General features: G+C 38.6%; 56 protein-coding genes (1 of these 56 running past the window's edge). 46 read left to right on the top strand and 10 right to left on the bottom strand.

The annotated features are described in order from the left end of the window. From pflB to ppdK, 4 genes are all read left to right on the top strand, one after another. Positions 1-1,176: the 3' portion of a formate C-acetyltransferase gene (gene pflB / locus H7U19_RS13195; protein ID WP_186563109.1), read on the top strand. 1,050 nt of this gene lie to the left of the window's left edge; the window shows 1,176 of its 2,226 coding nt (coding positions 1,051-2,226); its start codon lies beyond the left edge, outside the window; it ends in the stop codon at positions 1,174-1,176. A gap of 76 nt (positions 1,177-1,252) precedes the next feature. Next, on the top strand, positions 1,253-2,035 hold the full coding sequence (pflA, locus tag H7U19_RS13190; RefSeq protein WP_343069109.1) for a pyruvate formate-lyase-activating protein: 783 nt from the start codon (positions 1,253-1,255) through the stop codon (positions 2,033-2,035). A gap of 60 nt (positions 2,036-2,095) precedes the next feature. Further along, the gene (locus H7U19_RS13185) at positions 2,096-3,364 is read left to right on the top strand and encodes an L-lactate MFS transporter (protein WP_186563107.1); all 1,269 of its coding nucleotides are present in this window, start codon (positions 2,096-2,098) and stop codon (positions 3,362-3,364) included. A gap of 428 nt (positions 3,365-3,792) precedes the next feature. After that, positions 3,793-6,522, top strand: coding sequence for a pyruvate, phosphate dikinase (gene ppdK / locus H7U19_RS13180; RefSeq protein ID WP_186563105.1), 2,730 nt, complete (start codon positions 3,793-3,795; stop codon positions 6,520-6,522). Positions 6,523-6,651: 129 nt separating this feature from the next. On the opposite strand, the gene H7U19_RS13175 is transcribed toward ppdK, so the two are convergent. The 3 genes from H7U19_RS13175 to purL form a co-directional block, all read right to left on the bottom strand. Beyond that, a complete protein-coding gene (locus H7U19_RS13175; RefSeq protein ID WP_186563103.1) occupies positions 6,652-7,749 on the bottom strand; it encodes a hypothetical protein in 1,098 nt (365 codons plus the stop codon). Beyond that, on the bottom strand, positions 7,742-8,260 hold the full coding sequence (locus tag H7U19_RS13170) for a hypothetical protein (protein ID WP_186563101.1): 519 nt from the start codon (positions 8,258-8,260) through the stop codon (positions 7,742-7,744). Before H7U19_RS13170 ends, H7U19_RS13175 begins: the two co-directional genes overlap by 8 nt. A gap of 165 nt (positions 8,261-8,425) precedes the next feature. Beyond that, complete coding sequence (gene purL, locus H7U19_RS13165) at positions 8,426-12,136, bottom strand: phosphoribosylformylglycinamidine synthase (protein WP_186563099.1); 3,711 nt, start codon at positions 12,134-12,136, stop codon at positions 8,426-8,428. A 190-nt stretch (positions 12,137-12,326) separates the two neighbouring features. On the opposite strand from purL, the gene H7U19_RS13160 reads away from it, so the two are divergent. Beyond that, positions 12,327-13,115 carry a rhomboid family intramembrane serine protease gene (locus H7U19_RS13160; RefSeq protein WP_186563097.1) on the top strand — a complete coding sequence of 263 codons (789 nt, stop codon included), beginning with the start codon at positions 12,327-12,329 and terminating at the stop codon, positions 13,113-13,115. On the opposite strand, the gene rlmB is transcribed toward H7U19_RS13160, so the two are convergent. From rlmB to H7U19_RS13130, 6 genes are all read right to left on the bottom strand, one after another. Beyond that, positions 13,116-13,865, bottom strand: coding sequence for a 23S rRNA (guanosine(2251)-2'-O)-methyltransferase RlmB (gene rlmB, locus H7U19_RS13155; RefSeq protein WP_186563095.1), 750 nt, complete (start codon positions 13,863-13,865; stop codon positions 13,116-13,118). 117 nt (positions 13,866-13,982) lie between these two features. Then, the gene (locus tag H7U19_RS13150; RefSeq protein ID WP_186563093.1) at positions 13,983-17,960 is read right to left on the bottom strand and encodes an FG-GAP-like repeat-containing protein; all 3,978 of its coding nucleotides are present in this window, start codon (positions 17,958-17,960) and stop codon (positions 13,983-13,985) included. 105 nt (positions 17,961-18,065) lie between these two features. Beyond that, the gene (locus H7U19_RS13145; protein ID WP_186563091.1) at positions 18,066-18,944 is read right to left on the bottom strand and encodes a hypothetical protein; all 879 of its coding nucleotides are present in this window, start codon (positions 18,942-18,944) and stop codon (positions 18,066-18,068) included. Positions 18,945-18,957: 13 nt separating this feature from the next. Further along, positions 18,958-20,655, bottom strand: a complete 1,698-nt coding sequence (locus H7U19_RS13140) for a SusD/RagB family nutrient-binding outer membrane lipoprotein (protein WP_186563089.1) — start codon at positions 20,653-20,655, stop codon at positions 18,958-18,960. 13 nt (positions 20,656-20,668) lie between these two features. After that, the gene (locus H7U19_RS13135) at positions 20,669-23,836 is read right to left on the bottom strand and encodes a SusC/RagA family TonB-linked outer membrane protein (protein WP_186563087.1); all 3,168 of its coding nucleotides are present in this window, start codon (positions 23,834-23,836) and stop codon (positions 20,669-20,671) included. A gap of 305 nt (positions 23,837-24,141) precedes the next feature. Beyond that, positions 24,142-25,836, bottom strand: coding sequence for a POTRA domain-containing protein (locus tag H7U19_RS13130; RefSeq protein WP_343069107.1), 1,695 nt, complete (start codon positions 25,834-25,836; stop codon positions 24,142-24,144). A 233-nt stretch (positions 25,837-26,069) separates the two neighbouring features. Between H7U19_RS13130 and rpsL the strand changes: the two genes are divergently transcribed. The 39 genes from rpsL to ctlX all read left to right on the top strand — a co-directional run bounded on the left by rpsL (position 26,070) and on the right by ctlX (position 51,730). Next, positions 26,070-26,444, top strand: a complete 375-nt coding sequence (rpsL, locus tag H7U19_RS13125) for a 30S ribosomal protein S12 (protein ID WP_042245171.1) — start codon at positions 26,070-26,072, stop codon at positions 26,442-26,444. 20 nt (positions 26,445-26,464) lie between these two features. Then, positions 26,465-26,941: a 30S ribosomal protein S7 gene (rpsG, locus tag H7U19_RS13120; RefSeq protein WP_186563085.1), complete on the top strand. Its 477-nt coding sequence runs from the start codon at positions 26,465-26,467 to the stop codon at positions 26,939-26,941. 3 nt (positions 26,942-26,944) lie between these two features. Next, complete coding sequence (gene fusA, locus H7U19_RS13115) at positions 26,945-29,071, top strand: elongation factor G (protein WP_186563083.1); 2,127 nt, start codon at positions 26,945-26,947, stop codon at positions 29,069-29,071. Positions 29,072-29,082: 11 nt separating this feature from the next. Then, positions 29,083-29,388, top strand: coding sequence for a 30S ribosomal protein S10 (rpsJ, locus tag H7U19_RS13110; protein ID WP_007650482.1), 306 nt, complete (start codon positions 29,083-29,085; stop codon positions 29,386-29,388). Positions 29,389-29,561: 173 nt separating this feature from the next. After that, complete coding sequence (gene rplC, locus H7U19_RS13105; protein ID WP_186563081.1) at positions 29,562-30,179, top strand: 50S ribosomal protein L3; 618 nt, start codon at positions 29,562-29,564, stop codon at positions 30,177-30,179. Next, a complete protein-coding gene (gene rplD / locus H7U19_RS13100) occupies positions 30,179-30,808 on the top strand; it encodes a 50S ribosomal protein L4 (protein WP_186563079.1) in 630 nt (209 codons plus the stop codon). The genes rplC and rplD overlap by 1 nt, the downstream gene beginning before the upstream one ends. Before the next feature lie 7 nt (positions 30,809-30,815). Further along, positions 30,816-31,106 (top strand): 50S ribosomal protein L23, encoded by a 291-nt coding sequence (rplW, locus tag H7U19_RS13095; RefSeq protein ID WP_186563077.1) that lies wholly within the window; start codon positions 30,816-30,818, stop codon positions 31,104-31,106. 5 nt (positions 31,107-31,111) lie between these two features. Beyond that, positions 31,112-31,939: a 50S ribosomal protein L2 gene (gene rplB / locus H7U19_RS13090; protein ID WP_186563075.1), complete on the top strand. Its 828-nt coding sequence runs from the start codon at positions 31,112-31,114 to the stop codon at positions 31,937-31,939. A gap of 3 nt (positions 31,940-31,942) precedes the next feature. Next, on the top strand, positions 31,943-32,221 hold the full coding sequence (rpsS, locus tag H7U19_RS13085) for a 30S ribosomal protein S19 (RefSeq protein WP_013869040.1): 279 nt from the start codon (positions 31,943-31,945) through the stop codon (positions 32,219-32,221). Positions 32,222-32,227: 6 nt separating this feature from the next. After that, complete coding sequence (rplV, locus tag H7U19_RS13080; protein ID WP_186563073.1) at positions 32,228-32,635, top strand: 50S ribosomal protein L22; 408 nt, start codon at positions 32,228-32,230, stop codon at positions 32,633-32,635. Between the two features lie 9 nt (positions 32,636-32,644). Further along, complete coding sequence (gene rpsC, locus H7U19_RS13075) at positions 32,645-33,358, top strand: 30S ribosomal protein S3 (RefSeq protein ID WP_186563072.1); 714 nt, start codon at positions 32,645-32,647, stop codon at positions 33,356-33,358. Between the two features lie 20 nt (positions 33,359-33,378). Then, positions 33,379-33,798, top strand: coding sequence for a 50S ribosomal protein L16 (gene rplP / locus H7U19_RS13070; RefSeq protein ID WP_186563070.1), 420 nt, complete (start codon positions 33,379-33,381; stop codon positions 33,796-33,798). A 12-nt stretch (positions 33,799-33,810) separates the two neighbouring features. Beyond that, positions 33,811-34,002, top strand: coding sequence for a 50S ribosomal protein L29 (gene rpmC, locus H7U19_RS13065; RefSeq protein WP_186563424.1), 192 nt, complete (start codon positions 33,811-33,813; stop codon positions 34,000-34,002). Between the two features lie 11 nt (positions 34,003-34,013). Further along, positions 34,014-34,271 (top strand): 30S ribosomal protein S17, encoded by a 258-nt coding sequence (gene rpsQ, locus H7U19_RS13060; RefSeq protein WP_139001948.1) that lies wholly within the window; start codon positions 34,014-34,016, stop codon positions 34,269-34,271. 2 nt (positions 34,272-34,273) lie between these two features. Then, a complete protein-coding gene (gene rplN, locus H7U19_RS13055) occupies positions 34,274-34,642 on the top strand; it encodes a 50S ribosomal protein L14 (RefSeq protein WP_092579387.1) in 369 nt (122 codons plus the stop codon). 78 nt (positions 34,643-34,720) lie between these two features. Next, complete coding sequence (gene rplX / locus H7U19_RS13050; protein ID WP_186563068.1) at positions 34,721-35,032, top strand: 50S ribosomal protein L24; 312 nt, start codon at positions 34,721-34,723, stop codon at positions 35,030-35,032. A gap of 2 nt (positions 35,033-35,034) precedes the next feature. Next, the gene (gene rplE / locus H7U19_RS13045; RefSeq protein ID WP_186563066.1) at positions 35,035-35,586 is read left to right on the top strand and encodes a 50S ribosomal protein L5; all 552 of its coding nucleotides are present in this window, start codon (positions 35,035-35,037) and stop codon (positions 35,584-35,586) included. A 3-nt stretch (positions 35,587-35,589) separates the two neighbouring features. Then, positions 35,590-35,859 carry a 30S ribosomal protein S14 gene (gene rpsN, locus H7U19_RS13040; protein WP_092579393.1) on the top strand — a complete coding sequence of 90 codons (270 nt, stop codon included), beginning with the start codon at positions 35,590-35,592 and terminating at the stop codon, positions 35,857-35,859. Between the two features lie 99 nt (positions 35,860-35,958). Next, the gene (rpsH, locus tag H7U19_RS13035) at positions 35,959-36,357 is read left to right on the top strand and encodes a 30S ribosomal protein S8 (protein WP_130965052.1); all 399 of its coding nucleotides are present in this window, start codon (positions 35,959-35,961) and stop codon (positions 36,355-36,357) included. Positions 36,358-36,375: 18 nt separating this feature from the next. After that, positions 36,376-36,918 (top strand): 50S ribosomal protein L6, encoded by a 543-nt coding sequence (rplF, locus tag H7U19_RS13030; protein ID WP_186563064.1) that lies wholly within the window; start codon positions 36,376-36,378, stop codon positions 36,916-36,918. Positions 36,919-37,004: 86 nt separating this feature from the next. After that, positions 37,005-37,361: a 50S ribosomal protein L18 gene (gene rplR / locus H7U19_RS13025; protein ID WP_186563062.1), complete on the top strand. Its 357-nt coding sequence runs from the start codon at positions 37,005-37,007 to the stop codon at positions 37,359-37,361. A gap of 6 nt (positions 37,362-37,367) precedes the next feature. After that, the gene (gene rpsE, locus H7U19_RS13020) at positions 37,368-37,892 is read left to right on the top strand and encodes a 30S ribosomal protein S5 (protein WP_186563060.1); all 525 of its coding nucleotides are present in this window, start codon (positions 37,368-37,370) and stop codon (positions 37,890-37,892) included. Positions 37,893-37,990: 98 nt separating this feature from the next. Further along, entirely contained in the window at positions 37,991-38,170 is a 180-nt protein-coding gene (rpmD, locus tag H7U19_RS13015) for a 50S ribosomal protein L30 (RefSeq protein ID WP_186563058.1), read from the top strand. A 15-nt stretch (positions 38,171-38,185) separates the two neighbouring features. Beyond that, a complete protein-coding gene (rplO, locus tag H7U19_RS13010; protein WP_186563057.1) occupies positions 38,186-38,638 on the top strand; it encodes a 50S ribosomal protein L15 in 453 nt (150 codons plus the stop codon). 14 nt (positions 38,639-38,652) lie between these two features. Next, positions 38,653-40,020 (top strand): preprotein translocase subunit SecY, encoded by a 1,368-nt coding sequence (gene secY, locus H7U19_RS13005; RefSeq protein ID WP_186563055.1) that lies wholly within the window; start codon positions 38,653-38,655, stop codon positions 40,018-40,020. An 89-nt stretch (positions 40,021-40,109) separates the two neighbouring features. Continuing rightward, positions 40,110-40,325, top strand: coding sequence for a translation initiation factor IF-1 (gene infA, locus H7U19_RS13000; protein ID WP_007094967.1), 216 nt, complete (start codon positions 40,110-40,112; stop codon positions 40,323-40,325). An 8-nt stretch (positions 40,326-40,333) separates the two neighbouring features. Then, on the top strand, positions 40,334-40,450 hold the full coding sequence (gene ykgO / locus H7U19_RS12995; RefSeq protein WP_010519235.1) for a type B 50S ribosomal protein L36: 117 nt from the start codon (positions 40,334-40,336) through the stop codon (positions 40,448-40,450). Between the two features lie 105 nt (positions 40,451-40,555). Further along, a complete protein-coding gene (gene rpsM, locus H7U19_RS12990; RefSeq protein ID WP_186563053.1) occupies positions 40,556-40,930 on the top strand; it encodes a 30S ribosomal protein S13 in 375 nt (124 codons plus the stop codon). Between the two features lie 99 nt (positions 40,931-41,029). After that, on the top strand, positions 41,030-41,413 hold the full coding sequence (gene rpsK, locus H7U19_RS12985) for a 30S ribosomal protein S11 (protein WP_186563051.1): 384 nt from the start codon (positions 41,030-41,032) through the stop codon (positions 41,411-41,413). Positions 41,414-41,589: 176 nt separating this feature from the next. Further along, the gene (gene rpsD, locus H7U19_RS12980) at positions 41,590-42,195 is read left to right on the top strand and encodes a 30S ribosomal protein S4 (RefSeq protein WP_186563049.1); all 606 of its coding nucleotides are present in this window, start codon (positions 41,590-41,592) and stop codon (positions 42,193-42,195) included. Positions 42,196-42,305: 110 nt separating this feature from the next. Next, on the top strand, positions 42,306-43,298 hold the full coding sequence (locus H7U19_RS12975) for a DNA-directed RNA polymerase subunit alpha (RefSeq protein ID WP_186563047.1): 993 nt from the start codon (positions 42,306-42,308) through the stop codon (positions 43,296-43,298). A 113-nt stretch (positions 43,299-43,411) separates the two neighbouring features. Next, positions 43,412-43,885 carry a 50S ribosomal protein L17 gene (gene rplQ, locus H7U19_RS12970; protein WP_186563045.1) on the top strand — a complete coding sequence of 158 codons (474 nt, stop codon included), beginning with the start codon at positions 43,412-43,414 and terminating at the stop codon, positions 43,883-43,885. A gap of 137 nt (positions 43,886-44,022) precedes the next feature. After that, positions 44,023-45,147, top strand: a complete 1,125-nt coding sequence (gene carA / locus H7U19_RS12965; protein ID WP_186563043.1) for a glutamine-hydrolyzing carbamoyl-phosphate synthase small subunit — start codon at positions 44,023-44,025, stop codon at positions 45,145-45,147. Between the two features lie 124 nt (positions 45,148-45,271). Beyond that, entirely contained in the window at positions 45,272-46,561 is a 1,290-nt protein-coding gene (gene eno / locus H7U19_RS12960) for a phosphopyruvate hydratase (RefSeq protein ID WP_186563041.1), read from the top strand. 76 nt (positions 46,562-46,637) lie between these two features. After that, positions 46,638-47,675 carry a hypothetical protein gene (locus H7U19_RS12955; protein WP_186563039.1) on the top strand — a complete coding sequence of 346 codons (1,038 nt, stop codon included), beginning with the start codon at positions 46,638-46,640 and terminating at the stop codon, positions 47,673-47,675. Between the two features lie 3 nt (positions 47,676-47,678). Then, a complete protein-coding gene (locus H7U19_RS12950) occupies positions 47,679-48,191 on the top strand; it encodes a DUF350 domain-containing protein (protein ID WP_186563037.1) in 513 nt (170 codons plus the stop codon). Positions 48,192-48,432: 241 nt separating this feature from the next. Next, positions 48,433-49,716 (top strand): citrate synthase, encoded by a 1,284-nt coding sequence (locus H7U19_RS12945; RefSeq protein WP_186563036.1) that lies wholly within the window; start codon positions 48,433-48,435, stop codon positions 49,714-49,716. Positions 49,717-49,865: 149 nt separating this feature from the next. After that, positions 49,866-50,780 (top strand): dimethylarginine dimethylaminohydrolase family protein, encoded by a 915-nt coding sequence (locus tag H7U19_RS12940; protein WP_186563034.1) that lies wholly within the window; start codon positions 49,866-49,868, stop codon positions 50,778-50,780. A gap of 8 nt (positions 50,781-50,788) precedes the next feature. Beyond that, positions 50,789-51,730, top strand: coding sequence for a citrulline utilization hydrolase CtlX (ctlX, locus tag H7U19_RS12935; protein ID WP_186563032.1), 942 nt, complete (start codon positions 50,789-50,791; stop codon positions 51,728-51,730). Here ctlX and H7U19_RS12930 read toward each other — a convergent pair. After that, complete coding sequence (locus H7U19_RS12930) at positions 51,727-53,802, bottom strand: tetratricopeptide repeat-containing sensor histidine kinase (RefSeq protein ID WP_186563030.1); 2,076 nt, start codon at positions 53,800-53,802, stop codon at positions 51,727-51,729. The genes ctlX and H7U19_RS12930 overlap by 4 nt on opposite strands. A gap of 436 nt (positions 53,803-54,238) precedes the next feature. Here H7U19_RS12930 and argS point away from each other — a divergent pair, with 436 nt between their 5' ends. Together argS and H7U19_RS12920 are read left to right on the top strand one after the other, a co-directional pair. After that, a complete protein-coding gene (gene argS, locus H7U19_RS12925) occupies positions 54,239-56,047 on the top strand; it encodes an arginine--tRNA ligase (protein WP_186563422.1) in 1,809 nt (602 codons plus the stop codon). Positions 56,048-56,325: 278 nt separating this feature from the next. After that, positions 56,326-57,671: hypothetical protein (locus H7U19_RS12920; protein ID WP_222597435.1), on the top strand; the 1,346-nt coding region annotated here is incomplete at its 3' end.

Here is a 57,671-nt window from a genome sequence, read left to right as displayed (position 1 = left end):
GGCCCTTCGCCTGAACCAAACATGACAGTACTTTGGTCTGAAGAGTTGCCACAAAATTTCAAGGATTTCTGTTCAAAAGTAGCTATTGACACATCTTCCCTTCAATTTGAAAATGACAAGTTGATGCGAGATGAGCGTGGCACTGATGACTATGGTATTGCTTGTTGTGTGTCTCACCAATCTTTGGGTAAATCCATTCAATTCTTTGGCGCACGTACCAATTTGGCTAAAACGCTGTTATTGGCTATCAATGGTGGACGTTGCGAAATCACAGGAAAGCAAATGGTGAAGGGTATCGAGCCTTGCACTTGTGAAGTGTTGGATTTTGATAAGGTAATGGCCAATTTCAAAATAGCCATGAAAGAAGTGGCGCGTGTGTATAACGATTCGATGAATATTATCCACTACATGCACGATAAGTACTATTATGAAAAAGCACAAATGGCGTTGATTGATACCAACCCAAGCATTAATATTGCTTACGGTATCGCTGGCCTGTCTATTGTAGCGGATTCATTATCGGCTATTAAATATGCAAAAGTAAGACCGGTTAGAAATGAAGAAGGTTTGACCATAGATTTTAAAATTGAAGGTGAATTCCCTTGCTTTGGTAATGATGATGACCGCGTGGATACTTTAGCGTCAAATGCAGTAAGAGACTTTAATGACGAACTTAAAAAGTTACCGGTTTACAAAGATGCTGAACCAACAATGTCTGTGTTGACCATTACTTCAAACGTATCTTACGGTAAGAAAACCGGAGCTACACCTGATGGTAGAGCCAAAGGTATTCCATTTGCACCGGGGGCAAACCCAATGCACGGTCGTGATTGTAACGGCGCTATTGCTTCTTTGAATTCAGTTGCCAAGATTGATTATAAAGATTCTTTGGATGGTATTTCAAATACCTTCTCAATTGTACCAAAATCTTTGGGTGCAGATAATGAAGAGCGCATTGAAAACCTATCTTCCATAATTGATGGATACTTTGTACACAAAGCACAACACCTTAACGTGAATGTGCTGAATAGGGAAACCTTGCTTGACGCAATGGAGCATCCTGAAGAATACCCTCAGTTGACCATTCGTGTATCAGGTTATGCGGTTAACTTTGTAAGATTGACCAAAGAGCAACAGATGGAGGTCATCACCCGTTCTTTCCATGAGTCCATGTAAACTAATTTAATATTTTGTAGGCATCTGCATCTGAAATTGAAGTATAAAAGCTTCTTTTTCAGATGCTAATTGCCAAATATTAACTATTATAATTCTAAAATATAAAGTCATCCAACATACAGACAACATATTACACGTACATTCAATTGAATCCTTTGGAACCCATGATGGTCCGGGTATCAGAATGGTGATTTTTTTGCAGGGATGTAAACTCCGATGTAAATATTGCCATAACCCAGACACCATTGACACACACGGCGGTAAGGATTACCATATTGAAGATTTGGTGCAAATGGCGCTCAAGGAAAAGGCCTACTTTGGAAAAAAAGGCGGGGTTACGGTGTCCGGAGGAGAGCCATTATTGCAGGCAAAAGAATTGATTCCTTTTTTTAAACGATTGAAAGAAGAGGGCATCCATACTAATTTGGACACCAATGGGCGTTTGCTCAATCATTTTTCCGAAGAACTTTTGGATAACTACACCGATTTGGTGATGCTGGACATTAAACATATGACGGAGGAGGGTTATCAATTTATTACAGGACAAAAAAACAAGGACACTACATTCACCTTTGCAAAATATCGCGAAGCCTCAGGAAAACCAATGTGGTTGAGATATGTGCTGATCCCCGAAATTACTAATACACCAGAACTCCTACACAGCATGGGGGAGTATTTTAAAAATTATAAAACCATAGAAAAAATCGAATTGCAACCTTACCATACCTTGGGTGTGCATAAATGGGAAACCATGGGGTGGGAATACGAATTGAAGGATGCAAGGGAAAACACTATGGAAGAAATAGATGCCGCGAAAGCCATCTTAAAAAACTACTTCAAGGAAGTTAGAATTAATTAAAAAAGTTGGGGCAACAGTATGTAAACTAAGCCTGAGCCTACAACAATAAATTTCAAAACGATGAAAACACAACAACTAAAAAACCGATGGCTGATTGCAGCTTCGGCAGTAGGGATACACATTTCAATCGGATCGGTATATGCCTATTCAGTAATGACCAACCCTGTTAAGGATATTTTTGATGTTGACGGGAGTGTGATAAAATGGGCATTCAAAATCGCCATTTTATTGCTCGGACTTTCCGCAGCATTTTTAGGCCGTTGGGTAGAAAAGGTAGGCCCGAGAATTAGTGGTACCGCTGCCGGTATTTTTTACGGTGTTGGTATTTTAGGTTCGGGATTGGCCGTTCAACTAGAAGCGTTATGGTTATTTTATTTATGCTATGGCGTTATCGGCGGTATCGGTTTAGGTTTGGGCTACATTACGCCTGTAAGTACCTTGGTAAAATGGTTTCCGGACAGACGTGGTTTGGCAACAGGAATGGCCATTATGGGATTTGGTTTTGCGGCGCTGATATTCGGCCCTGTGATGCAATCGCTGTTTGATGCCGTTGGCGTTTCCAATGCATTTTATGTTTTAGGTTTAATTTATATGGTGCTGATTTTATCGTCCGCCAGATACATTGAAAGACCTCCAGAGGGATACTTACCTGATGGTTTCAAACCAGGTGAAGGCAAAACCATCAAAAAGGATATGGCAAACATTACTGCCAACGAAGCCTTAAAAACATCACGTTTTTACTACATCTGGATTATGATGTTTATCAACATTGCTTGTGGTATCGCCATTATTTCGGCTGCTAGTCCGATGATGCAGGAAAAACTGAATTATACCCCAATGGAAGCTGCCACGATTGTAGGTCTGATAGGTGTGTTTAATGGTCTTGGTAGAATTATGTGGTCCACTTTATCCGACTATCTAGGACGTGCCAATACCTATATTATATTCTTTGGATTCCAAATTTTAGCATTTTTCTTCTTGCCAAAAATTGGTATAGAAATAATGTTTTTAGTAGTGCTATTTACGGTAATTACAATGTATGGTGGCGGCTTTGCTACCCTGCCAGCATTTTTGGGAGATTTATTCGGAACCAAACAGTTAGGAGCCATCCACGGTATGGTATTGGCGGCTTGGGGATTAGCAGGTGTTGTGGGTCCAACTATTTATGATATGGTCAAGAACGCTACGGGCTCTTTAGATACTACGCTTAAAGTTTTTGCAGGCTTATTTGTAGTGGCTTTATTAGTATCCTTGCTTATGAAGCGCACGGTGGTAAAGGCGTACCAAAAAAAAGATAATTCGGTTGATAAAAAATTAAAGTTTGCCTAAGCTTTAAATTTGGTTAGTTAGAAAAGCACCTTCATGAAAATGATGGTGCTTTTTTTGTGTAGCTACTCATTTTTCTGCAAACCATTTTTGCGATTTTATCATTATACGGATTTTAAAAAACGATATTCACAAAAAACAGATGTTAAATTGTTAATTCTTCAATAATAACAAGGGATATATGACTTTTATCATAGATGTTTCTGTGGTTTAAAACTACTTTTATTGGAGTTTTTAAAGAAGTGATTTGGGCTTTTTGTCCCGATAATTATCGGGATGAACGAAAATTTACTCAATTGAGGCTCTTTTTGAAAAGCATAGTCGCAGCTACGGTTAAAAAAAGAAACGAAAAGTGAGTGAATTTGCAACATTTTCTAAGCGAAAGAAAAAGTTTGAATCACTTCGGTACAGGAAATTTAACAAATAATATCATGGAAATACTTGAAAATGTAAAGGCTCGGGTTTTCAGTTTTGGAGACAAAAAGGCCGACGGCAACAGTTCAATGAAAAACCTTTTGGGAGGTAAAGGGGCCAATTTGGCCGAGATGAGCTCTATTGGAATTCCAGTGCCACCTGGATTTACGATAACTACCGAAGTGTGTACCGAATATAACGCCCTAGGAAGGGAAGCAGTTATAGATTTGATAAAAGAAGAAGTGAAGGCTTCCATAGCAAGTATTGAGGCCGTTATGGGAACGGAATTTGGGAATAAGAAAAATCCATTATTGGTTTCGGTCCGATCGGGCGCAAGGGTTTCTATGCCAGGGATGATGGATACCGTTCTTAATTTGGGCATGAACGATGAGGTTGTTCTAGGCCTTGCCAAAAAAACCAAAAATGAAGCCTTTGCCTGGGACTCCTATCGCCGATTTATCCAAATGTACGGTGGGGTGGTTTTAGGAATGAAACCTGAGTCAAAAGAGGATATCGATCCATTTGAGGAAATCATTGAAAACCTTAAAGAAAAGCGAGGTATTCAATTAGATACTGAATTTTCGGTTCAGGATTTACAGGATCTGGTTTTCGATTTTAAGGATGTTATAAGAAAGCGGAAGGGTCTAATTTTTCCAAGTGATCCTTGGGAACAGCTTTGGGGGGCTGTTATGGCGGTGTTCAATAGCTGGAACGGCGATAGAGCGGTATATTACAGAAGTATGAATGGCTATCCGGCAGATTGGGGTACGGCCGTAAATGTTCAGGCCATGGTGTATGGTAATATGGGGAACAACTCTGGAACTGGGGTATGTTTTACCCGTGATGCCGGTACAGGTGAAAATGTATTCAACGGAGAGTATTTAATCAATGCCCAAGGTGAAGATGTGGTTGCTGGCGTGAGAACACCACAGCAAATTACCAAATTAGGGTCTCAACGCTGGGCGGAATTGGCAAAAATTGAAGAAACCGATAGGGCTGAAAATTATCCGTCACTAGAAGAATTAATGCCATCTATTTTTGAAGAATTGAATGAATATCAAGATATTCTGGAAAAGCACTATCGCGATATGCAGGATATGGAGTTCACTATTCAGGATGGTAAGCTGTGGATATTGCAGACCAGAAACGGAAAGCGTACCGGAGCTGCTATGGTGAAAATTGCAATGGATTTGCTCAAGGAAGGGATGATTAACGAAAAAGAGGCACTTTTATTGGTTGAGCCAAATAAGTTAGACGAATTGTTACACCCTGTATTTGATCCCCAAGCGTTAAAAAGAGCAACAACAATTGCACAAGGACTTCCGGCCTCTCCTGGTGCCGCCACAGGCAAAATTGTATTTTTTGCTGATGAAGCTGGTAAATACAAGAATAGTATTTTGGTACGTATCGAGACCTCTCCCGAAGATTTGGAAGGTATGAATATTGCCAAAGGTATTTTAACCGCACGGGGTGGTATGACTTCCCATGCCGCCGTTGTGGCACGGGGCATGGGCAAGTGCTGTATCTCTGGAGCGGGTGCTTTAAAGATCAACTATAAAAAAAGAACTTTAACCGTAGGCGAACATGAATACCATGAAGGGGATTGGATTTCCTTAAATGGTTCAACAGGAAATATTTTGGAGGGGAAAGTAGCCACTATTGAGCCTGAGTTAAGTGGCGAATTTGCTGAAATCATGTCATTATCCGATAAGTATGCCAAAATGAAAGTACGGACCAATGCCGATAGTCCTAAAGATGCAAAAGTAGCACGTAATTTTGGCGCACAGGGGATTGGGTTGACAAGAACAGAACATATGTTTTTTGAGCTTGATAGAATTAAGGCCATGCGTGAAATGATACTTGCGGATACCGTAAAAGGGAGAAAGCAAGCCCTTGAAGACTTGTTGCCTATGCAACGCTCAGATTTTGAGGGTATTTTTGAGGCCATGGAAGGCTTGGCGGTAACTATTCGTTTGTTGGATCCACCCTTGCACGAGTTTGTGCCCCACCAATTAGCAACCCAAAAAGATTTGGCGGACGAAATGCATATTTCTCTTCAAGCTGTAAAAAACAAAGTAGCCGAATTGGAAGAATTCAACCCAATGTTGGGGCATAGGGGCTGTAGGTTAGGAAACACCTATCCAGAAATTACCGAAATGCAAACCCGTGCCATTATCGAGGCCGCATTGAATTTGAAAGAACGAGGGATTATTTGTAAGCCTGAAATCATGATTCCTTTGGTGGGTACTGTAAAGGAGTACGAAGCTCAGGAAACTATTGTCCGATCTACTGCAAATCTGATTTTTGAAGAGAGAAATGATACTGTGGAATATTTGGTCGGCACCATGATTGAGATTCCACGAGCTGCGTTAATGGCGGATAAGATTGCTGAAAAAGCAGATTTCTTCTCATTCGGAACCAATGATTTAACGCAAATGACCTTTGGTTATTCCCGTGATGACGCTGGTAAATTCTTACCAATTTACATCGAAAAAGGCATTTTAAAAGTTGATCCTTTTGAAGTGTTGGACCAGGAAGGTGTTGGTCAATTGGTGAAAATAGGGACGGAACGTGGCAGAAGCACTAAGCCTAATTTAAAGGTGGGTATCTGTGGTGAGCACGGTGGTGAACCAAGTTCGGTGGAATTCTGTTATAATGTCGGAATGGATTATGTAAGCTGTTCGCCATATCGTGTGCCGATTGCACGTTTGGTTGCCGCACAGGCTGCTATTAAGGCAACGCTATAATTTTTCGTTTTTTATAATTATTTTAGTCCAAAGGCTCCGGGATGCATATAACATTTCGGGGCTTTTGCGTTACGATTAAATGACTTCGTAAATAAAATTGGATGCTGAAAATCTTTCACGTCCAATAATTTATCTTTGGCCTTCTTTTAAACCATGCATGTTCCATTTTCTTAAGATATACATCTGTAAGCCAATACTGATGACCCAAAAGACTAGGGACATATAATTTTGAGTTTCCAAATCATTCGACCAATAATTCAATAAAGGATGTTCCACCTGATAAAGTGTAGCAATGATCTTAATTAGAGCGATTAAGCTAATAATTCCAACGAACCATTTTGTTAAACCCTTCCCTTTTTTAGCTTCAAATTGCCAAGAATAAAACATTGGCGTAACCATGAAAATACCATAGGTAAGCAGATTTAATGAGAAATCAATATTCAAGATTAATAGCGTGGAAAGGTGAAATATATTCGCAAGGAGTAAAAATATGTACCACGTTCTTTTGCTTTTGAGCAAAAAGAAAATGCCACTGATTTCAAATATCGAAGCTACTGAATCCATTATTTCTAAAACTATAAGTGGGATATCGAAAACGTATGCCTGCAAAAACATTTTGGGTTCATTCGCCAAAAAATATTGACCATTGAACCAGTACAAAAAACCGCTGGTGGACAAATCAAAATCTACCCAACGTATAAATTTAGAAATGCCCGCAGTAAAAAAGCCAAAACATATCATTAAGGCAATGATTAGTATGGCAAGCGATTGTGTTTTTTCCGATAGTTTTTTGTCCTTCAACAATGCCACTTCGTGTCCGCAGTTGGTTAATGCCAAGAGGAGGTAGGCAAATATTAGAAAAGAGGTATTGTGGTCAATTTTTCCAAAGCTATAGGAGTAGCTGTACATTATGGCACTGATAAAAAACATGCCTATTAAAGCCATTCTGGCCCGAATACCCAAGGTGATCATCACAATCAAAATGATGGCGATAATATCTGCGGTTTCATAGACAATAGCAGGCAGATACCCGCCCGTTAAATAAGCAAAACTAAAAATATTGGGATTGAAAAATGATGGAGGGATGCCACCGACCCACGACCATGAGGGTAAAAAAAAGACAAGCAAAAGCACCCCAAACACAATGCGGTAAAAGGATAAACTTTTGCCATCCACCGATGCGTTTTTTTCCAACCTCGAAATAATGCGGTAAATCAGATTAATCATAGAGACGGAATAGGGTATCGTTAATGAATGCTTTGTCTTTTAATCTTCTGGTTTTTTCCGAGATCGTCAGTTTGTTTCTTTTAACAATTAAGAAAGAATCTTGGCATTTCTGACCTATAAGTCCCTCTTTTAGCCATGTTTTGGTCTTTACAATGTCCTTTTCAGTATTGTTAATGGTCTTTCTGTAGGTAATATTAAATCTTACTGTAGTATGCTCGGTATATCTGTTTTGTTCAAGACCAAAACTGTTTTTAATAATCCAAGGCGCATATTTTGCAGGAATGCTTCTAAAAAATTTCTGGCGGTCAAGTTTTTGTTCTTTCCCAAATTTATCAATGCCAAAAAGTTCAAATTCCACTAGGTGAAGATCCCGATCTGTTTTCACCTGGTCAGAATACGAAGGAAGCGTTACAGAAGGGAAAATTTCAAGTTTGAAGTCGATTGTTTTTAACAGGAAAGGGAACCCAAAGAGTATGCATGCGACAATAATAACCTTTACTTGCTTTCCCATAAATGATTGAATTGGCGGGTAACGGCCGATGGCCAGGGGCTAATTTAGAAAAAAGTAAGCTGAAACAGGGACGTATCCCAGTTTACTTCAAGGGCTAATCTGGTGTATTTTTGAAAATACATCAAGTTTTAAATGGCCTTGGTAGAATAAAAGAGTTAAAAAATCCTAAAGTTTTTCAATCCACTTTCGAGCATTTACAAAAGCCTCCAGCCATGGTGAAACCTCGTCTTTTCGCCCTTCAGGGTAGTTGGCCCAGTTCCATTGGAAAGTGGAACGCTCAATATGTGGCATGGTTACCAAATGACGACCAGTTTTATCGCATAGCATAGCGGTATTAAAATCTGATCCATTCGGGTTATGAGGATAGCCTTCATGACCATATTTGGCAGCAATATGATACTTGTCTTCGGAATACGGCAAATGGAATTTCCCCTCACCGTGGGATATCCAAACACCTAAAGTACTTCCCGCCAATGTTGAAAGCATCACAGAGTTGTTCTGTTGAATTTTTACAGAAGTAAAGGAGCTTTCATGCTTATGGGAGTCGTTGTGATGCATTTTGCCATGAATTTCATGGTCAGGATTGATGAGGTCCAGCTCCATCCATAATTGACAGCCATTACAAATTCCCACGGATAGAGTGTCTTCTCTATCAAAAAAGTTTCGGATTGCCTTTTTCGCCTTTTCATTATACTTAATAGCACCAGCCCAGCCTTTGGCAGAACCCAGAACGTCGGAATTGCTAAACCCACCCACGGCACCTAAAAACTGTATGTTTTCTAAGGTTTCACGACCAGAAATTAAGTCGGTCATGTGCACGTCCTTCACATCAAAACCTGCCAAATACATGGCATTTGCCATTTCACGTTCAGAGTTGGAACCTTTTTCTCGAAGTATTGCAGCTTTAGGTCTCTCATTGTCATTACGAGGAGTTTGCGACGTGGTAATCTCAGATTCTTCGCTTACGCTCTGAATGACATCGGCAAGTTTCCCGGTAAACTGTTTTGGAAATTTATATTGAAGCGGTTGATTTTTATAATTGTCAAATCTATCTTGCGCCAATCCATTAGCAGTTTGTTTTTGGTCCAACAAATACGATGTTTTATACCAAACATCTCGCAGTCTTGAAACGGTCATCGTAAATACGTCAGCATCATTAATAATGCTGAGTGTGTCGCTTTCAGTTACTTTTCCAATGTTGACGAAATCAACATTTGCACCAGATAAAACACTTTCAACAGAATCGTCCTTTGCCTGAATCACTATACCTGCATTCTCCCCAAATAGAACTTTAAAAGAATCTTTTTCATTTAAAGCAGATAAGTCTAAAGTAGCGCCAAGATTGTTATCGGCTAAACACATTTCCAAAAGTGTGGTGATCAATCCACCAGAGGCTACATCATGACCTGCTAAGATTTGCTCGTTTCTTATTAAATCTTGAATCGTATTGAAAACCATTTTTACATAACCAGCGTCCTTAACGTTCGGGGCTTTATTTCCTATTTTGTTCAGAATCTGGGCAAACGAGCTCCCACCTAATTTGAAACTATCCTGAGAAAGGTTGATATAATAAATATTGCCTCCGTTTTTCTTCAAAACAGGTTCCACCACTTTGGTAATATCATTACAATTGGCTGCCGCCGAAATAATTACCGTTCCTGGAGAAATCACATCTTCATTGGGGTATTTCTGCTTCATCGAAAGTGAATCCTTTCCTGTTGGCACATTGATACCCAAATCAATTGAAAATTCAGAAACCGCTTCAACAGCCTCATATAATCTCGCGTCTTCTCCTTCATTTTTACAAGGCCACATCCAGTTTGCTGATAAAGAAACCGATTTTAATCCATCTTTTAAAGGTGCCCAGATGATATTGGTTAATGCCTCGGTAATAGAATTTCTACTTCCTGCTACTGGGTCTATCAATCCAGAAATAGGGGAGTGGCCTATTGAGGTTGCAATCCCTTCCTTTCCTTTGTAATCCAATGCCATCACGCCAACGTTGTTCAATGGCAATTGCAAAGGTCCTGCGCATTGTTGTTTGGCCACTTTTCCACCGACGCAACGGTCCACTTTATTCACAAGCCAATCTTTACAGGCAACAGCTTCCAATTGTAAAACTTGGTCAAGGTAATCGTAAAATTCACTTGGGTTATAATCTACATCTGCATAGTTCCTTACCACAGAATTGTCAACCATCACGGTTTTGGGTGAACTCCCAAACATATCTTCCATGGCCAAATCCATGGGGGTATTCCCTTTTGTTTTGGACTGGAAGGTAAATCTATCGTCTCCCGTCACATCACCAACGGTGTATATTGGTGAGCGCTCACGGTCGGCAATTTTGTGCAATAGGTCGAAATGCTTTTCACCAATCACTAACCCCATACGCTCTTGGGATTCATTACCGATAATCTCTTTATCGGAAAGCGTTGGATCACCAACAGGAAGGGCATCCAAATCTATTTTTCCACCAGTGTCTTCCACTAATTCGGATAAACAATTCAAATGGCCGCCTGCGCCATGGTCGTGAATGGAAACGATATGGTTTTCTTCACTTTCCACCATACCACGAACCGCATTGGCGGCACGTTTTTGCATTTCAGGATTGGAACGCTGTACTGCATTCAGCTCAATACCAGAAGCAAATTCCCCAGTATCGGCAGAAGATACCGCAGCACCCCCCATACCGATGCGGTAGTTTTCCCCTCCAAGAATTACAATTTTATCACCAGTTTTTGGCGTATCTTTTATGGCTTGAGACGCTTTTCCGTAGCCAATACCGCCTGCTTGCATAATCACTTTATCGAACCCAATTTTACGAGCATCTTCCTCATGTTCAAAGGTTAAGACAGATCCACAAATAAGCGGTTGCCCAAATTTGTTGCCGAAATCAGATGCCCCGTTTGAGGCTTTTATCAAAATATCCATTGGCGTCTGGTACAGCCAATCACGCTCTGCCACGCCGTTTTCCCATGGGCGATTTTTTTCCAATCGGGAATAGGATGTCATATAAACGGCGGTTCCTGCCAAAGGAATAGATCCTTTGCCACCAGCTAGTCTATCCCTTATTTCTCCACCTGATCCCGTTGCAGCACCATTGAAAGGCTCCACTGTAGTCGGAAAATTGTGTGTTTCCGCTTTTAGGGAAATTACGGAATCGAAATCTTCGGTGGAATAATAATCCGGAATGTCGGCGCGTTTCGGAGCAAATTGCTCAACAATCGGGCCTTTAATAAACGCCACATTATCTTTGTATGCCGAAACAATATCATTCGGGTTTTGTTTAGATGTTTCCTTAATCAATTTGAATAAAGAGGTCGGTTTCTCCTCGCCATCAATCACAAATGTTCCATTGAAAATTTTATGACGACAATGCTCACTGTTCACCTGAGAAAACCCGAAAACTTCCGAATCTGTCAGTGGACGTCCAATTTTTTCAGAAACCCCTTCTAAATAAGCCACCTCTTTATCGCTTAACGATAACCCTTCCTGCACATTGTAAGCCGCAATATCCTCAATGTTTAGAATAGGCTCTGGTTCAATTTCAATGGTAAATGATTCTTGATTCAAACCATCAAACTTCTCCGAAATCATCGGATCAAAATCATTAAAATCCTTAGAAACCGCTTTAAACTCTTCAATTCTCAAAATACCATCAATTCCCATGTTTTGGGTAATTTCCACAGCATTGGTACTCCATGGTGTTATCATGGCAGCACGGGGGCCAACAAAAAAAGCATCCAAAGATGCTTGCTCAATTTTAGGCTGGTTGCCAAAAAGCCATGTTAATTTCGAAATCGTTTCAGTGGATAATTCTTTTGAAGTTTGAACCGCAAAAATGGTGTTGTTTACGTTTCCAAAGAAGTGAATCATTACGCTTTAGTTGTGTATGTTTAAGAAAATGCAAATTTAGTCCTTTTTAATGGAATTTAAAGCAAACCTGCAAGGTTAAAATGTTAGTTATTCACCATGTTTTGAACAAATACTTTTACTTTTGGAAAACGTATTTCTGCCAATTTAGCACTAAACAAATATTGGATAGCTATTTGCTATATTTAGAGAAATGGAACAACATCAACATTTTAAATTTTCAACAGGGGTCATCGCGTATCCCATATTATTTGTAATGATTATATGGTTGGTGTTTTGGTTTGAGGTGCGATTTGGTTTTGATTTTTCACAATTTGGGGTGCGCCCCCAAACGTTAACAGGCCTAAGGGGTGTTCTGTTGAGCCCTTTTATACATGGAGATATTGAACATTTATATCATAATACAATTCCATTATTTGTACTATCCATGGCACTATTTTATTTCTACAAGCCTATAGCTTGGAAGGTGTTGTTTTTAGGTATTTTACTATCAGGTTTTTTAACATGGTGTATTGGAAGACCATCTTTTCATATCGGAGCTAGTGGCCTAATTTATGTATTGGTGAGCTTTACATTTTTTAAGGGAGTTTTTGCAAAACATTTTAGGCTGATAGCTTTGTCGCTTCTAGTGGTTTTCCTTTACGGGAGTATGGTGTGGTACACTTTGCCCATAGAGGAGGGGATTTCCTGGGAGGGGCATTTGGCAGGTCTTATATCTGGGTTTTTGTTCGCTTTGTTTTTTAGAAAACAGATAGCTAAGCCAAAGCGATATGTTTGGGAGCAAGAAAACTATAACCCGGACGATGATCCTTTTTTAAGGCATTTTGATGAAGATGGTAATTTTATTGATGCCCACTCTGACTCCCCCGAAGGGGGAGAACTGGAAAATACCGATACGAATCGTACAGTAAACTATATTTTTAAGCCAAGGTCTCAGGGTTTGAAGGATGAAGGTAAGGATTCTCCCTTTGGGTCCCGATAACTATCGGGATAGGGGGGCTGTTCTCTGCCTCACAACTTCATACAAAAAAGCACCACAGGCTACGGATACATTGAGTGACTCGATATCTCCGAACAGTGGCAACTTGGCTTTTTCATCTACAACTTTTAAAGTAGAGGGGTTAATGCCTCTGCCTTCAGATCCCATGATTATGGCACATGGCTCTTTAAATGATAGATCGTAAAGGAGTGCATCTGTCTTTTCAGTTGCGGCAATAACTTTAATGCCTGAGGCTTGCATGTAAAAAACGGCATCCTTAATATGATCAACTTTACAAATAGGAACTTTAAAAACCGCTCCAGCACTGGTTTTAATCGTATCGCCATTTATAGGTGCACCACCTTTCTTTTGAATAATAATGCCATTAACCCCTGTACACTCGGCCGTTCTAATGATTGCACCAAAATTCCTTACATCGCTTAGCTGATCAAGCAAAAGGAATAGTGGCGTTTTACCACTTTCAACAACGTTCATTACCAAATCCTCTAGATTATGGAATGCAATAGGCGATATATTCGCTACGGCACCTTGATGGTTATTTTTAGTGAGCCTATTTAACTTTTCAATGGGTACGTATGAACTGTTAATGGCATGCTTTCTTAGCAATGATTCAAGCTCCGTAGACAATTCACCTCTTAGACCTTTTTGCAAAAAGACTTTATCAATGGTTTCTCCAGAATTTATGGCTTCAATAATAGCCCGTAAGCCGAATATTTGGGTTTGGTTTTGCATGGGGTAAATTTAAGGTTTTCTAAATTGTTTGGCACCTGTCATTTTTCCAACTTTATGCATTAAGCGAAAATCTTAACTTTCGTTTTTTTCAATCCGTCAATGAAGGATAAAAGTTGATCAGTTGCAAACAATTAATTTGGCAGAGCTATTAATTGAAATAATATAAACGCCCGAAGCAATTGAAGGTGGTAAGTCTATACGGGTGGTTCGGCTTAATTCATCATATTGAACGTTCTCAATTTCTATTCGGCCTCCTCTTATATCAAAGAGTGTAAAGTTATCAGTTGGTTGCGTATTTGAGATATTTATAACGCCTTCAGATATTGGATTAGGGTATATTTTTACTTCACCTTCTTGGTTAATTTGTTTTGCACTGAAATAAGGTAATGCATGACTGACCACCTCCTTGCCAATTTTTTCCCCAATAAGCCTTCCGGGAATGTCATCCGCAGGAGGATGAATACCTCCCCATATTCTTGAGAGACTACATTGGTCTGAAGCATCACGGTATGTTGCCCATTGTAACTTCACGTCCACAGAGGGGCCTTCTTCAAAAACTAAGAATTCATTTTTCTTTGCAATAAACTCTCCAACACCGCCTGGAAAGTATTCATCTCCTGTGATTAGAGTCATGATTTCCGCAGCCGCCCTGGAGTATGTGGAATGTCCCGATACAAAACCTGCAAAAGGGGGCGTCACAAAAGAGGGTCTTTGATACGGCCACCAATCTTCGGCCAAAATCCAACCAACCCCGGCGGTATCGGTCTTGGGGTCATTAATGAAGTCATGGCCTCTCCATGTATATAATTTTATTTTACCAATATTCTCTTGCATGCTACCCTCAAGTGGATCTCCGGATTCTACTAACTCTATATAGCCTTCTATAAGGGGAATACCGCCAATATTATAATTAGATTTAGATGGATCAGTACTTTGTCCGTTTTCAGCCATATAACGAATTGCAGAAATAGGTCGAACATAATCGTACCAACCTTTAACACTCCAGGCAGCAATAGCCGAATCGTGCATGCCACCTCCCAAAATAAAATAAGATTTGACGTCCCATTCAAGGTTATCCAAAGTTTCGCCCTCACCCATAATTTTTTTATCCAAATCAGGATGATCACTTACATAATTCAGAATTGTAAACCAATGTCCTGGCGGTGTTTCAGAATCTGGTCCATCGGCCCAAAACTCAGCCAAAACTCTTGCGTAATCACCACGTGGCACCATCTGAGCAGGATAGGGTGCATTGGTTACGGGGTTGACCGATCGTCCATTTCCAATATCTCCTCCTTCTAAAAGGTTGTAAAAATTGGGATATCCTGAAAAATCCTCAGGGAATAAACTACTATCAATATTTCCAATGGAAGCAGGCGATATATCCCACAATACATTGTCTGCTGGATCCAAATGGGCTCCCCATACGGACACAAGAGCATTGCCCCACTTATAAGCATCACTTTCAGCTGATTGGGAAGTTAGGCTGAGGTAGGGTGGAGGGCCTGGATCGTGATATACATTATAATTGTTTCCATTTCTTTGGAGTTCGGTTCTTAAGGTTTCATTCAAAGAAAATGGAACTACATTGCCCCATTCGGGGCTCAAAAATTCTATTGCGGTATTATCAGTGACTAAATTGCCGCTTTGGTCGATAAATACATCGAGCAGTAACGGTTGCCATCTATTGCCATCAACAATTTTTGAATTTCCATCTTCATAAGGCACCAAGGCAGGATTAACGCTGTTGTAGTATTGGTTGCCATAATCATTCGTTTCATTGGCACCATCGCTCAATCCAAAATCAATTATTCTTGAGGCTATGTAATTGCCTAAAGCAATAGGATCACCGTCGCTATAGTCTAATTTTGTGTTGCTTGGATTAAGCTCAAGTAACAACATTAAACCTTCCATAATTTCGGAAGTTTCACCAAATTTTGGTGAATTCCTAAAGCGATGCTTTAAAATGTTGAACACAGCATAACTGATAGTTTTTACCTGAGCGTCTAACTTTTCTTCTTCATTATCAAAACTAGGTATTTTTGTTGCGTCATACTCATCGGAGAAATATGGGGTGGACGTGTCCAAGTTATACAGCGCCCAAGCATCATACATCGCTATGCTGGTATGAAACAGGTTTCTGGCATGAACTGTAGGTCGAGCAAAATCATTCCGAATAGCTTCCAATAAAACCTCATTCCATAATCTTGCAACCGAGTGTTTGTTTGTTGTACTTGGAGCATAGGATATGTCAACAGAAAGATTTACTTCTTGTGTGGAGCAATCACCATTCTGGGCCACAAGCCTGATTGTACCTTTGTCTGCAATGCCCCATTCAATTGAAATTGAATTTGAATTTGGTTCTGATATTAGTCTCCCGTTTTCGACTGTCCATTCATACTGGGAGTAGATTCCAGAAGGTACTGTGTAGTCGTGAATGCTAAGAGGTGAAGGGGTAGTGGTGCCTGTGATACTTGGTCCGGTTAAGTATGTGCATGAATTGTCATTCTGTGTGGCCTCACTATTGTAGTTGCAGGCGTTTACGTCCGTACAACCAAAAATAGGCGTGATATCTGTATTGTCTATAAAGGTAATGCCTTCATTTTCTGTTAGTAAAATGGTATTGTTGGCTGGTATGTTAAAATAAGTTTCTTCTAATCCATTTGGCCATTTCACTGAAATTTCATCAATAGTAGAGGCTTTTTCTATACCAAAATGCACAGGTGTAACAGACTGTGACAAGAACCTTGATCCGTGATATAACCGTTGTTGGTTATTATTGTTACTTTTAAGTTTTACAATACTCCCAAAGGCATTTTTGTTGGAAATTGTTCCTTCTAGGACTATTTTTACCCAATTGTTATCACCGTCCAAAGTATTCTCATAAAACTGTAGATTACTTTCAAAATCTCCTACGATTAAGTCTAAATCCCCATCATTATCAAAATCAAAATCGGCTATGCACTTGCTAATTGTCGTTCTCCCGAAATCCGAGAAATTTGAACTTTGGTTTTCAAATGCTCGGTTATTATTTCCGCTGGGAACATTTTTAAAATAGTAATTAGGCTGCAATGTAGTGGCAACGCCATTAGCAATGTATAAATCTTCATATCCGTCGTTATCAAAATCCGCAAATACAACACCCCAGGCCCATTCCGTCTCCTTTACTCCATATGTCTCGCTTTCGTCCTCAAAAATTCCGTTGCCTTTGTTGACATAGAAGCCATTTTCATTAATATTGGTAACAAATAAATCGAAAAGCCCATCGTTATTAAAGTCTGGAGTAGCCAATCCCATTCCATCGAAGGGATCCAATAAACTATAGTTTTGGGCATCTTCAATATAGTTGTCATTATTTTTGATAAACAAGAAATTGTTCCTGTCAAAATCATTGGCAACATAAATATCCAACTCCCCATCGTTATTCACATCAATTGGAATTGAAGAATAGCTAATAGAAATAAGGTCATTTACGTTCGATTCCAGTAAATTAAAAGTCTCATCCTGATTATTAATATAGATACGATTGGGTTCCCTATTGGTGTAGTCGGTTAAAAAAAGGTCTAGATACCCATCCTTGTTATGGTCAAACCATAAAGAAGAAGTCGTGGTGCACGTTTGGCAAAACTGCGGAATATTGGCGCTAGCAGTAATTTCGGTAAAAGTGCCATCACGGTTATTTTTAAATAAATGGTTGAAACTCACCCCTGACAAGAACAAGTCAGGATAGGAGTCATTATTAAAGTCACCCCAGGAAGCACCTATTTTGTTTCCTAGTGATCGGGTTTCTAATTGGCTACTTTCTTGAAAGACGAATTCATTTAATTTTGCGTCTTCTGTAACGTTAATAAAACTTCCGTTGCCAATATTTTTAAAAAGTTTACTGTAACTATTAGGGTTGTTCTCATCAAATTCTAACCTGGCCACTATGAATATATCCAACAGGCCATCCTGATCGTAGTCAGCAACGGATATAGCATTGGATTTAGATATATTATTTAGTCTTGCTTCTGAGGATATCTCTTTGAATTGTTGTGGAAAGAGATGCAATACACTAAAATGAAGCAGAAATAATAAGATTATTACTCGTTTCATAGCTGTATAAAGGTAAAAAGAATTTAAGGTAAACTAAAAAAATAACCATCAAAAGTGAATTTGATGGTTATTTAAGAACATTAATTGATTTTTATTGGTATAACCTTATTTCTTTGTCAAAATTGTAGTAGCAAAATCACCCCAAGGATTAGACCAAGTTAAAGTAATTGTACCGTTTTCATTAACGGTACCGGTGGCAGGAACATCTTGGCCCCAAGCATCTGCAAAGGTAGCAGAAATTGCGCCACAAACATCAGTAAATGTACCTTCTTGCTCAAAAGTTAATCCATAAACAGTGTACCATAATATGTAAGCTCCAGCAGGGAAATCAGAAATTGTATAAATACCTCCACCTTGATCAGTAATGGTAACGTCATAAGCTAAATCCACAGCTGGTGGTTGTCCATCTGTATTATCCCCATTGGTTATGGCTGAATATTCTCCTGCTAAATCTGAAGGACATGACACAGGATAAGTAATCACAGTGGTAAACAACACCGTAGTTCGAATATTCGCACCTGTACCGCTGGATCCATCGTCGTTTAGAATGTTTAGCACGGTACCGTCAGCCATTGTAAATCGAGCTGAAAGCGTAAGCGCATCACCTACTTTTATATCGTCAGAAGTACTTAATTCGGCAAAGGCAGAAACAAGATCACTGATCGAAATTGTAAAATCCTGTGGTAAAGATACATCACTAAATAACGTTGCGCTGTATGTATTTCCGTCAGCTGTATTATAGATTCCAATAATGTCGGCAGAGGCAGGGGTACCCTGAGCCACTTCCGCGTTAAATGATACGCTAACATTTTCACCATTATTAAGCCTAATAAGATTAAAAAAGGCATCTGTAGTTGCAGACTTGGTCATGTTAGGAACGGCTCCGTCATTTAAAGGTATTACGGATGTTCCTCCATCATTCTCACATGAAACAGATAAAACTGTTACAGCAAGCAAATAAAATAAATACTTAAAATTTTTCATAATTCATCTTTTTTTAGTTATCCCAGAAAATTTTGTAAGATGTAGCATCTTTTTGCTCTGGAGCATTTTGATTAAGGTCCAATTCGTTTTGCGGCCAGAACATTGCTGTCTGGAATTGGTTGTTCAACGTTGTTAACGTATCATCTAAAGGCCAACCATCACCGTTATCTAATTGGTACTCACCAGAGTTAGCAGAAGGGTCGGCTAAAATAGGATATCCTGTTCTTCTGTAATCTGTATATTGATCGATTGGATCGCCGAATGTAGCGGTCCACTTTTGGGTCATAATAATTTCTAATTGCTTTTCAGAGCTTGCCGCGTCAAATTCAGCAATGATAGCAGCTATAAAGTCGGTAACTTCAGTGGAACCTGACAAAACAGGTACAGTTTGAGTGGTTCCTGTTCCAGCTACAACTTCATCAACCTTAGCAAAACTAGCGGTCATGGCTTCTTCTAATTTGTCACCTGCATCACCAGTAATAACGCCTGCATGCATCATTTCGGCCATAACATATAGTAGCTCGTCATAGGTAAACATACGTTTTGGAGCAACACCAGTACCACTAGTAATGGTTCTTGCAAATCCGGCATTGTCATCATATCGACCACCACAAGGGAAAATACCAGGGAATGTAGCATCCGTTTGAACCGCATGATCCCTATCAGGTCCTATACTACCAAAACGAATACTAAAGAATCCTGTAGATCTATCCCAGTAATCTGCATTTGGGTCCCCAGTGTCAGTATCACCCTGATCTCTTGGGAATTGACCATCTTGTAACTGGTTTACCCAATAGTATGGAATTCGAGGGTCAACAGTGCCAGTGTGGATATTAGGGTTCATGCCCATTAGGATTTCGTAGAACCAAGGACTAATATAGTGAGTAACCTGTGCGCCACCATAAGCACTTTGAAACAATTGATTACGCTCATCAGAAGGAGCAATATTGGCCGTATGATCAAACTCAAAATCATCTGCGCTTGACGAAAAGAAATTACCTTCGTTAACCAAGGCATCAACCGCACTCTGCGAGTAAAGCGAGGTAGAACGCACTTGATTTAACAGTTTTAATTTGAAGGAGTTGGCAAACTTAGTCCATTGATCTACATCCCCTCCATAAATCAAATCATCGGCACCTGGAAGTAAACCTGTGCCACTGTTTACATTAGCTTTTCCTTGATCTAAAAGATCCATTGCCGCCTGATAAATAGCCTCATCATCATCAAAAGCTGGACTTACAACCCCAGAAGTTAGGCTAGTTGCTTCGGTAAATGGCACATCACCGTATAAGTCTACGGTTAAAGTAATAAGATAAGCCTTGAGAATTTGACCAATACCTAAATACACCAGGTTTTCCTGATCTGCAGCCTGGGATATTAGGGTTTCAAGGTTATTGAGGCCTAAAAATGTATTTTCCCACTCATTATTTAAATTAATATTATCAGACTTAATACCATATTGATCTTGTTCTTCCCTAGCAGTAAACTGATGGGTGTAAACCGAAATCAAATCTGCCGACCAGAAATTAAAATTTCCTGAGTTGGCTATGGTATTGTATTGAATATCCGTTAATAATAGATTTAAAGGCGCTACGGTTGGGTTATCCTGATCCGTATCGACGTCTAAGTATTTATCGCACCCGAATGTAACGGATAAGATGAGTGCTGATAAAAAGTACTTAAAATACTTCTTAAAACTTGAATTTTTCATGCTTTTTTATTTTTTAAAATGTTACATTAACCTTAAATCCATATCGCTTGGCCGTTGGGGCGGTTGTATTTTCAATACCTTGAACTGCACCATTACCAAACGACGTTACTTCTGGGTCGAAATTCGTGTATTTTGGTACATTCGGTGCAAAATACCAAAGGTTATTGCCTACAATACTGAAGCTTACTTTTCCAAACGGCGTCTTCTTTAAAAGGTTGGCAGGTACGTCATAAGCTAGGCTCACCTCTCTTAGTCTAAACACAGTACCGTCAAAAATATTGGCTTCATCCGTTGAATTTATTCCGAACGTATTACCCCCAGCAGGAGAGAAATACAGCTCGTTCATGTCAATTTGGGTAGTATTTGGTATTTTATTCCCGCTACCGTCAAGTATTGGATTTCCAGCACCATCACCCAAGAAACCTGGAATTACGAAAGTTCGCTCTCTATCCTCTGTATCTCTTGTTACACCACGCCCAAGAAGTGACGTAATACTGATGGAACGGATATCTCCGCCTTCTCTCCAATCAAATTGGGTACGTAAAGATAAGTTTTTATATCTAAAAGTATTGATAAAACCAACCTTAAAATCAGGGTTTGGATCACCAACTACACCATTTTGCAAATCCTGAATAATACCACCACCTGCTTGATTTATAAGATAATTACCTTCATCATCTCTTGCAAAGCGAGTACCATAGAACACACCAAATGGCTCTCCTACCTGTGCATAAGCAATTTGTTGCGGAGCCAACTGCACTCTGTCTAATCCATCAACCAGCTCAGTTACGGTATTTTCATTACTTGTAAAGGTTGTGAATGAAGTCCACTCGAAATTCTCTGTTTGAAATGGTACCAAGGTCAAACCAATTTCCACGCCGGTGTTCTCCATCTCACCAATATTGGTGACAAATTCGTCAAAACCACTTGTTCTTGGTACAGCTACCTCAGCGATCAAATCAGTTGTCACTTTTTTATACCATGTAAAGTCAAGTGCAATACGTCTATTAAAGAATTCCAAGTCTAGACCCAATTCCAATTCATCCGTAAATTCAGGAGTAATTTCTTGATCTCCTAAAACAAAGTCGCCTGCTGAATTCTGTTGGCTAATCACCGGTATACTATTAAATGCTTGGCCTACGGTGTAAACAACATTTAAGAATTCAGGATCTGCATCCCGACCAACACTGGCGTAACCACCTCTTAATTTCGCATATGTAAGCGTATTACTGTTTAAGTTAAGTGCTTCCGTTAAAATTACAGAGCCACTTACAGATGGATAAAAATATGATCTATTGTCTATTGGTAACGTGGAGCTCCAGTCATTTCTTCCCGTTGCGTTTAAGAAAAGAAAATCTTTGTATGAGAATGTTACATCACCAAATACACCAAAATTCCGTTTACGAGTAAAAAGATCGAAATCACTGGCCTGATTAATAGTATTTCTTAGGGTATAAATCCCAGGAACTACAAAGGTGCTACCATTATAGGTGTCTCTTTTAAAAGAATTTTGTAAGCTGTTTGCACCAACAATAGCACTGAAACCAATATCCTCTGTAATGTCATAATCAAAATTCACTAGAAGTGTAGATTCGATATCTTCGTTAGTGGCATTATCAAATTGAAGCGAACCACCATCTGTTAAAGACGCTCTTGAAGCTTGGTGACGAATTTGCTTTCTTTCTAAGTCGTATTTGTTTAAACCAATTCTGAATAACGCAGAAATGTTGTCATTAAACTCATAAGACATGTTGTAATTCGCAACTGTCCTATGCGTAGCTGTAATGATTTGATCATTCTCCCAAGCCCATAACGGGTGATCCCAACCATTATTTGGAGTAACAGAACCACCGGTAACAGGATCGGTGTAAGGTAAATTAAGATCCCAAGTTCTTCCTAGCCACAATGCACGGGCAAAGGAACCGGCAGATCCCGCAAATTGGTTATTCCCTAGGAATGGACCAACCTGATCAGTGTGAGAGTAACTCATATTACCGCCAACAGTAAAATTGTTGGATAATTTAAAAGTACCTCCAACTGAAATGGAAGTTCTGTCATACGTGTTAAAAGGAATATAACCTTCTTGTTGTAAATCAGAAAGTGTTACATTAAAACTGCCTTTATCACCACCATAAGAAGCAGAGATAGAGTTATCTAATACAACCCCTGTTCTAAATAGATCCTTTACGTTATTTGGCTTAGCCTCATAAGGTACTGTAGGACCAAACTGATCTGGAAATGCATTAAGCAAGTTTGGCCAAGTTGGAATAGTTTCTAAGGTGTCAAAAGCAGGTCCCCAAGAACCATTTGCATTTACATAACCGTAATTTACCCCATTTCCATATTTATTTTGATATTCAGGAAGGTTAGCTATTTCTTCGAAATAGGTACCCGAATTTATGCTGATATCCAGTTTTCTGTTCGTATTGCCGGATGCACTACCACCTTTAGTTGTAATAACAATAACACCATTAGATGCTCTGGAACCATAAAGTGCCGCCGCAGCCGTACTTTTAAGGATGTTAATAGACTCAATGCTATTAGGATCTAAGGATGAAATACCAGATTCGTAACCACCACCGCCAGTAGTTTGGCTTGTCGTTGTAATCTGCGTGTTGTCATAGGCAACACCATCAACAATGATAAGTGGTTGGCCACCGCCTAAGTTAGTTGCACCACGAATTTGAATTCTGTTGGAAACACCAGCTACACCAGTAGAGAAATTTACGTCAACACCAGGTACTTTACCAGTTAACGAACGTACTAAATCTGGTTCAGAGTTCTCAATCACCTCTTCAGCTTCAACTGTACTAACTGCATATCCCAAATTCTTCGGATTCCTTTTGATACCGAAGGCCGTTACAACAACTTCCTCTAATGCCGCCGCATCTTCCTTGAGCGTTACGTTAATTGTGTTTGAGGCACCTACGGTAACTTCTTGGGTAGAATACCCAACAAAACTAAAAACAAGGGTAGCCCCTTGGTTTGCAGTAATAGAATATTTACCATCGAAATCTGTAGAAGTACCAGTAGTTGTACCTTTAACTAAGACAGTTGTTCCAGGCAAGGGCAGACCAGATCCATCATTTACCGTACCTGAAATTGTCCTTTCTTGTGCAAAAGATAGATGCACGACAAACGCCAGTAATAGCGTTAGAATTCCACTAAACTTTGTTTTCATTTTATAATTATTTGAATTAGTCGTGTCAAAAATCATAAAATAAAGTTAATTAAACAATAAAATTTGGTTAAAATTTGAGTTTCGGTTCCAAATTGATTGTGTTTTTTATAAAAAAACGAGAATTTGTTACAATTAAATTTATCAAAATTTAGGATTTACTGTAAATTCTTTTATTTGCTTACTATTTAATTATGCGCGCATAATAGTTGTGCCTTTTTTGTATAAGTGGATTGATTTCAAATCCTTAAAGACTAAATCGATTTTTCATAAGGCTAATTTTTTAGTGTGGAATAGAAATTTTAAGGCTAGAATTGAGCAACCAAACTAATATGGATTTTAGAATTGGACAGCTTAAATTTTTGGTTTTCATTTTTACCGTTGGCATAGTTAAATTTCAGCAGACCTGAATTGGTCAATATTCCAAAACCAAACCCAAATCCAAAGAGTTTTTCCTTGATATCCGATATCTTATTCTCGAAATAGGCCACGTCCGTAATGGAATGGATGTAAATGGAATTACTTAAACGGTATCTGTATTCTGTGTTCAAAACGCCAAATAAAGACGCAAACAAGCTATTCTCCTCAAAACCCCGAATAGAGTTGATGCCCCCAAAACGCAAGAGTTCATTTTCAAAATAATTATCCGAAATGAGATTTGCCGCATCCGCATTCAGATAGATACTATTTTTTCTATTCAATTTGAAATTATTATAGGCTTTTAAAACAAAAAGGGATTGCTGTGTTTTAATATTGGAGGAGGTGCGGTTACCAAAGTTGGATTCCAGATAAAAGTTAGATTTTATTGGGAACAACCTATCGTAAAAGGTTGGTTTCAAATATTCGTATGAAGCTGTGAAAAATGTAGAGTTGTAATCTTGAAGCGAAAGCACAACGTTTTCTGACCTTAAATTGCTGGATGCCGTACTTGAAATACCGGCCGAAACTTTGTGCAATGCATTTATTTGGTAATTTATTCTAGCTTTCTGGTCAGTGGTGGTGAAAGAGGAATCCTTTCTGAAGATTCTCAGGTTTAAATCCACACCGATGGAGGAGCCGAATAAATAGGGCAGTTCCAATCGCGCATCAAAAGTGTCCTGATCATTTTCATCACTTTTATAAAGTAGGCTAAACAATTCACCATAATTCAAATTATTGATAAGCCTCAAGTTAAGGAAGCCATCAAATTCCAATCTATTGGTGTCCTCATTTGTGCCAAACCCCAAAAATCCGTCAAAGGTGTTGCTTTTTGCTTTTTCTACATATATATATAAGGATGTAGAGTCTTCCTGAAACAAAACTTCGGGTGGTTTTACTTGATTGGCAAATCTAAGGTTGTTCAATTGCTCGGTTTTCTTTTCGATAGTTGCCAAATCAAAAATCTGGAAGGGTTTCAATTTTAAATAATGTTTTACGAACGACTTTGGGAATTTCTCATAACCCACAATTTTGATGTCGTCAATGGTTCTTTTCTTCTGATTGGATATGATTCTCAAATCTGCCCGAAGGTCGTTGCTGTTCTTTTTCTTAATATTTAATAGTTTCAACTTTGCAAACGGAAGGCCCTTGTTTGTCAATTCGGAATTTAAGAAGTTTAGAGCATATGCCGCATCTTCAATATTTATGGTGAAATAAGTATTTGTAACGTTTTCAGAAATAGAATTCAAAAGTGATGAATCGACGTCTTCGGAATTGTAATATATATATATGGTGTTGAATTTTTGTTTTAGGTGAAATTTTGCATTGAATACGGAATCGTTTTTCTTTTTGAGTTCGAGCAATCGGTTTTCAATAAATCCCATTTTATTGATTTGGCGTTTCAAGCTATCCACCTCAGATTTTATAGAAAGGAAATTTTCGTGTCTTTTGGTATAGCCAAGCGAATCAATAACCGCAGTATCTGCATCAGTTTTACCATGTATATGTAAATATAAATTTTGTGCAACCCCTTCCGAAGAAAACCACATACATATAATAAGGAGTAAAAAGCCAAGTTTATTCACGTGAAAAAAGTATTTGCAGAATTGAGGGATGCTTGTTTTTCTTCTATCTTCCGTCTTCAAACTTCGGTTTTTTAGGTGTAAATCTAACGGAAAAACCACAGTTTTAATATGCCCTGAAACCCTATTTTTAAAAAGTATTCAAAATTAACGAACTACGGTTTGAATAATTCATTTTAATTTCTACCTTTGCACGCCTCTAAATAGAGGTTAATAAAATTTTATAGTAAAATTATATGCCAACAATTTCACAATTAGTAAGAAAAGGAAGAGCCAAAATAACCAAGAAGAGTAAATCGGCTGCTTTGGATTCTTGTCCGCAAAGACGTGGTGTATGTACTCGTGTTTACACAACTACTCCTAAAAAACCTAACTCTGCAATGAGAAAGGTAGCAAGGGTACGTTTAACAAACGGAAACGAGGTTAATGCATATATCGGCGGCGAAGGACACAATCTACAAGAGCACTCGATAGTATTGGTTAGAGGTGGAAGGGTTAAGGATTTACCAGGTGTTAGATACCACGTTGTTCGTGGAGCTTTGGATACAGCAGGTGTTGCTGGAAGAACCCAACGCAGATCTAAGTACGGTGCTAAACGCCCTAAGAAGTAATTAAACTTTAAGAAGAAGACATGAGAAAAAGAGCAGCGAAAAAAAGGCCACTTTTACCAGACCCAAGATTTAACGATCAGTTGGTAACACGTTTTGTGAACAACATGATGTGGGACGGTAAGAAGTCTGTGGCGTTCAAAGTATTTTACGATGCAATTGATATCGTTGATGCTAAAAAGACTGATGAGGAAAAATCGGCTTTGGAAATTTGGAAAGATGCCCTATCAAACGTGATGCCTCACGTAGAGGTGCGTAGCCGTCGTGTAGGTGGAGCAACCTTTCAAATCCCAATGCAGATTCGTCCAGATAGAAAAATTTCAACTGCAATGAAATGGTTAATCGGATATTCGCGCAAGCGTAACGAAAAATCTATGGCGCAACGCTTGGCAGCCGAAATTTTGGCAGCAGCCAAGGAAGAAGGTGCAGCAGTGAAGAAAAGAGTTGATACCCATAAAATGGCAGAAGCCAATAAGGCATTCTCCCACTTTAGATTCTAAGACATGGCAAGAGATTTAAAATATACTAGAAATATAGGTATTGCTGCGCATATTGACGCAGGAAAAACAACTACTACCGAGCGTATTCTTTATTATACTGGTGTTTCCCATAAAATTGGTGAGGTACATGATGGAGCTGCAACCATGGACTGGATGGAGCAAGAGCAGGAAAGAGGTATTACTATTACTTCTGCTGCTACTACTTGTACATGGAACTTTCCTTTAAAGAATGGACAGCCCACCGATGAAACTAAGGGATACCACTTCAATATTATTGATACTCCAGGCCACGTGGATTTTACCGTTGAGGTAAACCGGTCATTACGTGTATTGGATGGATTGGTTTTCTTATTTAGTGCAGTTGATGGTGTTGAGCCTCAATCTGAAACTAACTGGAGATTGGCTGACAACTATAAAGTGCCTCGTATTGGTTTCGTTAACAAGATGGACCGTCAAGGTTCTAACTTTTTAGGGGTTTGCCAGCAAGTAAAAGATATGTTGAAGTCTAATGCCGTGCCAATCGTATTAAATATTGGTGATGAGGCAGACTTTAAAGGTGTGGTAGACCTAGTGAAGAACAGAGCTATCGTTTGGCACGATGAAACTCTAGGGGCTACATTTGACGTGATCGATATTCCTGAAGAATTACAGGAAGAAGCGAAAAAATACAGAGCTTTATTGATTGAAGAGGTGGCCACTTATGATGAAAACCTTTTAGAGAAGTTCATGGAAGATGAAGATTCTATTACAGAAGAGGAAGTGCACGCTGCGCTTAGGGCTGCTGTAATGGATATGGCCATTATCCCAATGATCTGTGGGTCTTCGTTCAAAAATAAAGGGGTTCAGTTTTTATTGGATGCCGTTTGCCGTTACTTGCCTTCCCCAACGGATAGAGATAGTATTGTAGGTACTGATCCAAGAACAGGAGAAGAGGCTGTACGTAAGCCAGATGCAAAAGAGCCATTTTCGGCTTTGGCATTTAAAATTGCTACCGATCCTTTTGTTGGTCGCTTGGCGTTCTTTAGAGCATATTCTGGTCGTTTAGATGCCGGTTCTTATATCTTGAACAACCGTTCTGGTAAAAAAGAGCGTATCTCTCGTATCTACCAGATGCATTCCAACAAACAAAATGCAATTGATTTTATTGAAGCTGGTGACATTGGTGCTGCGGTAGGATTTAAGGATATCAAGACTGGTGACACTATGTCTGATGAAAAGAATCCTATTGTATTAGAATCTATGGATTTCCCAGATCCAGTAATCGGTATTGCAGTTGAGCCTAAAACTAAGGCTGATGTAGATAAATTGGGTATGGCTTTGGCTAAATTATCTGAAGAAGATCCAACATTTACAGCTAGAACTGATGAGGCTTCAGGACAGACTATTATTTCTGGAATGGGCGAGCTTCACTTAGATATTATTGTTGACCGTTTGAAGCGTGAGTTTAAGGTTGAAGTAAACCAAGGTCAACCTCAAGTAGAGTATAAAGAAGCGATTACACAGCGTGCAGAACACAGAGAAGTTTATAAGAAACAATCTGGTGGACGTGGTAAATTTGCCGATATCGTATTTACATTAGAGCCTGCTGAAGAAGGAAAACAAGGTCTTGAATTTGTTTCTGAGATCAAAGGTGGTAACGTACCAAAGGAATTTGTTCCTTCTGTTGAAAAAGGATTCAAAATGGCTATGGTTAACGGGCCATTGGCTGGATATGAAGTGGACTCTATGAAAGTTACCTTAACGGATGGTTCTTACCACGATGTGGATTCTGATCAGTTATCATTCGAATTGGCGGCAAAGCTCGGATTTAAAGCTGCTGCAAAAGCGGCAAAAGCTGTAATCATGGAGCCTATCATGAAGCTTGAGGTAATTACTCCTGAAGAAAACATGGGTGATATTGTTGGTGATTTGAATAGAAGAAGAGGTCAGGTAAGTGACATGGGGGATAGAGCTGGTGCAAAAACTGTAAAAGCTACTGTGCCATTATCTGAAATGTTCGGGTATGTAACTACATTAAGGACATTATCATCAGGTCGTGCGACATCAACAATGGAATTTTCACACTATGCTGAAACTCCTTCAAACATTTCTGAAGAAGTAATAAAAGCGGCTAAAGGCGTTGAAGCTTAAAATTTAAGAAAATGAGTCAAAAAATCAGAATAAAACTTAAGTCTTACGATCACAATTTAGTAGATAAATCTGCTGATAAGATTGTAAAAACAGTAAAAAGCACTGGAGCTGTGGTAACTGGGCCAATTCCATTACCAACGCACAAGAAAATTTTCACTGTTTTACGTTCTCCACACGTAAACAAGAAATCAAGAGAGCAATTTCAATTATCTTCTTATAAGAGATTATTGGATATCTACTCTTCGTCATCAAAAACAATTGATGCATTGATGAAGCTTGAATTACCAAGTGGTGTTGAAGTAGAGATTAAGGTGTAATTCAAAATTCAGAATTCTGAATTCGGAATTATAAAACATGTCCCACCGATGCGGTCGCGGGAAAAACGGATAAATACATTTCAGGGACGAAAGGTATTTTGTCCCTGAAATTTTTTAAATAAGAATGTTGAACATAAGTTCAACGAAATATTAATAATTAATAAATAATAAAAATGTCTGGGTTAATTGGAAAGAAAATCGGTATGACCAGCATCTTTGATGAAAACGGGAAGAACATTCCTTGTACAGTAATCGAAGCTGGACCATGTATCGTTACCCAAGTCAGAACTGAAGAAGTGGATGGTTATGAAGCTATTCAACTTGGTTTCGATGACGCGACAGAAAAAAGCGCTACTAAAGCAGACTTAGGTCATGCTAAAAAAGCGGGTACTTCTGTAAAACGCAAGGTCGTTGAATTCAAAGGTTTTGAGGAGGAGTACAAATTAGGAGATGCAATCACTGTTGAGCACTTTAGTGAAGGTGAGTTTGTTGATATCTCCGGAACATCAAAAGGAAAAGGATTTCAAGGTGTTGTAAAACGTCACGGTTTCGGTGGTGTAGGTCAAGCTACCCACGGTCAGCATAACCGTTTAAGAGCACCAGGTTCTATCGGAGCTGCATCTTATCCTGCACGTGTATTCAAAGGCATGAAAATGGCCGGAAGAATGGGTGGTGAAAAAGTGAAAGTTCAAAATTTAAGAGTTTTAAAAGTAGTTCCTGAAAAGAACTTACTTGTGGTAAAAGGATGTGTTCCTGGTCACAAAAACGCTTATGTAACAATTCAGAAGTAATGAAAGTAGCAGTTTTAGATATCAACGGAAAAGACACAGGTAGAAAGGCAGACCTTTCTAAAGATGTGTTTGCTATTGAGCCTAATAATCATGCAGTGTATTTGGATGTTAAACAATATTTGGCAAACCAAAGACAAGGTACTCACAAATCTAAGGAAAGAGGTGAGATTACTGGATCTACACGTAAGATTAAGAAGCAAAAAGGAACTGGTACTGCTAGAGCAGGTAGCATCAAATCTGGTGTGTTTAAAGGTGGTGGACGTATGTTTGGTCCAAGACCAAGAAACTACGGTTTCAAATTGAACAAAAACGTAAAGCGTTTGGCTCGTAAATCGGCCTTGAGTATCAAGGCTAATGAAAAGGCCATTACGGTTTTGGAGGACTTCAGTTTTGAGGCTCCAAAAACTAAAAGCTTTACTGCAGTTTTGAAGGCATTAGACCTTGAAAACAAAAAATCTTTGTTTGTGTTGGGTGGGCAGAATAATAATGTATATTTGTCATCGCGCAATTTAAAAGGTTCTGAGGTTATAACTAATTCAGAATTAAGCACTTATAAGATTTTGAATGCAAATCAAATAGTGCTTTTAGAAGGTGCTTTAGAAGGAATTGAATCAAACTTGAGTAAATAAGAAACAGATGAGTATCTTAATTAAACCTATTATCACGGAAAAAGCGACAGCGGATAGCGAGCTGAAAGGTTGCTATTGGTTTGAAGTGAACACAAAGGCGAACAAGGTAGAAATCAAAAAAGCAGTCGAGGCGGCTTATGGTGTTTCTGTTGAAAAAGTTCGTACAATAAATGTCCGTCCAGATAGAAGTACCCGTTATACAAAAACAGGTATTCAACATGGTAAAACAAATGCTGTTAAAAAGGCAATTGTACAACTGGCGGAAGGTGAGATGATTGATTTATATGCTAATATGTAATTAGAATGTCAGTAAGAAAATTAAAACCAATCACACCAGGACAGCGATTTAGAGTAGTAAATGGGTATGACGCCATTACTACTGATAAGCCGGAGAAAAGTCTATTGGCTCCGAAAAAAAGGTCTGGTGGTAGAAACAGTCAAGGAAAAATGACCATGCGCTACATTGGTGGTGGTCATAAAAAGAAGTATCGTATTATCGATTTTAAAAGAGACAAAGCCGGAATTCCTGCTGAAGTCAAATCTATCGAGTACGATCCAAACAGAACAGCGTTTATCGCTTTGTTGAACTACCAAGATGGCGAGAAGCGTTACATCATTGCTCAAAATGGTTTACAGGTTGGGCAAAATGTGGTTTCTGGTGCTTCTGGTGTTGCTCCCGAAATTGGAAATGCAATGCCGTTGAGTGAAATTCCATTGGGAACCATTATTTCTTGCGTTGAGTTGCGTCCAGGTCAAGGTGCTGTTATGGCGCGTAGTGCTGGTGCTTTTGCTCAGTTAATGGCGAGGGATGGAAAGTTTGCTACGGTAAAATTACCTTCAGGTGAAACCCGTTTGATTTTGGTGACTTGTATGGCAACTATTGGAGTTGTTTCAAATTCTGATCATCAGTTGATCGTTGGCGGTAAAGCCGGTAGAACAAGATGGTTAGGTAGAAGACCACGTACCAACCCAGTTAGAATGAACCCTGTTGATCACCCAATGGGTGGTGGTGAAGGCCGTGCTTCTGGTGGACACCCACGTTCAAGAAACGGTATTCCTGCTAAAGGATATAGAACCCGTTCTAAAACAAATCCAAGTAACAAATATATCGTAGAACGTAGAAAGAAATAAGACATGGCAAGATCATTAAAAAAAGGACCTTACGTTCATTATAAATTAGAAAGAAAAGTTGCTGCTAATGTTGAGGCTAACAAGAAAACAGTCATCAAAACTTGGTCTCGTGCCAGTATGATTACTCCTGATTTTGTTGGACAGACCATCGCAGTACACAATGGCCGTCAATTTGTTCCAGTTTATGTAACTGAAAACATGGTAGGTCATAAATTAGGAGAATTTTCACCAACGCGTTCATTCCGTGGGCATGCAGGTGCTAAAAACAAAGGTAAAAAGTAGTAAGCTATGGGAAGTCGTAAAAAAGAAATGGCAGACGCTATTAAGGAAGCAAAAAAGCACATCGCTTTTGCTAAACTTAATAACTGTCCTACGTCACCAAGAAAAATGCGTTTAGTAGCCGATTTGGTAAGAGGTGAAAAAGTAGATAAGGCACTTAATATCTTGAAATTCAGCAACAAAGAAGCTTCTAACCGTTTAGAGAAGCTGTTGTTATCTGCTATCGCCAACTGGCAGGCTAAGAATGAGGATGCCGATGTGGAGTCTGCCGAATTATTCGTAAAGGAAATCAGAGTGGATGGCGGTACAATGCTGAAAAGATTGCGCCCTGCGCCTCAAGGTCGTGCACACAGAATTAGAAAACGTTCCAATCACGTAACATTAGTGGTTGGTGCTAACAATAACACACAAAGCTAAGATAGAAGTATGGGACAAAAGACAAATCCAATCGGAAATCGCTTAGGAATTATCAGAGGATGGGAATCCAACTGGTACGGAGGAGACGATTATGGCGATAAGCTTGCCGAAGACGATAAAATCAGAAAGTACGTTCACGTACGTCTAGCAAAAGCTAGTGTGAGTAGAGTAATTATTGAAAGAACTCTTAAGCTTGTAACCGTTACTATCACTACTGCCCGTCCTGGTATCATTATCGGAAAAGGTGGCCAAGAGGTAGACAAGTTGAAAGAAGAGCTTAAAAAAATTACCGGAAAGGAAGTTCAGATCAACATTTTTGAAATCAAAAGACCTGAACTAGATGCATTTTTAGTAGCATCAAGTATTGCACGTCAAATTGAGAATCGTATTTCCTACCGTCGTGCAATCAAAATGGCTATCGCTGCTACAATGCGTATGAATGCTGAAGGAATCAAAATCCAAATCAGTGGTCGTTTAAATGGTGCCGAAATGGCGCGTAGCGAGCACTACAAAGAAGGACGTATTCCTTTGTCAACTTTTAGAGCCGATATTGACTATGCTTTGGTTGAGGCACACACTACTTATGGTAGATTGGGTGTAAAAGTATGGATCATGAAAGGTGAAGTATATGGTAAAAGAGAGCTTTCTCCTCTTGTTGGTTTATCCAAAAAAGGTGGAAAAGGTGGACGTGGTGGCAACAAAGGCCCTCGTCGTAGAAAGTAATTTTTTAAAGCAAGAGAAAAATGTTACAGCCTAAAAGAACAAAATTTCGTAAACAGCAAAAAGGACGTATGAAAGGGAATGCCGGAAGAGGGCACCAACTTTCAAGCGGAACTTTTGGTATAAAATCACTAGACTCGAACTTTTTAACCTCGCGTCAAATTGAAGCCGCACGTATTGCCGCTACTCGTTACATGAAAAGGGAAGGCCAGCTTTGGATTAAAATTTTTCCAGACAAGCCTATCACAAAAAAGCCTCTTGAAGTACGTATGGGTAAAGGTAAAGGTGGTGTAGAATATTGGGCAGCCGTTGTTAAGCCAGGTCGAATCTTATTTGAAGTTGGAGGTGTGCCTTTAGACGTTGCAAAAGAAGCATTGCGCTTGGCAGCTCAAAAACTACCTGTGAAAACTAAGTTTATAATTGCTAGAGATTACGAAGCATAATAATTTAAGATGATGAAACAATCAGAAATTAAAGAATTATCTGTAGCTGAGTTACAAGAAAAACTTGGTGAAACTAAAAAGAGTTATTCAGACCTTAAATTGTCTCATGCAATATCTCCTTTAGAAAATCCAATTCAGTTACGTTCATTAAGAAGAGCCGTAGCTAGAATTGCAACGGAGTTAACTAAAAGAGAACTACAATAATTCTGCTGAATATGGAAACAAGAAATTTAAGAAAAGAGCGTATAGGAGTTGTTACAAGTAACAAGATGCAGAAGTCTATTGTGGTTTCTGAGGTGAAAAAAGTAAAGCACCCTATGTATGGTAAGTTCGTACTTAAAACAAAAAAGTACGTAGCGCACGACGAGCAAAATGACTGCAACGAAGGAGATACCGTTAGGATCATGGAAACAAGACCTTTAAGTAAATCTAAGTGTTGGAGATTAGTTGAAATAATTGAAAGAGCTAAGTAATTATGGTACAACAAGAATCAAGATTAAAAGTAGCTGACAACACTGGCGCAAAGGAAGTTTTAACTATCCGAGTACTAGGTGGTACTAAAAGAAGATACGCTTCTGTGGGAGATAAAATTGTAGTATCAGTTAAAGATGCAACTCCTAATGGGAACATTAAAAAAGGAGCCGTTTCAACTGCAGTAGTTGTTCGTACTAGAAAAGAGGTAAGACGTCCAGACGGATCTTACATCAGATTTGACGACAATGCCTGTGTATTATTGAACCCAACTGGTGAAATGAGAGGAACGCGTGTATTTGGACCGGTTGCAAGAGAGCTTCGTGATAAACAATTCATGAAAATTGTATCATTAGCACCAGAAGTGCTGTAAAGATTTAAGACGATAGTCTTTAGTTTTTAGACGTTAGAATTTCTATCAACTAAAAACTACCGACTAAAAACTAATAAAATGGGAAAGCTTAAAATAAAAACTGGAGATACCGTAAAAGTAATTGCTGGTGACCATAAAGGAGCCGAAGGTAAAGTGCAACAGGTATTTTTGGATAAGAACAAAGCGATTGTTGAGGGTGTAAATTTGGTAAAGAAACATACTAAGCCAAGTGCACAAAATCCTCAAGGAGGAATCGTTGAAAAAGAAGCCGCTATTCATATCTCAAACTTATCGTTGTTGACCTCAAAAGGAGAAACAACAAGAGTTGGATATAGAATGGAAGGCGATAAGAAAGTAAGATTTTCAGTAAAATCTAATGAAGTAATATAGTTATGGCATATTCACCAAGACTTAAAGAAGAGTACAAAAGCAGAGTAATTGCGGCTCTTACAGACGAATTTGGATATAAAAACGTAATGCAGGTGCCTAAACTGGAAAAGATAGTAATATCTAAAGGTGTTGGAGCAGCAGTTGCGGATAAAAAGCTAATTGACCACGCTGTGGATGAGTTGACAATGATAACTGGGCAAAAGGCTATAGCTACAATGTCTAAGAAAGATGTAGCGTCTTTCAAATTACGTAAAGGTATGCCAATTGGCGCTAAAGTAACTTTACGTGGTGAAAGAATGTATGAGTTTTTAGACCGTTTGGTTACTTCTGCGTTGCCACGAGTAAGAGACTTTGGTGGTATAAAGGCTACGGGTTTTGATGGAAGAGGTAACTATAATTTAGGAGTTACTGAACAAATCATCTTCCCGGAGATAAACATTGACAAAGTGAACAAAATCTCTGGTATGGATATTACATTTGTGACTTCTGCCGAAACTGATAAAGAGGCAAAATCATTATTAAGCGAATTAGGATTACCTTTTAAAAAGAATTAAGATATGGCTAAAGAATCAATGAAAGCCCGCGAGGTAAAAAGAGCAAAAACAGTAGCTAAGTATGCTGAAAAGCGTAAAGCTTTAAAAGAAGCTGGAGACTATGAGGCATTACAAAAGTTACCAAAAAATGCTTCACCAATTCGCCAGCACAATAGGTGTAAGCTTACTGGAAGACCTAAAGGATACATGAGAACATTTGGAATTTCTCGTGTTACATTTAGAGAAATGGCAAACCAAGGTTTGATCCCAGGGGTTAAAAAAGCATCTTGGTAGATTCGCGATTAATCGCGTTTGTACAAAAAAGAATTATAAATTGGTAGAAGGTTCAATCTAAAGGACAGTATTGAAAACCATTACCGCAAATTAATAAATATGTATTCAGATCCAATAGCGGATTATCTTACGAGAGTTAGAAATGCAATCAGAGCTAACCACAGGGTGGTAGAGATTCCAGCATCTAACTTAAAGAAAGACATCACTAAAATATTATTCGAACAAGGATATATTTTAAGCTACAAGTTCGACGACTCTACAGTACAAGGGACAATCAAAATCGCCCTTAAGTACAATAAAGAGACAAAAGAGCCTGTAATCAAGAAAATTCAACGTATTAGTACTCCAGGCTTACGTAAGTATGCGGGTGCTAAAGAACTACCTAGAGTACTTAACGGTCTTGGTATTGCCATAGTTTCTACATCTCATGGTGTAATGACTGGGAAGCAAGCGCAAAGAGACAATGTAGGTGGTGAAGTATTATGTTACGTTTACTAATATTAAAGCCTAGAAGAAATGTCAAGAATAGGAAATAATCCAGTAGCCATTCCAGAAGGTGTAACAGTAGATGTTAAAGATGGCGTTGTCACTGTAAAAGGAAAATTAGGAGAGTTAACACAAAACTTCGATTCTATTGAAATTAAAGTAGAAGATGGTAATGTTTTGGTGACTCGTTCTTCAGATACTAAAGATCAAAAAGCAAAACACGGTCTATATAGATCGTTAATGCACAATATGATTGAGGGTGTATCTAAGGGATGGACCAAAGAACTTGAATTGGTAGGTGTAGGTTATAGAGCATCAAACCAAGGACAGAAATTAGATTTAGCTTTAGGTTTTTCTCATAATATCGTTATGAGTATTGCACCAGAAGTAAAAATTGAAACGGTTTCTGAAAAGGGTAAGAATCCAATCATAAAATTAACGTCTCACGACAAACAATTAGTTGGGCAAGTTGCCGCTAAAATCCGTGGTTTCCGTAAACCAGAACCTTACAAAGGAAAAGGAATCAAGTTTGTTGGTGAAGAATTAAGAAGAAAAGCAGGTAAATCAGCATAACAGAATTTACGATTGTAGATTTTAGAATTACGAATTATAAAGTAACTCATAAATCAAAAATCGTTAATCATAAATCGTAAATCGATATGGCATTAACAAAGAATCAAAGAAGATTAAGAATTAAAAACAGAATCCGAAAGATCGTTTCTGGTACAGCAACTAGACCACGATTGACTGTTTTTAGAAGTAATAAGGAAATCTATGCTCAAATAGTTGATGACGTTTCTGGAAAAACCATTAGCGCTGCGTCTTCTCGAGATAAGGATATTGCGAAAGCAAAAGGAAACAAGCAGGAAATAGCCACTTTAGTTGGTAAAGCAGTTGCCGAAAAAGCTTTGAAAGCTGGTGTGGACACTATTTCTTTCGATAGAGGTGGATATTTATACCACGGTAGAGTAAAATCATTAGCCGAAGGTGCTAGAGAAGCAGGACTTAAATTCTAAGACAATATGTATCATAAATATAAAAACGCAGAATTGGTAAAACCAGGTGGATTGGATCTTAAAGATCGTTTAGTTGGTGTACAAAGGGTTACCAAAGTAACAAAAGGTGGTAGAGCTTTCGGTTTTTCGGCAATTGTAGTGGTTGGTGATGAAAACGGCGTAGTTGGCCAAGGTTTAGGAAAATCCAAAGATGTTGCCAGCGCAATCGCAAAGGCCGTTGAAGATGCTAAGAAAAACTTGGTGCGTATTCCTATCCGTAAAGGAACCTTACCTCACGCCCAAAAGGGAAAATACGGCGGAGCAAGAGTGAATATCATTCCTGCCGCACCTGGTACCGGTGTAATTGCTGGTGGTGCTGTAAGAACTGTTCTTGAAGCCGTTGGTGTACACGACGTACTATCAAAATCCCAAGGATCGTCTAACCCTCACAACGTAGTAAAAGCAACTTTCGATGCTTTGTTACAATTAAGGGATGCAAATGCTATAGCAAGGGACAGAGGTATTTCACTTGAACAAGTTTTTAACGCATAAATAAGACCTTAGTAATTAGTATTTAGACGATAGATATTCGATGTAAGTCTAGAATTTGAGTTCTAACAACTAAAGACTAAGAACTAAAAACTATTAAAATGGGAAAAATTAAAGTAACAAAAGTTAAAAGCGCTATCAATCGCACGCAAAGACAAAAAAGAACTTTAGAAGCTTTAGGTCTTAAAAAGATCGGTCAAGTAAAAGAGCATGAGGCTACGCCAAATATTTTGGGGATGATTGCTAAAGTGTCACATTTAGTTTCTGTAGAAGAAGCTTAAAAATAAAACTGAAAAATGAATTTAAGTAACTTACAACCGGCAAAAGGATCGGTAAAAACACAAGGCAAGCGAGTAGGTCGCGGACAAGGTTCAGGAAAAGGTGGTACGTCTACACGTGGTCACAAAGGAGCTAAGTCTCGTTCTGGATATTCCAAGAAATTAGGATTTGAAGGTGGGCAAATGCCGCTACAAAGACGTGTGCCTAAATTTGGTTTTACAAATATCAACCGAGTGGAGTATCAGCCAATCAATTTAGATACTTTACAAGCTTTGGTAGATGATAAAAAAATAAAGGATACTGTTGATTTTGAAGCACTTTTCAACAATGGATTAGCCGGAAAGAATGATTTGGTTAAGATATTGGGCAGAGGTGAATTGAAAGCAAAATTAAAAGTATCGGCTCACAAGTTTTCTGCTTCAGCAAAGGCTGCAATCGAAGCGGCAGGAGGAGAAGCGATAACTTTATAAGATTACATTAACGTATGAAAGTTATAGAATCAATAAAGAATGTTTGGAAAATTGAGGAGCTAAGAAACAGAATCATTCTTACCCTTAGTATATTATTGGTGTATCGTTTTGGTGCCCAAATTGTACTTCCGGGAATAGATTTTTCAAAATTATCTGGTCTTAGAGGAAGTGCAGAAGAAGGTGGATTAATTTGGTTAATTAACGCCTTTACCGGAGGAGGGTTCTCAAACGCCTCTGTTTTTGCTCTTGGAATTATGCCATACATTTCGGCTTCTATTGTTGTACAGTTAATGGGAATAGCGATACCTTATTTGCAGAAACTTCAAAAAGAAGGAGCAAGTGGCCAGAAGAAAATCACTCAAATTACCCGTTGGTTAACTATCGCGATTTGTTTGGTGCAGGCACCGGGCTACTTGGCAAGTTTACCAGCCTTATCAGGAGCGCCTTCAATGGGAGCCTTATTGATGACTGGATTTTCTTCAACTACATTCATGTTCTCTTCGGTAATCATATTGGTAACCGGATGTATTTTCGCGATGTGGTTGGGTGAGAAGATTACCGATAAAGGTATCGGAAACGGTATTTCATTATTGATTATGGTAGGTATTATTGCTACCATGCCTCAGTCATTCCTTCAGGAATATGCGGCTAGGGTAACGGAATCCAATGGTGGTTTGATTATGATTTTAATTGAATTGGTGATTTGGTTCGTAATCATACTTGCATCTGTTATGCTAGTAATGGCTGTAAGAAAGATTGCTGTTCAATATGCACGACGTACTGCATCTGGAGGTTATGAAAGAGCGGCGGCCGGCGGTTCAAGACAATACATTCCCTTGAAGTTGAATGCTTCAGGTGTAATGCCAATCATATTTGCCCAGGCAATTATGTTTGTTCCTGGTTTAATAGGTGGTGCTTCCTTTTTGGAGAATACATCAACAGGACAATGGTTACAGACTAATTTTTCTGACATCTTCGGATTTTGGTACAACTTGATTTTTGCCTTGTTGATTATAATTTTTACTTATTTCTATACGGCAATTACGGTACCTACCAATAAAATGGCAGACGATTTAAAACGTAGTGGTGGTTTTATCCCAGGGATTCGTCCGGGAACTGAAACTGCGGAATATTTGGATAAAATCATGTCTCAAATAACGTTGCCCGGCTCTATCTTTTTGGCGTTAATTGCTGTGTTTCCTGCATTTATCGTGAAATTGATTAACGTACAGCAAGGGTGGGCATTGTTCTTTGGGGGTACATCATTGTTGATTATGGTTGGTGTAGCAATCGATACAATGCAACAGATCAATTCATATTTGTTGAATAGGCATTATGACGGATTGATGAAAACCGGAAAGAACAGAAAGGCAGTAGCTTAATATGGTATAATGAATTAGAAATCAGTTGCATACTGAATGTTTCGGCAAGGTATTTGCTAATTCGGAACTGATTACTAAAAAAATAATATATGGCAAAACAAGCAGCAATAGAACAAGACGGAACGATTATAGAAGCATTATCAAATGCGATGTTCCGTGTTGAATTAGAAAATGGTCACATTGTGACAGCACATATTTCTGGTAAGATGCGCATGCACTATATCAAATTATTACCAGGAGATAAAGTGAAATTAGAAATGAGCCCTTACGATTTAACTAAGGCTCGTATAACTTATAGATATTAATAAATACGATGAAAGTAAGAGCATCAATAAAAAAAAGAAGCGCTGATTGCAAGATTGTGCGCAGAAAAGGTAGACTTTACGTAATAAACAAAAAGAATCCTAGATTTAAACAAAGACAAGGTTAATTAAGACAATGAGTCATTAGTATTTGGACGTTAGACGAATCTGTTCGAAATCGGAAGGTTTAGGATTCTAACAACTAAAGGCTAACAACTAGAAACTAAAAAAATATGGCAAGAATTGCAGGTGTAGACATACCAAAACAAAAAAGAGGCGCTATTTCTTTAACCTATATCTACGGTATTGGTAAAAGTAGAGCGAAAGAAATTTTAGCAACAGCTAAGGTTAGCGAAGACACTAAAGTACAAGATTGGACAGACGATGAAATCGGAGCAATCCGTGATGCTATTTCGGTCTATACTATTGAAGGTGAATTACGTTCTGAAACACAATTGAACATTAAGCGTTTGATGGATATTGGGTGTTACAGAGGTATTCGTCACAGAGCTGGTCTTCCGTTAAGAGGGCAACGTACTAAAAACAACTCTAGAACAAGAAAAGGTAGAAGAAAAACTGTTGCTAACAAGAAAAAAGCAACTAAATAATAAATAGTCTTTAGTCTTTAGACGTTGGAAGGAATCTGTTTGAAATTTAAAAGGTTTAGGATTCTAGCGACTATTAACTAATCACTAAAAACTAAAAAAATGGCAAAGTCAAGTACTAAAAAACGTAAAGTAATAGTTGATGCTGTTGGGGAAGCACACGTAACGGCTTCTTTCAATAACATTATCATTTCATTAACCAATAAGAAGGGTGACGTAATTTCATGGTCATCAGCTGGTAAAATGGGATTTAGAGGATCTAAAAAGAACACACCTTATGCAGCGCAACTAGCAGCAGAAGATGCAGCAGGAGTAGCTTTGGAAGCTGGTTTGAAAAAGGTAAAGGTGTACGTAAAAGGTCCTGGAAATGGTAGAGAATCTGCTATCCGTTCTATTCACAACACAGGTATTGAAGTTACCGAAATTATCGACGTAACACCACTACCGCACAACGGATGTCGTCCACCGAAACGTAGAAGAGTTTAATCACGTTTTATAACGTGTTTTGAATAAGGAAATTAATATCATCTGTTTCTCAGATGGTGTTAATTTTTTGCATAAATTTGCAAACCGAAAAAAAACAAGTATCACCGAGAGAATAACGGTTATCGAAGGATAAGATTAAGACCTGAATTCATAACTACTCTCATAATTAATTAAAAATGGCAAGATATACTGGTCCTAAAACTAAAATCGCCCGTAAGTTTGGCGAAGCAATCTTCGGAGAAGATAAATCATTTGAAAAAAGAAATTATCCTCCAGGACAACACGGAAACAACAGAAGACGTGGTAAAAAATCTGAGTACGCTATTCAATTAGCGGAAAAGCAAAAAGCAAAATACACTTATGGTATTTTAGAACGTCAATTTAGAGGATTGTTTAAAAAAGCAAGAGCAGCACAGGGAATTACCGGTGAGGTGCTTTTACAATTATGTGAATCTAGATTGGACAACGTTGTTTTCAGAATGGGAATTTCCCCTTCTAGAAGTGGTGCCCGTCAATTGGTTTCCCACAGACACATTACTGTAAATGGTGAAATCGTAAACATTCCTTCTTATCAACTAAAGGCAGGTGATGTTGTGGCGGTAAGAGAAAAATCGAAATCTCTTGAGGCTATCGATAGGTCGCTTTCAAACTCTAGTCATGTTTACGAATGGATTACTTGGAACAACGATACTAAATCTGGAACTTACGTTTCTGTTCCTGCTAGAATCCAAATTCCTGAGAACATCAACGAACAATTCATCGTCGAATTATACTCTAAATAATATAAATAATATATTAACAACATTGGTATTTGGCCAAAGGGTTTGTTCGTACTTCTTCAAACTTATAAACCGCGCAACCAAATAACAATTAAAACGAAGAACAAAACAATATGGCAGTATTTAATTTTCAGAAGCCCGATAAAGTAATCATGATCGATTCTACTGATTTCGAAGGTAAATTCGAATTCAGACCTTTAGAACCTGGTTACGGATTAACAGTAGGTAATGCTCTAAGAAGAGTGTTGTTGTCTTCTTTGGAAGGATTTGCAATTACCTCGGTTAGAATTGAGGGCGTAGACCACGAATTTTCAACAATCGCTGGAGTTGTTGAGGACGTTACTGAAATCATTCTTAACTTAAAACAAGTTCGTTTTAAAAGACAGATCGAGGATATCGATAACGAGTCTATCTCAATTTCAATTTCAGGTCAAGAGCAAATCTTGGCTGGTGATTTCCAAAAGTTTATCTCTGGATTCCAAGTTTTGAATTCAGAATTGGTAATCTGTAATTTAGATCCTAAGGTGAGCCTAAACATGGAAATCACTATTGAAAAAGGTAGAGGATATGTTCCTGCGGAAGAAAACAAAAAGCCTTCTGCACCAATGGGAACTATCTTTACGGATTCTATCTACACACCGATAAAAAATGTGAAGTACAGCATTGAGAACTATCGTGTAGAGCAAAAAACGGATTACGAAAAATTAGTTTTTGAAATCATAACAGATGGTTCAATTACGCCTCAGGATGCATTGACCGAAGCGGCTAAAACCTTGATTCACCACTTCATGTTATTCTCAGACGAGCGTATCACTTTAGAAGCGGATGAAATCGCGCAAACGGAGACTTATGATGAAGAATCACTTCACATGCGTCAGTTGCTTAAGACTAAGTTAATCGATATGGACCTTTCTGTTCGTGCGCTGAACTGTTTGAAAGCTGCAGAAGTAGATACTTTAGGCGACTTGGTATCATTCAATAAAAATGATTTAATGAAGTTCCGAAATTTCGGTAAAAAATCCTTAACTGAGCTTGAAGAGCTTGTACACGTTAAAGGTTTGAACTTCGGAATGGATTTAAGCAAATATAAATTAGATAAAGATTAAATTATTCAGACCTGCAAGGTTTCCATAACCTTGTAGGTCTTTTTTATTAACTCCTTTATAATTTGCTCCTCAAAAAGAGTGATGTAGCAAGATAAAGGTTTAACACAAAAGTCATGAGACACGGAAAAAAATTCAACCATTTAGGTAGAAAAACGGCCCACAGAAAGGCCATGTTGGCCAATATGGCATGTTCCTTAATTGAGCACAAACGTATTAATACAACAGTTGCCAAGGCAAAAGCTTTAAAACAATTTGTGGAGCCATTAATTACAAAGTCCAAAGAGGATACAACCCACAACAGACGTATCGTTTTCAGTCGTTTAAGACAAAAAGAAGCCGTTACCGAGTTGTTCAGGGAAGTAGCTACAAAGGTTGGAGACAGGCCGGGAGGTTACACCAGAGTTATCAAGTTGGGTAACCGATTGGGTGATAACGCTGATATGGCAATGATCGAGTTGGTAGATTACAACGAAATCTACAATGCAGGCAAGCCTAAGAAGAAAACTACAAGAAGAAGTAGAAGAGGAGGCAGTAAGCCAGCTGTTGCAGTACCTGTTGAAACTAACGCATCAAACGAAGAAGAATAAATGTTAATAAGCATTTAATATATAAAGGATAAACTATTTTTAGTTTATCCTTTTTTTTTGAATTTTTGTAAAACTTTTTCCGGCATGTCACACTGAGCGCAGTCGAAGTGCAAACGGGAATCTTATATAGCATCACAATGAAATACCAAAAGAGACAAAATGCCATCGTTCTGCTTGCAGATGGTACGATTTTTTATGGAAAAGCAGTAGGAGGAAAGCAAGGAACGGCTTTCGGGGAAGTATGTTTTAATACTGGAATGACAGGATATCAGGAAATTTTTACTGACCCTTCATATTATGGACAACTTATGGTAGCCACCAATGCCCATATTGGCAATTACGGCACCAATGAAGATGAAGTAGAATCCGATTCAATAAAAATTGCCGGTCTTATCGTGAAAAACTTTAGCTACGAATATTCGCGTCCCGCTGCGGATAGTTCACTTGAAGAGTTTTTGGATAAAAATAATCTTTTGGCCATTTCGGATGTAGACACAAGAGCCTTGGTAAGTTATATTAGGGACCATGGCGCCATGAACGCCGTGATTTCAACTGAAGTGGATAACATTGAGGGCTTAAAGAAGCAATTAGCCGAGGTGCCAAGTATGGAAGGTTTGGAATTAGCTTCAAAAGTATCTACAAAAGAGCCGTATTATTTCGGAGATAAAAATGCTACTTACAAAGTAGCAGCATTGGACATAGGCATTAAAAAGAACATCTTGAGGAATATTGCAAGCAGGGATTGTTACATAAAAGTGTTTCCATACAATGCAAAATTTGAGGATTTGGAGGCTTTTGAGCCCGATGGGTATTTCCTATCCAATGGTCCTGGTGACCCAGAACCATTAGTGGATGCCCAAGAAGTGGCCAAAGAAATCATCAAAAGGGATTTGCCTTTATTTGGTATTTGTTTAGGTCATCAAGTTATTGCTATTGCAAATGGTGTTTCAACTTATAAAATGTACAATGGGCATAGAGGGATAAATCATCCTGTAAAGAACTTAATCACAGGAAAAGGGGAAATCACTTCCCAAAACCATGGTTTCGCCGTAAATAGGGAAGAAGCAGAGGCTAACACAGATTTGCAAATTACCCATATTCATTTGAATGATAATACTGTGGCGGGACTGGCAATGAAAGATAAAAACGTATTTTCGGTCCAATATCACCCAGAGGCGAGTCCTGGACCACATGATTCATCTTATTTATTTGACCAATTTGTAGAAAATATAAAAAAAGCTAAACTGACCACCGTTCAGTAATATTTGAGGCATTTTCAAACTAAAACGTTTTAGCTTTCTTTTTAAGAATTTATGACAAAAGCTAGTTAATAACAGAAGATTTAGCCGTAAATTTGGGCTCGAAAGATTAAAAAAACAACCAATTATGAGTGCAATTATTAATATCCACGCAAGACAAATCCTCGATTCAAGAGGGAATCCGACTGTGGAAGTAGATGTAATTACTGAAAACGGAGTATTAGGTAGAGCTGCCGTACCATCGGGAGCATCAACAGGAGAGCATGAAGCCGTAGAATTACGTGACGGAGGAGATACTTACATGGGCAAGGGCGTTTTAAAAGCCGTAGATAACGTAAATTCAGTAATCGCTGAGGAATTGCTTGGCGTTTCTGTGTTTGAGCAAAACTTTATCGACCAAACCATGATTGATTTGGATGGTACGCCAAACAAATCAAAGTTAGGCGCTAATGCTATCTTAGGTGTGTCTTTGGCTGCAGCAAAAGCAGCGGCTAATGAGTTGAATATGCCTTTATATAGATATGTTGGAGGTGTTTCTGCAAACACGTTGCCAGTTCCTATGATGAACATTATCAATGGAGGTTCGCACAGTGATGCACCAATTGCATTCCAGGAATTTATGATTATGCCGGTAAAGGCCAAAAACTTTACGCATGCCATGCAAATGGGGACGGAGATTTTCCATCATTTGAAAAAAGTATTGCACGATAGAAATTTATCTACAGCGGTAGGTGACGAGGGTGGATTTGCTCCGACTTTGGATGGCACCGAAGATGCTATTGAAACTATCGGTAAAGCTGTTGGAAACGCTGGATATAAATTTGGAGACGAAGTTAAAATCGCTTTGGATTGTGCTTCTGCAGAATTTTATGTTAATGGCAAATACGATTATACAAAATTTGAAGGTGATACCGGAGTGGTAAGAACTTCTGAAGAGCAAGCTACTTACTTAGCTGAACTTTGCGAAAAATATCCAATTATTTCTATTGAAGATGGAATGGATGAAAATGATTGGGACGGCTGGAAATCTTTAACTGAAAAAGTTGGTGACAAAGTGCAATTGGTTGGTGATGATTTATATGTAACCAATGTGGAGCGTTTATCGCGAGGTATCGAAAATGGTATTGCCAATTCAATTTTGATTAAAGTAAACCAGATTGGTTCTTTAACCGAAACTATCGCGGCGGTAAACATGGCGAAAAATGCTGGATACACTTCAGTAATGTCACACCGTTCGGGTGAAACCGAAGACAATACCATTGCAGATTTGGCGGTGGCATTAAATTGTGGTCAAATCAAGACTGGTTCTGCATCGCGTAGCGACCGTATGGCCAAATACAATCAATTGCTTCGTATCGAGGAGGAGCTGGGCTCTGTAGCTTATTTTCCTCAGGAAAAAGCGTTTAAAGTAAAATAGATTAGTTTTTCTTATTATATTAAAATCCTGTTATCATCGATAACAGGATTTTTTGTTTTTAACCCATTCTCCCGTATTGAAGTTTAAAGAAATTATTAGAAACTATCTTCAATTATTGTATCATCTGCTGGTAGGTGCTATGCTAATTATTGCAGTACTGTTAACGTTGGTCATCATCTTAAGTGTAGCTTTTGATTCAATAACTAACAGGCCTATATTAGTCTTGATGATTGGATTGGCAGCTGCCATATTCGTATATGTTTGGTCAAATAGGGAAAAGATTTATGGTCATAAAAATTCATTTAGGTTTCTTTTGTTTGAGATTTTTAAATTAGTATTTGCCATCCTATTTTTTTGTGTGATCGCCCTAAGCGTAAAAAAGGCTCCTAAGCCTTCAAAACCAAGAATTGTGGATGAATCGGTTACCTTGTATACCGATAGTATTGATGGAGAGGTAGAAAAATACTATTTAAGTACTCAAAATTGGAGGGATTTCAGCAGAAAACCACATACCCTGCCTTTCAAAATAAATTTTGATAATGTGGAACTATCCACTCGAAATAGGAGTAATTATAAAGTGACGTTTGGATTTAAATGGGGTGACTTTTACCAACAGCTTAGTGGCAACGACCAAGTATTGATAAATGAATTGGCCGAGACCTTTTATAGTTACCAGCAACAGGAAAAATTGAGTAGAGTAGAATTTGCCGAATTGATGATATCTGCCATTCAGGATATTCCGTATAACCTGATTTTGAGCAGGGGATGCGATAGTTTGGACATCAAACCTTGCTATGGAAATATAAAACTAGGGCTTTATGCACCTGCAGAGTTTATCTCCCATTTAAGGGGTGATTGCGATACACGAACCGTTTTGCTCTTTACCTTGCTTTCTCGCTTTAATTACGATATTGCTATCCTGAATAGTCAGGCTTATAAGCATTCAATTTTAGGGATTCACATTCCTGCTACAGGAAAGTTTAAATCAATTAACAATAAAAGATATTATTTTGTAGAAACAACCACTCGTGGTTGCCCTATTGGCTATTTGCATCCTGAATGGTCAGATATCAAAAAATGGGATTTCGAACTTTTATTTAATACTAAATCTTAAAAAATGGACTTATTTTATCTCGCCTTAAGCCAAGTGATAATTTCAATTTTCTTGTCAATTGTGATATTTTTCATTTCGTACAAAATTCTGATTAAGGCATTTAAATTGAATGAAAGCAAGTTTGACAGCGATAATCTGGCCTTGAGCATATTTTTTTCGGGAATAATTTTCAGCATAGGATATTTACTTAGTGCTATCATTCCTTCAATTATCAATGCAGTTCAGCTCATAAAAACGAATACCGACGGGAACCTGTATTTAGAAGTTCTCAAATATTCGACTATTAGTTTGTTGATTGGATTTCTAACGATTTCCTTAATACAAATGGGCGCGTTTTTCTTGGTAAAAGTGATGACGAAACATATCAAGGAGGTAGAGGCTTTAAAGCAAAATAATCTTTCTGTGGCGCTACTTCTAATAAGTATCTTGATTTCAATAACATTAATTTCAAAGGAAGGTCTTATTTTTCTTTTGGAAACGTTTTTGCCTCATCCCGAGTTTGTCCAGTTTAATTAGTCAACAGAACCAAAGGCGATGGGCTTTGAGAGATTGTTTTCAGCATGAAAAGTGCTTAAAAGGTAAGAACAAATCCCGATTGAAATTAAATTATCAAAGTAGTTCTTTTCTTGAAATAACCACTTTTTTTGTGTATTAATTTTAGCAATATCTCAATTAATAAAACCTTTAGAAATCAACTTCAGAAATCAGCAGATATTTCGTAATTTAGCACTTCCAAAAAATTAAATACTACAAATACATGTCAGATACCGCTACGCTTGAAATTAATGGAGAAAAATATGAGTTTCCTCTTGTAAAAGGAACAGAAAATGAAGTTGCAATAGACATTAGAACACTTAGAGGTGTGAGTAAGGTCATTACTTTAGATTCCGGATATAAAAATACTGGGTCATGTGAAAGTGCCATTACGTTTTTAGATGGAGAAAAGGGTATATTAAGATACAGAGGGTATTCAATTGAAGAGCTTGCTGAAAAAGCCGACTTTTTGGAAGTGGCGTATTTATTGATTTTTGGTGAGTTGCCGACCTCAGAGCAATTGGCGAAGTTCCATCATGATATCATGGAAAATTCAATGGTGGATGAGGACGTACACAAGATTCTTGATGCATTTCCTAAGAATGCCCATCCTATGGGTGTGCTTTCTTCTTTAACGAGTGGATTAATTGCATTTAATCCATCTTCGGTAAATGTGGACTCTGAGGAAGAGATGTATAGAGCCATTGTTAAAATATTGGGGCAGTTCCCTGTATTGGTGGCTTGGGTGATGCGCAAAAAGAAAGGCTTGCCTTTAAATTATGGCTCTAAAAAATTAAGCTACGTTGATAATTTAATGCAAATGATGTTCCAACAGCCCAATGAGGATTTTGAACTTAATGAGATCGTTAGGGATGCATTGGATAAATTATTGATTTTGCATGCAGATCATGAGCAAAATTGTTCTACTTCGACGGTGAGGATCACAGGTTCATCCCATGCAGGGTTATTTGTTTCTATAGCGGCCGGAATTTCTGCACTTTGGGGACCTTTGCATGGAGGCGCTAACCAAGCTGTTTTGGAAATGCTTGAGGCCATTAAGGAAGATGGGGGAGATACTAAAAAGTATATGGCGAAGGCCAAGGATAAAAGTGATCCTTTCCGCTTGATGGGCTTCGGACATAGAGTTTATAAGAATTTTGATCCGAGGGCACGAATTATCAAAAAGGCTGCTGATGAGGTTCTAGCTGATTTAGGTGTTGAAGATCCTATTTTAGACATTGCTAAAGGCTTGGAAAAAGAAGCTTTGGAAGATCAATATTTTGTAGATAGAAAATTGTACCCTAATGTAGATTTCTATTCAGGTATCATTTACCGGGCTATGGGTATTCCAGTTGAAATGTTTACAGTAATGTTTGCAATGGGACGTTTACCAGGGTGGATTGCACAATGGCGTGAAATGCGATTGAACAAGGAGCCAATCGGTCGCCCAAGACAATTGTATGTTGGTGCAACAGAAAGATCGTTTAAGCCGATTGATCAAAGATAAAGTGCTTAGGGGATTATAATATTGTTAAGCTTCATGATGTTTTCATGAAGCTTTTTTTGTTATTTCTGTTATTTTTGAGAATAATTCAAAAATTACATTTTAATCCGTAGTTTAGCACTTTCAAAAACTCGAAAATATTAGTCGAAAAAATGATACAATTAAATGTTCAAAATGAGACTTCAAGATTACGTTCGGTCGTTTTAGGCACCGCTGAAAGCATTGGGCCCGTTCCTAACATTGAGGATTGTTACGACCCAAAAAGTATCGAGCATATTTTGGCGGGCACATATCCAACCGAGGCTGCTATGATAAAAGAGATGAATGCCGTTTTGGATGTATTAAAAAAGTACGATGTTAAAGTATATCGTCCTGAAGTCATTGAAAATTGTAATCAAATTTTTTCAAGAGATATCGCCTTTGTAATTGATGATATCATGATTGAGGCCAATATTTTGCCCCATCGCGAGGAAGAAGTACATGCCATTGATTATATCTGGAATCAGGTGTCCGAAGACAAACGTATTATTTTACCGGAGAATTGCCATGTTGAAGGTGGGGATGTTATGCCATGGAATGACTATATTTTTATGGGTACTTACTCGGGAGAGGATTATTCAAATTTGATTACGGCTCGAACAAATATTCAAGCTGTTGGCGCCATTCAGGATTTATTTCCTAACAAAAAAGTAAAATCTTTCGAACTGAGAAAATCCAATACCAATCCCCGTGAGAATGCACTTCATTTAGATTGTTGCTTCAATCCTTTAGGAAAGGGAAAAGCCATTATCCATAAAAACGGGTTTTTGGTAGAGGAAGAATATAATTGGCTAGTTAACTTCTTTGGAAAGGAAAACCTATTTGAGATTACAAAGGATGAAATGTACGATATGTACAGTAATGTGTTTTCAATTTCAGAAGATGTTATAATTTCCGAACGCAGTTTTACCCGATTGAATAACTGGCTTCAAGCGCAAGGCTTCACAGTTGAGGAAGTACCCTATGCTGAAATAGGAAAGCAAGAGGGGTTGTTGCGTTGCACCACTTTGCCACTGTTTAGAGATTAAATTTAAATATGAAGCAACAAACTACAAATACCATATTAATGGTGCGTCCCGTTAATTTTAGAATGAACGAGCAGACAGCTGTTAACAACTATTATCAAGAATCCATTGACGGTGTTTTGCCTGAAACCATTAACGCCAAAGCGCAAAACGAGTTTGATAGCTATGTTGAAAAGTTATGTGATATAGGTGTAAATGTTATTGTGGCAAATGACAGAATAGAAACGGATACCCCCGATTCTATCTTCCCCAATAACTGGGTGTCCTTTCACGAAAATGGGGATGTAGGCTTGTATCCAATGTTTGCTGAAAACAGGAGATTGGAGCGTCGAGAAGATATTTTGGAAACCTTGGAATCCGAGGGGTTCATCATCAATAACATTATTGATTATACCGGTGCCGAAGAGGAAGGAGTGTTTTTGGAAGGCACTGGAAGTGTGATTTTAGACCGCGCCAACCAAAAAGCATATTGTGCATTATCGCCTAGGGCCAATGAGGATTTGTTTATTGAGTTTTGTGAGGATTTTGAATATTTTCCTGTTGTGTTCACGGCCAACCAAACAGTCGATGGGCACCGGAAACCGATTTACCACACCAATGTAATGATGTGCGTGGCAGAGACGTTTGTCGTAATTTGTCTAAGTAGTATTGATGACAAAAAGGAACGCAAAAATGTTATCAAACACTTAAAAGATGATGGTAAAGAAATTATTGATATTACAGAAAAACAAGTAGCCCAATTTGCGGGCAATATGTTGCAGGTAAGGGCACAAAATGATGAGCGCTATTTGATTATGAGCCAATCGGCGTATGACAGCCTTTCTCTACAGCAAATCAATGCTATTGAGAAGCATTGTGAAATCCTTTCAAGTGACCTGAATACAATTGAAACTTGTGGAGGAGGAAGTGCTCGATGTATGATGGCAGAGGTATTTTTGCCTAAATTAAATTAGTGATCGCCGTTGGGTTTGGATTTCGGCAATTGAACGTAGAATGTACTTCCAACATTCACGGTGCTTTCCACCCAAATTTTACCGCCGTTAAGTTCTACCAACTCTCTGCAAATCGAAAGTCCTAAGCCAGTACCTTTTTCATTATTGGTTCCCATAGTAGTGAAACTACTACTTTTAAAGAGTTTTTCGATATTGTGCTGAGAAATACCTACTCCAGTATCAGCAATGCTGAGAATACAGGTGCCATTGCTGATGTGGTTTGAAATGGTAATCTTATCACCTTTTCTTGAGAATTTTAAGGCATTGGCCAATAGATTTTGGATAACGATTTCAATCATGCTTCTATCAGCATAAGCGAAATCTCGAAGCGAATGGTCTACCAGCTCAATGCCTTTGCTCTCCAAGCGTTGCTCAACTAGCTTCACTTTTTCCTCAAATACCTCCTGTATATCGAATAAGCTCGGACTTGGCTTCAGCGACTGCATTTGGGATTTGGACCAATTCAATAAATTGAATAATAAAAGAGAAGCATTATTGGCATTTTCGCTCAATTCGGGAATTAAGTTATCAAACTCTTCCCGGGACAGAGAACCGTCCCTGAGCAAATCAATAAACCCGTTAATGGACGATAAAGAGTCTTTCAAATCGTGCGAAACTATCGAGAACAACTTGTCCTTTACGTTATTGATATTTTCCAGGTGCTTGGTCTGCTCCACAAAAGCTTCATTTTGCAACTGTATTTTTAGGTTCTTTTCTTCAAGTTCTTGAGCGTATTTCAGGCTATTATTACGTTTCATATAAACCCAGACCAAGAATATACAAACCAGAGCAAGCGCGCCCAATAAAATATAAAAGAACAACTTAAATTGGGTTAACTTGTCCTGACTTTCGGTTATAATCTGTTCTTTATTTTCAAGATCAGCTTCTATTTTGGCTTCCTCTTGGTCGAAATTTAGGTTGAGGTCTTCTTCAGGGATTTTAACGGTTTCGGATATTGGTTTGGTCTTGGCTTTTTCCAAACTATCTTTTAGGTTATAATAATTGCGTTGCCAAACAAAAGCTCCGTCGAATTTCCGTTTGGTGGAATCCAGAGCCTTCATTAGCTTATAATGCTTTAAAAGTTCCTCTTTATCATTAAGCCTTCTGGCAATGGCTCCGGCTTCTAGCAGTTGTTGCTCCGCAATAATTAATCTGTTTTGGCTTAAATTTAAACTTCCTAAATTATGCAAAGTAACCATCAAATTTTGCTGGTTTCGGTTTTTCCTGTTAAGATTTAAGCCTTGAATTAAATATTTAGTCGCGGTATCGTAATCATTAAAGTTAAGGTACTCTCCACCTAATTTTGGAAGTATTTCACTTCGTAGCGAATCGTTTTTGCCATTTTTGCCCGCCAGTACCCTTTCGTAAAAATCAATGGCCTTTCGGTGCTCTTTTATTTTGGAATAGAGTTCTGCCAATTTAAGACTTGAATTGCTTATACCTTCATTATCGTTAAGTTGTTCTTGAATTTCTAAGGCTTTGGTATTGAATTCAATGGCCTTATTCATATCATTAATTTCAGAGTAAGCTCTTCCCAAACTGGCATAGGCTGTCCTTAATTCTTCGTACAAATTACGGTTCTCTAACTCCTTTATAGCAGAAAGTGAATATTGTAGCCCCTTAGAATAATTGCCACGCTCAATCTCAATTAGGCCTATGCTATTGTTTACTTTGGCTACGTTAAGCGTATCCTTTAGCTGATTAAAAAGAGCCTTTGCCTTGGTATAACCATCTATGGCATTAATGTAATCGCTCTTTCGGGCATAAATCAAAGCTTTGTAATATGTGGTCTTAGCTATACCATCTCTGTAACCGATTTTGGATGAAAGCTTATCACTTTCAATTATATATTTTATGGCACGATCGTAGTCTTTGTTTTCGAAAAGGTATTCTATCAGTTTGAGGGAGGTATCAACTTTAAGGGTGTCAGAGGTCTGGAAAGCTAAAGCAATGGATAGGCTATCTATTTCCTTGGTTTGAGCAAAACCTAGGAATACGGGTAAGAATAAAATCAGGGTAATTATCTTCCTCATATAGCTTTTAAATTATAGCTTATCTCAAAGCTACTATCTAAAGATGCTTGGTTGAGGGAGATCAAGTAGTCTTTATTGGGGTCGGTTGATTGATCCAATTTTTTGTTCAATAATAGCTTCGCAAAGCAAAAGTTGCAAAAAGCCCCTTGATATTCTAATTTATGGGTTTTTCTACCAAAATATTAGATAAAGGGAGCCCTGGTATTTTTGAAAAAATCGACGAATAGATTAACGGCAAAAAACATAGAAAAACGGCATTTTTATCGACGAAATGTAGACAACAAAAAATCATCAGATTTTATCTGGAATAAATGTCTAACATTCAATATCCTTCAAGTTTGACCTTTTTAAGCTATAACCCCAATTTAGGCTTAGAATTATTGTTAGAAATAACTTGAAAAACTTGTTATCTTTGCCAGCCTATAACCACAAGATGATGAGCCTTCAAAATATCCTTTTTGCACATGTAAAGCAAGCTGTTTCGACCGAATATCAAGTAGATTTAGAGGCTCTAGAATTTCAAGCTACCCGAAAGGAATTTGCAGGCGATATTACCTTGGTTATTTTTCCAATGTTGCGTTTTGTGAAAGGAAATCCTGCCGTTATCGGTGAAACTATCGGTGATTACTTAGTGAATCATGTGGATGAGGTCAAAGGCTTTAACGTTGTAAAGGGCTTTTTAAACATTGAGATCAGTGATGTTTACTATTTGAACTTCTTCGACAGTATAAAGAATGATGAAAATTATGGATTTGTATCGCCTAATGCTGATGAAAAGGCTATTATGGTTGAATATTCGTCTCCAAACACCAACAAACCTCTGCATTTAGGACATATTCGCAACAACCTTTTGGGTTACAGTGTCGCTGAAATACTGAAAGCATCCGGGAAAAAGGTCTACAAAACCCAGATTATCAATGATAGGGGGATCCATATTTGCAAGAGTATGCTGGCATGGCAGCGATTTGGGAATGGCGAAACTCCTGAAAGTACTGGCCTTAAGGGGGATAAGTTGGTCGGGAATTATTATGTAAAATTCGATCAAGAGTATAAAAAGGAAATAGAGGCATTGGTTGCCGGCGGACAATCGCAAGATGATGCTAAAAAGAATGCACCTATTTTGTTGGAAGCACAGGATATGCTTCGCCAATGGGAAGCAGGTGACAAAGAGGTAGTTGCGCTATGGAAAACCATGAACAGCTGGGTTTATGACGGTTTTGATGAGACCTACAAGAATTTGGGGGTAGATTTCGATACCTTATATTATGAAAGCGATACCTATTTGTTAGGAAAGGAATTTGTGGCTGGAGGATTGAAGTCTGGAGTGTTTTTTAAAGAGGACGACGGTTCCGTGTGGTGCGACTTGACCGATGAGGGGTTGGATAAAAAAATCGTGTTGAGAGCTGATGGTACTGCGGTTTATATGACCCAGGATATTGGTACTGCCATTCAGCGTATCAAAGATTTTCCTGATGTTGGAGGTATGGTCTATACCGTTGGAAATGAGCAGGATTACCATTTTAAAGTACTCTTTTTAATACTGAAGAAGTTAGGATTTGAATGGGCAAAAAACTTGTACCATTTAAGTTACGGTATGGTGGATTTACCTAGTGGAAAAATGAAGAGTAGGGAAGGTACGGTGGTGGATGCGGATGATTTAATTATTGAAATGGCAACCACGGCTGAAGAGATTTCAGAAGAACTGGGAAAATTGGACGGTTACTCCAAAGAAGAAAAGAAGCAACTTTATAAAACTATCGGTTTGGGGGCTTTAAAGTATTTTATTCTAAAAGTCGATCCCAAAAAGCGCATTTTGTTCGACCCAAAAGAATCTATCGATTTTCAGGGAAATACAGGGCCTTTTATTCAATATACCTATGCTAGGATTCAATCGATTTTAAGAAAGGCCGATTTAAATAACGCTGTCAGGTTGAGTACTTCGACAGCGCTCAGCATAAACTCTGTCGAAGTGCATTTACACGAAAAAGAGCGCGAATTAATCAAACAACTTCAATTATTCCCAGAAACCATTCAGTATGCCGCGGAGCAACATAGCCCTGCTTTAATCGCAAACTACACCTATGATTTGGTCAAGGAGTTTAACTCGTTTTACCAAAACGTTTCCATTTTGGGTGCAGAAAACGAGAATGAAAAGGTATTCCGCGTACAATTATCAAAAGCTGTAGCCCAAACCATTAAAAATGCTTTTACTTTGCTGGGGATTGATGTGCCGGAGCGGATGTAACCTGTCTTAAGCTCCATTAAACCTCTTGCAAATAATGCTTTGATTAGAGTGAATTCTAGCAATTTATCTATCCACTTTTGGAAATAATCTTGCTCGAGTTATTTCATTTTTGAGAGCTCATTCCCTTTGTAAAGTGAGAGATATCGGTACAGAATAATGCTTTCACAAGAACCACTTTTGTTAATTTCACTAAATATTTTGTTTAATAATAAATGTAAAAATTTAAACATTAAATTATTTTGTTTAACTTTACAACAAAATAAATAAACAAAATAAGAATGAAAGAAAAATTATCCTTCCAAACCCCCAAATCATTTTTACTAGTTTTTTTTACTTTTTTATTGTTATCACCCAATGTTTTTGCAAATACTGTTTGTGGTCAAATTGAAAACCTTGAGTTTTCTAATGGACATGAAACAGCTCCGCTTGAAAATAATGGCGTTTACAATATTAATGACTTACCAGAACATTTTTACTTGGATGTAAACGTCCATGGATATTCACAAAGTGCGAAATACACTGTTGAAAATTTACAGACGCATCAAACGTATACTATAGTTGAAAACCTCCTACCTTACACATTTCCCTCAGGAAATTCCGCGTGGGATTTGGGTACCGGTGATTTTAGAATTAGGGTTTCCATTTATAAGTTTGACCGCGCCATTGTTAAGTGTGACACTAAAACCTACACGATTACCATTTTAGATGAAGAACCTGTCTGTACTGCGGACGCGGGCACGTTGCACGCCTATTCGGATAAGGTAACCTTAGTAGGCGATAGGGTTGAGATCAGCGCCACCGAAGACGGCAACCAGGTAGTCCCCGACGGCTACAGCAAGATATTCGTGCTTACGATGGGAGAGGCCCTTTTGATCAAGGGAGTGAACCAAGAAGCACCGGTATTCAATGTAACGGAGCCGGGCATGTACACGATCCACACGCTGGTGTTCGACGGCAGGTCGGACAGCCCCAACTTTTTGGACCTTGGCGTGGTGGGCCCGACCACCACGGGTGTTGACGTGCTGAACATAGTTATAGAGAACGGCCTGTGCGCCTCGCTGGACGTGCCGGGCGCACCCGTGGGGGTAGAGTCCTGTACTGCGGATGCCGGAACGTTGCATGCTACGGCAGGCAAGGTAACTTTAGTAGGCGATAGTGCTGAGATCAGCGCCACCGAAGATGGCAACCAGGTAGTCCCCGACGGCTACAGCAAGATATTCGTGCTTACGATGGGAGAGGCCCTTTTGATCAAGGGCGTTAACATGGACGCTCCCGTGTTCGAGGTGACCGAGGCGGGCATGTACACGATCCACACGCTGGTGTTCGACGGCAGGACGGACAGCCCCAACTTTTTGGACCTTGGCGTCGTGGGCCCGACCACCACGGGTGTTGACGTGCTGAACATAGTTATAGAGAACGGTTTATGTGCCTCGCTGGACGTGCCGGGCGCACCCGTTGAGGTAGAGTCCTGTACTGCGGATGCCGGAACGTTGCAGGCTACAGCGGGCAAGGTAACCTTAGTGGGCGACGGCGTTGAGATCAGCGCCACCGAAGACGGCAACCAGGTAGTCCCCGACGGCTACAGCAAGATATTCGTGCTTACGATGGGAGAGGCCCTTTTGAT

It is taken from the genome of Hyunsoonleella aquatilis (assembly GCF_014270105.1).
In the GTDB taxonomy this organism is placed as follows: domain Bacteria; phylum Bacteroidota; class Bacteroidia; order Flavobacteriales; family Flavobacteriaceae; genus Jejuia; species Jejuia aquatilis.
This window is presented reverse-complemented; position numbering and strand designations above follow the sequence as displayed.

What these genes read in the sequence shown, in the direction of transcription:
- rplF (WP_186563064.1), top strand. Translation starts at nt 36,376, where the DNA reads ATGTCAAGAATAGGAAATAATCCAGTAGCCATTCCAGAAGGTGTAACA.
- rpsJ (WP_007650482.1), top strand. Translation starts at nt 29,083, where the DNA reads ATGAGTCAAAAAATCAGAATAAAACTTAAGTCTTACGATCACAATTTA.
- rpsL (WP_042245171.1), top strand. Translation starts at nt 26,070, where the DNA reads ATGCCAACAATTTCACAATTAGTAAGAAAAGGAAGAGCCAAAATAACC.
- rplE (WP_186563066.1), top strand. Translation starts at nt 35,035, where the DNA reads ATGGCATATTCACCAAGACTTAAAGAAGAGTACAAAAGCAGAGTAATT.
- H7U19_RS12975 (WP_186563047.1), top strand. Translation starts at nt 42,306, where the DNA reads ATGGCAGTATTTAATTTTCAGAAGCCCGATAAAGTAATCATGATCGAT.
- rpsN (WP_092579393.1), top strand. Translation starts at nt 35,590, where the DNA reads ATGGCTAAAGAATCAATGAAAGCCCGCGAGGTAAAAAGAGCAAAAACA.
- rpsH (WP_130965052.1), top strand. Translation starts at nt 35,959, where the DNA reads ATGTATTCAGATCCAATAGCGGATTATCTTACGAGAGTTAGAAATGCA.
- rplC (WP_186563081.1), top strand. Translation starts at nt 29,562, where the DNA reads ATGTCTGGGTTAATTGGAAAGAAAATCGGTATGACCAGCATCTTTGAT.
- rplX (WP_186563068.1), top strand. Translation starts at nt 34,721, where the DNA reads ATGGGAAAGCTTAAAATAAAAACTGGAGATACCGTAAAAGTAATTGCT.
- rpsM (WP_186563053.1), top strand. Translation starts at nt 40,556, where the DNA reads ATGGCAAGAATTGCAGGTGTAGACATACCAAAACAAAAAAGAGGCGCT.
- rpsD (WP_186563049.1), top strand. Translation starts at nt 41,590, where the DNA reads ATGGCAAGATATACTGGTCCTAAAACTAAAATCGCCCGTAAGTTTGGC.
- fusA (WP_186563083.1), top strand. Translation starts at nt 26,945, where the DNA reads ATGGCAAGAGATTTAAAATATACTAGAAATATAGGTATTGCTGCGCAT.
- rplW (WP_186563077.1), top strand. Translation starts at nt 30,816, where the DNA reads ATGAGTATCTTAATTAAACCTATTATCACGGAAAAAGCGACAGCGGAT.
- infA (WP_007094967.1), top strand. Translation starts at nt 40,110, where the DNA reads ATGGCAAAACAAGCAGCAATAGAACAAGACGGAACGATTATAGAAGCA.
- rpsS (WP_013869040.1), top strand. Translation starts at nt 31,943, where the DNA reads ATGGCAAGATCATTAAAAAAAGGACCTTACGTTCATTATAAATTAGAA.
- rpsE (WP_186563060.1), top strand. Translation starts at nt 37,368, where the DNA reads ATGTATCATAAATATAAAAACGCAGAATTGGTAAAACCAGGTGGATTG.
- rpsQ (WP_139001948.1), top strand. Translation starts at nt 34,014, where the DNA reads ATGGAAACAAGAAATTTAAGAAAAGAGCGTATAGGAGTTGTTACAAGT.
- H7U19_RS12940 (WP_186563034.1), top strand. Translation starts at nt 49,866, where the DNA reads ATGATACAATTAAATGTTCAAAATGAGACTTCAAGATTACGTTCGGTC.
- rplQ (WP_186563045.1), top strand. Translation starts at nt 43,412, where the DNA reads ATGAGACACGGAAAAAAATTCAACCATTTAGGTAGAAAAACGGCCCAC.
- rpsC (WP_186563072.1), top strand. Translation starts at nt 32,645, where the DNA reads ATGGGACAAAAGACAAATCCAATCGGAAATCGCTTAGGAATTATCAGA.
- H7U19_RS13150 (WP_186563093.1), bottom strand. Translation starts at nt 17,960, where the DNA reads ATGAAACGAGTAATAATCTTATTATTTCTGCTTCATTTTAGTGTATTG.
- rplR (WP_186563062.1), top strand. Translation starts at nt 37,005, where the DNA reads ATGGCATTAACAAAGAATCAAAGAAGATTAAGAATTAAAAACAGAATC.
- H7U19_RS13140 (WP_186563089.1), bottom strand. Translation starts at nt 20,655, where the DNA reads ATGAAAAATTCAAGTTTTAAGAAGTATTTTAAGTACTTTTTATCAGCA.
- rpsK (WP_186563051.1), top strand. Translation starts at nt 41,030, where the DNA reads ATGGCAAAGTCAAGTACTAAAAAACGTAAAGTAATAGTTGATGCTGTT.
- ykgO (WP_010519235.1), top strand. Translation starts at nt 40,334, where the DNA reads ATGAAAGTAAGAGCATCAATAAAAAAAAGAAGCGCTGATTGCAAGATT.
- purL (WP_186563099.1), bottom strand. Translation starts at nt 12,136, where the DNA reads ATGATTCACTTCTTTGGAAACGTAAACAACACCATTTTTGCGGTTCAA.
- rpmD (WP_186563058.1), top strand. Translation starts at nt 37,991, where the DNA reads ATGGGAAAAATTAAAGTAACAAAAGTTAAAAGCGCTATCAATCGCACG.
- rplP (WP_186563070.1), top strand. Translation starts at nt 33,379, where the DNA reads ATGTTACAGCCTAAAAGAACAAAATTTCGTAAACAGCAAAAAGGACGT.
- secY (WP_186563055.1), top strand. Translation starts at nt 38,653, where the DNA reads ATGAAAGTTATAGAATCAATAAAGAATGTTTGGAAAATTGAGGAGCTA.
- H7U19_RS12945 (WP_186563036.1), top strand. Translation starts at nt 48,433, where the DNA reads ATGTCAGATACCGCTACGCTTGAAATTAATGGAGAAAAATATGAGTTT.
- carA (WP_186563043.1), top strand. Translation starts at nt 44,023, where the DNA reads ATGAAATACCAAAAGAGACAAAATGCCATCGTTCTGCTTGCAGATGGT.
- rplB (WP_186563075.1), top strand. Translation starts at nt 31,112, where the DNA reads ATGTCAGTAAGAAAATTAAAACCAATCACACCAGGACAGCGATTTAGA.
- H7U19_RS13170 (WP_186563101.1), bottom strand. Translation starts at nt 8,260, where the DNA reads ATGGGAAAGCAAGTAAAGGTTATTATTGTCGCATGCATACTCTTTGGG.
- ctlX (WP_186563032.1), top strand. Translation starts at nt 50,789, where the DNA reads ATGAAGCAACAAACTACAAATACCATATTAATGGTGCGTCCCGTTAAT.
- ppdK (WP_186563105.1), top strand. Translation starts at nt 3,793, where the DNA reads ATGGAAATACTTGAAAATGTAAAGGCTCGGGTTTTCAGTTTTGGAGAC.
- rpsG (WP_186563085.1), top strand. Translation starts at nt 26,465, where the DNA reads ATGAGAAAAAGAGCAGCGAAAAAAAGGCCACTTTTACCAGACCCAAGA.
- argS (WP_186563422.1), top strand. Translation starts at nt 54,239, where the DNA reads ATGAGCCTTCAAAATATCCTTTTTGCACATGTAAAGCAAGCTGTTTCG.
- H7U19_RS13175 (WP_186563103.1), bottom strand. Translation starts at nt 7,749, where the DNA reads ATGATTAATCTGATTTACCGCATTATTTCGAGGTTGGAAAAAAACGCA.
- rplN (WP_092579387.1), top strand. Translation starts at nt 34,274, where the DNA reads ATGGTACAACAAGAATCAAGATTAAAAGTAGCTGACAACACTGGCGCA.
- rlmB (WP_186563095.1), bottom strand. Translation starts at nt 13,865, where the DNA reads ATGCAAAACCAAACCCAAATATTCGGCTTACGGGCTATTATTGAAGCC.
- rplD (WP_186563079.1), top strand. Translation starts at nt 30,179, where the DNA reads ATGAAAGTAGCAGTTTTAGATATCAACGGAAAAGACACAGGTAGAAAG.
- H7U19_RS13145 (WP_186563091.1), bottom strand. Translation starts at nt 18,944, where the DNA reads ATGAAAAATTTTAAGTATTTATTTTATTTGCTTGCTGTAACAGTTTTA.
- rplV (WP_186563073.1), top strand. Translation starts at nt 32,228, where the DNA reads ATGGGAAGTCGTAAAAAAGAAATGGCAGACGCTATTAAGGAAGCAAAA.
- rplO (WP_186563057.1), top strand. Translation starts at nt 38,186, where the DNA reads ATGAATTTAAGTAACTTACAACCGGCAAAAGGATCGGTAAAAACACAA.
- H7U19_RS13135 (WP_186563087.1), bottom strand. Translation starts at nt 23,836, where the DNA reads ATGAAAACAAAGTTTAGTGGAATTCTAACGCTATTACTGGCGTTTGTC.
- eno (WP_186563041.1), top strand. Translation starts at nt 45,272, where the DNA reads ATGAGTGCAATTATTAATATCCACGCAAGACAAATCCTCGATTCAAGA.
- H7U19_RS12930 (WP_186563030.1), bottom strand. Translation starts at nt 53,802, where the DNA reads ATGAGGAAGATAATTACCCTGATTTTATTCTTACCCGTATTCCTAGGT.
- H7U19_RS13160 (WP_186563097.1), top strand. Translation starts at nt 12,327, where the DNA reads ATGGAACAACATCAACATTTTAAATTTTCAACAGGGGTCATCGCGTAT.
- H7U19_RS12950 (WP_186563037.1), top strand. Translation starts at nt 47,679, where the DNA reads ATGGACTTATTTTATCTCGCCTTAAGCCAAGTGATAATTTCAATTTTC.
- H7U19_RS13185 (WP_186563107.1), top strand. Translation starts at nt 2,096, where the DNA reads ATGAAAACACAACAACTAAAAAACCGATGGCTGATTGCAGCTTCGGCA.
- rpmC (WP_186563424.1), top strand. Translation starts at nt 33,811, where the DNA reads ATGAAACAATCAGAAATTAAAGAATTATCTGTAGCTGAGTTACAAGAA.